53 protein-coding genes (1 of these 53 only partly in view) are annotated in these 57,333 nt (G+C 69.6%); 30 read left to right on the top strand and 23 right to left on the bottom strand.

Annotation, left to right across the window (positions count from 1 at the left end; translation table 11 throughout):
- Positions 1-482: 482 nt before the first annotated feature.
- Entirely contained in the window at positions 483-839 is a 357-nt protein-coding gene (gene erpA, locus E3T34_RS06520; protein ID WP_104099952.1) for an iron-sulfur cluster insertion protein ErpA, read from the top strand.
- A gap of 116 nt (positions 840-955) precedes the next feature.
- Here erpA and E3T34_RS06525 read toward each other — a convergent pair whose 3' ends face one another.
- On the bottom strand, positions 956-2,287 hold the full coding sequence (locus E3T34_RS06525) for an MATE family efflux transporter (protein WP_233191240.1): 1,332 nt from the start codon (positions 2,285-2,287) through the stop codon (positions 956-958).
- A 153-nt stretch (positions 2,288-2,440) separates the two neighbouring features.
- On the bottom strand, positions 2,441-2,887 hold the full coding sequence (locus E3T34_RS06530; protein ID WP_134342518.1) for a hypothetical protein: 447 nt from the start codon (positions 2,885-2,887) through the stop codon (positions 2,441-2,443).
- Between E3T34_RS06530 and E3T34_RS06535 the strand changes: the two genes are divergently transcribed.
- From E3T34_RS06535 to E3T34_RS06545, 3 genes are all read left to right on the top strand, one after another.
- Complete coding sequence (locus E3T34_RS06535) at positions 2,868-3,383, top strand: HNH endonuclease (RefSeq protein WP_134342519.1); 516 nt, start codon at positions 2,868-2,870, stop codon at positions 3,381-3,383. The two genes, E3T34_RS06530 and E3T34_RS06535, sit on opposite strands and share 20 nt — an antisense overlap.
- Positions 3,384-3,427: 44 nt before the next feature.
- Positions 3,428-5,392, top strand: coding sequence for a M13 family metallopeptidase (locus E3T34_RS06540; protein WP_134342520.1), 1,965 nt, complete (start codon positions 3,428-3,430; stop codon positions 5,390-5,392).
- A 69-nt stretch (positions 5,393-5,461) separates the two neighbouring features.
- A complete protein-coding gene (locus tag E3T34_RS06545; RefSeq protein WP_134342521.1) occupies positions 5,462-6,370 on the top strand; it encodes a serine hydrolase in 909 nt (302 codons plus the stop codon).
- Between the two features lie 90 nt (positions 6,371-6,460).
- Here the strand turns inward: E3T34_RS06545 and E3T34_RS06550 are convergent, their stop codons facing one another.
- Both E3T34_RS06550 and E3T34_RS06555 read right to left on the bottom strand, forming a co-directional pair.
- Positions 6,461-6,694 carry a YbdD/YjiX family protein gene (locus E3T34_RS06550; RefSeq protein ID WP_104099947.1) on the bottom strand — a complete coding sequence of 78 codons (234 nt, stop codon included), beginning with the start codon at positions 6,692-6,694 and terminating at the stop codon, positions 6,461-6,463.
- The gene (locus E3T34_RS06555) at positions 6,691-8,985 is read right to left on the bottom strand and encodes a carbon starvation CstA family protein (RefSeq protein ID WP_104099946.1); all 2,295 of its coding nucleotides are present in this window, start codon (positions 8,983-8,985) and stop codon (positions 6,691-6,693) included. The genes E3T34_RS06550 and E3T34_RS06555 overlap by 4 nt, the downstream gene beginning before the upstream one ends.
- Positions 8,986-9,149: 164 nt before the next feature.
- Here E3T34_RS06555 and E3T34_RS06560 point away from each other — a divergent pair, with 164 nt between their 5' ends.
- Positions 9,150-10,535 carry a glycine--tRNA ligase gene (locus tag E3T34_RS06560; protein WP_104099945.1) on the top strand — a complete coding sequence of 462 codons (1,386 nt, stop codon included), beginning with the start codon at positions 9,150-9,152 and terminating at the stop codon, positions 10,533-10,535.
- A gap of 249 nt (positions 10,536-10,784) precedes the next feature.
- Here E3T34_RS06560 and E3T34_RS06565 read toward each other — a convergent pair whose 3' ends face one another.
- Together E3T34_RS06565 and E3T34_RS06570 are read right to left on the bottom strand one after the other, a co-directional pair.
- Positions 10,785-11,849 (bottom strand): alcohol dehydrogenase catalytic domain-containing protein, encoded by a 1,065-nt coding sequence (locus tag E3T34_RS06565; RefSeq protein WP_134342522.1) that lies wholly within the window; start codon positions 11,847-11,849, stop codon positions 10,785-10,787.
- A gap of 88 nt (positions 11,850-11,937) precedes the next feature.
- Positions 11,938-13,302, bottom strand: coding sequence for a glutamyl-tRNA reductase (locus E3T34_RS06570; protein ID WP_104099943.1), 1,365 nt, complete (start codon positions 13,300-13,302; stop codon positions 11,938-11,940).
- 71 nt (positions 13,303-13,373) lie between these two features.
- Between E3T34_RS06570 and hemE the strand changes: the two genes are divergently transcribed.
- The 12 genes from hemE to E3T34_RS06630 all read left to right on the top strand — a co-directional run bounded on the left by hemE (position 13,374) and on the right by E3T34_RS06630 (position 23,737).
- On the top strand, positions 13,374-14,579 hold the full coding sequence (gene hemE / locus E3T34_RS06575) for a uroporphyrinogen decarboxylase (RefSeq protein WP_134342523.1): 1,206 nt from the start codon (positions 13,374-13,376) through the stop codon (positions 14,577-14,579).
- A 28-nt stretch (positions 14,580-14,607) separates the two neighbouring features.
- Entirely contained in the window at positions 14,608-16,089 is a 1,482-nt protein-coding gene (gene hemG, locus E3T34_RS06580) for a protoporphyrinogen oxidase (RefSeq protein ID WP_134342524.1), read from the top strand.
- A gap of 88 nt (positions 16,090-16,177) precedes the next feature.
- Complete coding sequence (locus E3T34_RS15990; protein WP_174720183.1) at positions 16,178-16,510, top strand: hypothetical protein; 333 nt, start codon at positions 16,178-16,180, stop codon at positions 16,508-16,510.
- A gap of 31 nt (positions 16,511-16,541) precedes the next feature.
- Positions 16,542-16,958, top strand: coding sequence for a phage holin family protein (locus tag E3T34_RS06590; RefSeq protein WP_166784747.1), 417 nt, complete (start codon positions 16,542-16,544; stop codon positions 16,956-16,958).
- On the top strand, positions 16,948-17,271 hold the full coding sequence (locus E3T34_RS06595; protein WP_104099939.1) for a DUF3618 domain-containing protein: 324 nt from the start codon (positions 16,948-16,950) through the stop codon (positions 17,269-17,271). Before E3T34_RS06590 ends, E3T34_RS06595 begins: the two co-directional genes overlap by 11 nt.
- 69 nt (positions 17,272-17,340) lie before the next feature.
- Complete coding sequence (gene hemQ, locus E3T34_RS06600; RefSeq protein WP_104099938.1) at positions 17,341-18,105, top strand: hydrogen peroxide-dependent heme synthase; 765 nt, start codon at positions 17,341-17,343, stop codon at positions 18,103-18,105.
- Positions 18,105-19,199: a ferrochelatase gene (locus E3T34_RS06605; RefSeq protein ID WP_104099937.1), complete on the top strand. Its 1,095-nt coding sequence runs from the start codon at positions 18,105-18,107 to the stop codon at positions 19,197-19,199. Before hemQ ends, E3T34_RS06605 begins: the two co-directional genes overlap by 1 nt.
- The gene (gene hemC, locus E3T34_RS06610; RefSeq protein WP_134342526.1) at positions 19,196-20,149 is read left to right on the top strand and encodes a hydroxymethylbilane synthase; all 954 of its coding nucleotides are present in this window, start codon (positions 19,196-19,198) and stop codon (positions 20,147-20,149) included. The genes E3T34_RS06605 and hemC overlap by 4 nt, the downstream gene beginning before the upstream one ends.
- Positions 20,149-20,940, top strand: a complete 792-nt coding sequence (locus tag E3T34_RS06615) for a uroporphyrinogen-III synthase (protein ID WP_134342572.1) — start codon at positions 20,149-20,151, stop codon at positions 20,938-20,940. Before hemC ends, E3T34_RS06615 begins: the two co-directional genes overlap by 1 nt.
- 43 nt (positions 20,941-20,983) lie before the next feature.
- Positions 20,984-21,970: a porphobilinogen synthase gene (hemB, locus tag E3T34_RS06620; RefSeq protein WP_370247314.1), complete on the top strand. Its 987-nt coding sequence runs from the start codon at positions 20,984-20,986 to the stop codon at positions 21,968-21,970.
- Positions 21,970-23,298, top strand: a complete 1,329-nt coding sequence (hemL, locus tag E3T34_RS06625; protein WP_104099933.1) for a glutamate-1-semialdehyde 2,1-aminomutase — start codon at positions 21,970-21,972, stop codon at positions 23,296-23,298. Before hemB ends, hemL begins: the two co-directional genes overlap by 1 nt.
- 88 nt (positions 23,299-23,386) lie before the next feature.
- Positions 23,387-23,737 (top strand): hypothetical protein, encoded by a 351-nt coding sequence (locus tag E3T34_RS06630; RefSeq protein WP_104099932.1) that lies wholly within the window; start codon positions 23,387-23,389, stop codon positions 23,735-23,737.
- 188 nt (positions 23,738-23,925) lie between these two features.
- Here E3T34_RS06630 and E3T34_RS06635 read toward each other — a convergent pair whose 3' ends face one another.
- The 5 genes from E3T34_RS06635 to E3T34_RS06655 form a co-directional block, all read right to left on the bottom strand.
- Positions 23,926-24,942 carry an MDR family oxidoreductase gene (locus E3T34_RS06635; RefSeq protein WP_134342528.1) on the bottom strand — a complete coding sequence of 339 codons (1,017 nt, stop codon included), beginning with the start codon at positions 24,940-24,942 and terminating at the stop codon, positions 23,926-23,928.
- Positions 24,943-24,976: 34 nt separating this feature from the next.
- Entirely contained in the window at positions 24,977-25,819 is an 843-nt protein-coding gene (locus E3T34_RS06640) for an ABC transporter permease (RefSeq protein WP_134342529.1), read from the bottom strand.
- Positions 25,816-26,736 carry an ABC transporter ATP-binding protein gene (locus tag E3T34_RS06645; RefSeq protein ID WP_134342530.1) on the bottom strand — a complete coding sequence of 307 codons (921 nt, stop codon included), beginning with the start codon at positions 26,734-26,736 and terminating at the stop codon, positions 25,816-25,818. Before E3T34_RS06645 ends, E3T34_RS06640 begins: the two co-directional genes overlap by 4 nt.
- Positions 26,737-26,820: 84 nt before the next feature.
- Complete coding sequence (locus E3T34_RS06650; RefSeq protein WP_104099928.1) at positions 26,821-28,035, bottom strand: cysteine desulfurase-like protein; 1,215 nt, start codon at positions 28,033-28,035, stop codon at positions 26,821-26,823.
- Between the two features lie 79 nt (positions 28,036-28,114).
- The gene (locus tag E3T34_RS06655; RefSeq protein ID WP_134342531.1) at positions 28,115-29,041 is read right to left on the bottom strand and encodes a rhodanese-related sulfurtransferase; all 927 of its coding nucleotides are present in this window, start codon (positions 29,039-29,041) and stop codon (positions 28,115-28,117) included.
- Positions 29,042-29,160: 119 nt separating this feature from the next.
- Here E3T34_RS06655 and E3T34_RS06660 point away from each other — a divergent pair, with 119 nt between their 5' ends.
- Positions 29,161-29,706, top strand: a complete 546-nt coding sequence (locus E3T34_RS06660) for a YbhB/YbcL family Raf kinase inhibitor-like protein (protein ID WP_104099926.1) — start codon at positions 29,161-29,163, stop codon at positions 29,704-29,706.
- Between the two features lie 237 nt (positions 29,707-29,943).
- Positions 29,944-30,357, top strand: coding sequence for an alpha/beta hydrolase (locus E3T34_RS06665; protein WP_241977360.1), 414 nt, complete (start codon positions 29,944-29,946; stop codon positions 30,355-30,357).
- Between the two features lie 177 nt (positions 30,358-30,534).
- Here E3T34_RS06665 and E3T34_RS06670 read toward each other — a convergent pair whose 3' ends face one another.
- Positions 30,535-31,173, bottom strand: a complete 639-nt coding sequence (locus E3T34_RS06670) for a LysE family translocator (protein ID WP_134342532.1) — start codon at positions 31,171-31,173, stop codon at positions 30,535-30,537.
- Positions 31,174-31,375: 202 nt separating this feature from the next.
- Between E3T34_RS06670 and E3T34_RS06675 the strand changes: the two genes are divergently transcribed.
- Complete coding sequence (locus tag E3T34_RS06675) at positions 31,376-31,939, top strand: thioesterase family protein (protein WP_134342533.1); 564 nt, start codon at positions 31,376-31,378, stop codon at positions 31,937-31,939.
- A gap of 253 nt (positions 31,940-32,192) precedes the next feature.
- Here E3T34_RS06675 and E3T34_RS06680 read toward each other — a convergent pair whose 3' ends face one another.
- From E3T34_RS06680 to E3T34_RS06695, 4 genes are all read right to left on the bottom strand, one after another.
- Positions 32,193-32,705: a hypothetical protein gene (locus tag E3T34_RS06680; RefSeq protein WP_104170044.1), complete on the bottom strand. Its 513-nt coding sequence runs from the start codon at positions 32,703-32,705 to the stop codon at positions 32,193-32,195.
- A gap of 99 nt (positions 32,706-32,804) precedes the next feature.
- Positions 32,805-34,427 (bottom strand): NAD(P)/FAD-dependent oxidoreductase, encoded by a 1,623-nt coding sequence (locus E3T34_RS06685; RefSeq protein ID WP_104099921.1) that lies wholly within the window; start codon positions 34,425-34,427, stop codon positions 32,805-32,807.
- A gap of 71 nt (positions 34,428-34,498) precedes the next feature.
- Positions 34,499-34,657: an META domain-containing protein gene (locus E3T34_RS06690; RefSeq protein ID WP_134342534.1), complete on the bottom strand. Its 159-nt coding sequence runs from the start codon at positions 34,655-34,657 to the stop codon at positions 34,499-34,501.
- A 72-nt stretch (positions 34,658-34,729) separates the two neighbouring features.
- A complete protein-coding gene (locus E3T34_RS06695; RefSeq protein WP_104099920.1) occupies positions 34,730-35,644 on the bottom strand; it encodes a LysR family transcriptional regulator in 915 nt (304 codons plus the stop codon).
- Positions 35,645-35,785: 141 nt separating this feature from the next.
- Between E3T34_RS06695 and E3T34_RS06700 the strand changes: the two genes are divergently transcribed.
- The 5 genes from E3T34_RS06700 (at position 35,786) to E3T34_RS06720 (ending at position 45,404) form a co-directional block, all read left to right on the top strand.
- A complete protein-coding gene (locus tag E3T34_RS06700; protein ID WP_134342535.1) occupies positions 35,786-39,406 on the top strand; it encodes a bifunctional proline dehydrogenase/L-glutamate gamma-semialdehyde dehydrogenase in 3,621 nt (1,206 codons plus the stop codon).
- A 173-nt stretch (positions 39,407-39,579) separates the two neighbouring features.
- Entirely contained in the window at positions 39,580-40,602 is a 1,023-nt protein-coding gene (locus tag E3T34_RS06705; protein ID WP_104099919.1) for a 3-oxoacyl-ACP synthase III, read from the top strand.
- The gene (locus tag E3T34_RS06710; RefSeq protein WP_241977357.1) at positions 40,599-43,412 is read left to right on the top strand and encodes an alpha/beta fold hydrolase; all 2,814 of its coding nucleotides are present in this window, start codon (positions 40,599-40,601) and stop codon (positions 43,410-43,412) included. Before E3T34_RS06705 ends, E3T34_RS06710 begins: the two co-directional genes overlap by 4 nt.
- Before the next feature lie 103 nt (positions 43,413-43,515).
- Positions 43,516-44,484, top strand: a complete 969-nt coding sequence (locus E3T34_RS06715) for an NAD-dependent epimerase/dehydratase family protein (RefSeq protein ID WP_134342536.1) — start codon at positions 43,516-43,518, stop codon at positions 44,482-44,484.
- Between the two features lie 146 nt (positions 44,485-44,630).
- Positions 44,631-45,404: an ABC transporter permease gene (locus tag E3T34_RS06720; RefSeq protein WP_174843003.1), complete on the top strand. Its 774-nt coding sequence runs from the start codon at positions 44,631-44,633 to the stop codon at positions 45,402-45,404.
- A 62-nt stretch (positions 45,405-45,466) separates the two neighbouring features.
- On the opposite strand, the gene E3T34_RS06725 is transcribed toward E3T34_RS06720, so the two are convergent.
- The gene (locus E3T34_RS06725; protein WP_104099917.1) at positions 45,467-45,904 is read right to left on the bottom strand and encodes an Lrp/AsnC family transcriptional regulator; all 438 of its coding nucleotides are present in this window, start codon (positions 45,902-45,904) and stop codon (positions 45,467-45,469) included.
- Positions 45,905-46,251: 347 nt separating this feature from the next.
- On the opposite strand from E3T34_RS06725, the gene ddaH reads away from it, so the two are divergent.
- Together ddaH and rocD are read left to right on the top strand one after the other, a co-directional pair.
- Positions 46,252-47,130 carry a dimethylargininase gene (gene ddaH, locus E3T34_RS06730; RefSeq protein ID WP_134342537.1) on the top strand — a complete coding sequence of 293 codons (879 nt, stop codon included), beginning with the start codon at positions 46,252-46,254 and terminating at the stop codon, positions 47,128-47,130.
- An 8-nt stretch (positions 47,131-47,138) separates the two neighbouring features.
- On the top strand, positions 47,139-48,419 hold the full coding sequence (gene rocD, locus E3T34_RS06735) for an ornithine--oxo-acid transaminase (protein WP_134342575.1): 1,281 nt from the start codon (positions 47,139-47,141) through the stop codon (positions 48,417-48,419).
- Positions 48,420-48,491: 72 nt separating this feature from the next.
- Here rocD and E3T34_RS06740 read toward each other — a convergent pair whose 3' ends face one another.
- From E3T34_RS06740 to E3T34_RS06755, 4 genes are all read right to left on the bottom strand, one after another.
- Positions 48,492-49,751, bottom strand: a complete 1,260-nt coding sequence (locus tag E3T34_RS06740; RefSeq protein WP_134342538.1) for an alpha-hydroxy acid oxidase — start codon at positions 49,749-49,751, stop codon at positions 48,492-48,494.
- A gap of 16 nt (positions 49,752-49,767) precedes the next feature.
- Positions 49,768-50,568, bottom strand: coding sequence for a FadR/GntR family transcriptional regulator (locus tag E3T34_RS06745; protein ID WP_104099915.1), 801 nt, complete (start codon positions 50,566-50,568; stop codon positions 49,768-49,770).
- Positions 50,569-50,890: 322 nt separating this feature from the next.
- Positions 50,891-51,250, bottom strand: coding sequence for a glycerophosphodiester phosphodiesterase family protein (locus tag E3T34_RS16450; protein ID WP_233191235.1), 360 nt, complete (start codon positions 51,248-51,250; stop codon positions 50,891-50,893).
- Positions 51,251-51,401: 151 nt separating this feature from the next.
- A complete protein-coding gene (locus E3T34_RS06755) occupies positions 51,402-51,797 on the bottom strand; it encodes a sortase (protein ID WP_104099914.1) in 396 nt (131 codons plus the stop codon).
- Between the two features lie 116 nt (positions 51,798-51,913).
- Here E3T34_RS06755 and E3T34_RS06760 point away from each other — a divergent pair, with 116 nt between their 5' ends.
- Positions 51,914-53,380, top strand: a complete 1,467-nt coding sequence (locus E3T34_RS06760) for a peptide MFS transporter (RefSeq protein ID WP_104099913.1) — start codon at positions 51,914-51,916, stop codon at positions 53,378-53,380.
- 242 nt (positions 53,381-53,622) lie between these two features.
- Here E3T34_RS06760 and E3T34_RS06765 read toward each other — a convergent pair whose 3' ends face one another.
- Positions 53,623-54,936 carry an MFS transporter gene (locus tag E3T34_RS06765; protein WP_134342539.1) on the bottom strand — a complete coding sequence of 438 codons (1,314 nt, stop codon included), beginning with the start codon at positions 54,934-54,936 and terminating at the stop codon, positions 53,623-53,625.
- Positions 54,937-54,941: 5 nt separating this feature from the next.
- Positions 54,942-55,346, bottom strand: coding sequence for a MarR family winged helix-turn-helix transcriptional regulator (locus E3T34_RS06770; RefSeq protein WP_233191233.1), 405 nt, complete (start codon positions 55,344-55,346; stop codon positions 54,942-54,944).
- 192 nt (positions 55,347-55,538) lie between these two features.
- Here E3T34_RS06770 and E3T34_RS06775 point away from each other — a divergent pair, with 192 nt between their 5' ends.
- A complete protein-coding gene (locus E3T34_RS06775; RefSeq protein ID WP_104099911.1) occupies positions 55,539-56,390 on the top strand; it encodes an alpha/beta fold hydrolase in 852 nt (283 codons plus the stop codon).
- A gap of 9 nt (positions 56,391-56,399) precedes the next feature.
- Positions 56,400-57,333: the 5' portion of a biotin/lipoate A/B protein ligase family protein gene (locus tag E3T34_RS06780; RefSeq protein ID WP_104170055.1), read on the top strand. Its footprint extends 116 nt past the window's final position; 934 of the gene's 1,050 nt are visible here — the first part of the coding sequence; its start codon is at positions 56,400-56,402; the stop codon falls past the right edge of the window.

Raw genomic sequence — 57,333 nt, forward strand, 5'->3', positions numbered from 1 at the left:
CTCGTAGACACCGAGCCCCGCAAGTTCGGGGCGGTCAAGAAGGACGTCAGACATATTTACCTCTTCTGCCACCCCGGCAACCCGGATATTAGTCCGGTCATCCCGAGCCGGACTCCGTGAGGAGACCGGCTGAGAACGAGTTGTGAGGACGGCTCAGGTGCGCACCGCTGAGAGATCAAAGACAATCAGGGCCACGCCGTGCTGCGTCGCGGTCATCTGGACCGCGCGCATAAAAAAAACGGGAACACTTCACCCTAGGCTTCAGGGTTTCATCTGGCTACACTTCGGCTCGTTTTGGCGGGTCACCGGCAGGTCGTCGAGGGGTCGTCAGGGAGGCGCGGGCACGCAACGGATGCCGGCGGCAGTCTCCGGGGTTCGCAGAACGGCCGCGGGAGCTTAGAGTGTCTGAATACTCGCGCAGGCGAAACGCTCAAGCGGAGCGGTCCCGACGCGTCCATGCAGCGTGAAGTCCGAGGAGTCTCATGACCGACACCATTGCCCCCATCGCACCGGCCCACGGCGTCGGTCTGACTGACGCTGCCGCGCTGAAGGTGCGCAGCCTGCTCAGCCAGGAGGGTCGCGAAGACCTGAACCTGCGCGTAGCCGTGCAGCCCGGAGGCTGCTCCGGCCTGATCTACCAGCTCTACTTCGACGAGCGCATTCTCGAGGGCGACGTCGTCGTGGACTTCGACGGCGTCGGGGTCGTGCTCGACAAGATGAGTGTGCCGTACCTCGAGGGTGCCTCGATCGACTTCGAGGACACCATCGCGAAGCAGGGCTTCACGATCGACAACCCGAACGCCGGCAGCAGCTGCGCCTGCGGCGACTCCTTCAGCTAGAGTCGCCGCCGCCGTGCCTGGCCTTCCGGCGCCGGTCGCGGAGGCTGGCGCACGGGAGAACCTGCGCCCACTTTCCGAGCTGCGCCGCGGCCGTCAGCGCCGGGGCTGCCCCGATGTCAGCGGGCGCCGACGACCATCCACTTCGCCGCCCGGGCGCGCAGCCCGAGCGTCACCCCGCGTGCGCCGAGGTAGCCGAACGCGAACGCCGCCATCAGCCAGGCCAGTCCCGCTGGTCCCGACGGCGCCAGCAGCAGCACCGCGACGGCCAGCGGCACGAACGCGGCCAGGTTCACCAATCCGGTCAGGGCCAGGTAGCGCGCGTCGCCGGCACCGATCAGCACTCCGTCGAGCACAAAGACCACCCCGCCGAGGGGAACGGATAGCCCGAGCACGATCAGGGCCGCCGGCAGCAGGTCGCTGACCTCGGTCGCGTTCGTGAACAGTCGGCCGAGCACGCCGCTCGCGGCGATCACCAGCAGCCCGAGCGCGGACCCGCTGAGCACGCCCCATTCGAGGCAGCGCCTGAGCACCGCGCGCACCTCGGCCAGGTTGCCGGCGCCGAGGCCCCGGCCCACCAGCGCCTGTGCCGCGATCGCCAGGGCGTCAAGAGCGAACGCGAGCGTGGCAAACAGGGTCATCGCGATCTGGAAGGCGGCCAGCTCGGGAGAACCGAGGCTCGTGGCCACGAAAACCGCGAGCAACATGGCCGCACGCAGGCTCACCGTGCGCAGGAACAGCCAGCCGCCGGATGCCGCGCCCCGCAACATCCCGACCCGATGCGGGCGCAGCGGCGCACTCTCGCGGCGGGCGTGGCGGCCGACGACGGCAAGATAGACCGCGACCATCGCCCACTGTGCCACGACTGTGCCGAGGGCGGATCCGACGATGCCGAGTCCCAGGCCGTAGATGAACACCGCATTCAGCAGGATGTTGACCGAGAACCCGATCCCGGCCACCCACAGCGGGGTGCGGGTGTCCTGCAGCCCGCGGAGCAGCCCGGTCGCCGCGAAGACGAGCAGCATGGCAGGCAGTCCGAACATCGATGGGCCCAAGTAGCTGACGGCCGCGGCGGTGACGGCGGGCTCGGCGCCGAACGCGCCGACGAGCAGGGGGGTGGCGAACCAGCCCGCAATCGCGAGCAGCACACCGAGGCCGAGGGCCAGCCAGAGTCCGTCGATGCCGACGGCGACCGCACGGCGGCGGTCGCCGGCCCCCAGCCAGCGGGCCACCGCGGGCGTGGTGCTGTAGGCCAGGAAGACCATCAGGCCGATGATCGTTTGCAGCACGGCGCCGGCCAGGCCGAGTCCGGCCAGCGGAACGGCGCCGAGGTGCCCGACCATGGCGGAGTCGGCGAGCAGGAAGAGCGGTTCGGCGATGAGCGCGCCGACGGCGGGGATGGCGAGGCGCAGGATCTCGCGGTCGATGGGCTGCGGGCGGAGCACGGTGATGGTGATGCCAAAACTCTAGTTCAGCCCCTCCGCACCCGGTGTCCGCTTCCGGTGGTCGAGCCTGTCGAGACCCGGCGAGCCAATCTCCGCGCTGCCAGACAAGACTTCGAAACTAATGCTATAAAGTGTCCATAATAAGTGACAGACACTCGACTACCTGTACGACATCAGGTACCCTCGTAACACGACGAACCTCGCGGATGACCTCAGGCAGGCGGCCGACGCCGTCGCCCTGCTGGGCTCCTCAATCAGGTTGGCATCACCGCCCGGGAGAAGCAGGCCCACGACGACCGCTCCCTGAAGGTCTACCGGCTGAGCAACGGCAACGTGCGCCTGAACGGGCTCTTCGCCCCCGAAGACGGCGAATTCGTGCTCTCCACCTTCGACTCCATCACCAGCCCCCGCCGCGGCGGAGTGCGCTTCGTCGACCCGGAACGCGCAGCCTGGGCCCAAAAAATGCAGGACGACCCGCGCAGCACCGAGCAGATCAACGCGGACTCCCTCGTGCAACTGCTCACAATCGCCGGCGAAGCCGACCCCGGCCGGGTCTTCGGCGGACGCCGCCAGGCGGCGCGTGATCGTGACCGAGAAGGCCCTCACAGCCGAACCCGCCGAGCCGGGTGCCGCCGAACCCGCCGCTCACGGGCAGATCGAAGGCAACCCGGTCCCCATCTCGCAGGAAACCATCGACCGGTTGCTCTGCGACACCGGCACCCGCGGCACCAAGTTCGACGACATCGGCCAAATCATCAACGTCGGCCGTGACGAACGACTCTTCACCGAGAAACAACGCGCCGCGATGGGAGTGCGCGACGGCGGATGCCGGTGGGTCGACTGCGACCGATCACCAGCCTGGACCGAAGCCCACCACATCAACGACTGGCTCACAGACACCGGAGACACCAACCTCGCCGACGGAGTGCTGCTCTGCCACCCGCACCGGAACGCAATACTGGCTCCGGCCACCGGTGGAGAACGATCCGGAGCAGACACTGATCGCGCTGCCGAGCAAGGCGGTGGGGCTGTAGCTCCGGGTCTCGGCGCGCTCGACCAGCGGGCCGGGAGGTCCACCGCCATCCGTGTGCACACCCGATAGGTCTCTACCAGCTCGGCCACTGTCACAGCGAATAGGGTGGAGGCATGACTGACCAGGGGACCGCATCCGGAATCGACCGCGACGAACTTGACCTCGAGGTGCGTCCGCAGGACGACCTCTTCCGCCATGTGAACGGCAAGTGGATCGCCCGCAGCGAGATCCCGGCCGACAAGGCCCGGTGGGGCTCGTTCTACCTGCTCGCCGAGGAATCGGAGAAGGCCGTCCGGGAAATCATCCTCGAAGCCCAGACCGCCGCCCCCGGCACCGAGGAGCGCAAATTCGGCGACCTCTATGCCAGCTTCCTGGACGAGGACCGCGTCGAAGAGCTCGGCGCGACCCCGCTCGCGGCCGATCTCGCCATCGTCGACGCCGTCACCTCCATCCCCGAGCTGCTCGGCGCCCTCGGCCGCCTCGAGCGCGCGGGCGTGCCCGGCGCCTTCGGTCTCTTCGTCGACAACGATCCGGGGGACCCCGAGCGCTACCTCGTCTTCGTCGAGCAGGGCGGGCTCGGCCTCCCCGACGAGTCCTACTACCGCGACGAGAAGTTCGCCGCGATCCGGGCGGCCTACCAGGCGTTCCTGACCCGGATGTTCGGCCTCGTCGGCACCCCGGATGCCGCCGGTCGCGCCGAGCGCGTGTTCCTTCTCGAAACCGAGCTCGCCACTCACCACTGGGACAAGGTGCGCTCGCGCGACAGCGAGAAGACCTACAACCTCAAGACCTGGGGTCAGGTCACCGCGTTGGCCGCCGGCGCCGACCTGCACCTTTGGCTTGACGGGCTCGACGGCCCGGCCGGTGCTCTCGACGAGGTTGTCGTGCGCCAGCCCAGCTTCGTGACCGGTCTGGCGGAGATGCTCACCGAGGACCAGCTCGAGGGCTGGAAGGACTGGCTACGGTGGCAGATCATCCGTTCCAGCGCCGCGTTCCTGTCGAGCGATTTCGTCGAGTCCAGCTTTGACTTCTACGGTCGCACCCTGACCGGCACTCCCCAGTTGCGCGAGCGCTGGAAGCGTGGCGTCTCGCTCGTCGAGGGGGCGCTCGGCGAGGCCGTCGGGCGCATCTACGTCGAGCGGCACTTCAAGCCCAGCGCGAAGGCGAGCATGGACATACTCGTGGCCAACCTGGTCGAGGCCTACCGCCGGAGCATCACCGAACTCGACTGGATGACCGCGGAGACGCGCGCCCGTGCGCTCGACAAGCTCGAGAAGTTCACCCCCAAGATCGGCTACCCGGTCAAGTGGCGGGACTACTCGACCCTTTCGGTCGACCCGGCCGACCTGATCAAGAACGTGCGCGCCACGAGCGAGTTCGAGTTTCAGCGGGAATTGGGCAAGATCGGCAACCCGCTCGACCGCGACGAGTGGTTCATGACCCCGCAGACGATCAACGCGTACTACAATCCGGGCTTCAACGAGATCGTCTTCCCGGCCGCCATCCTGCAGCCGCCGTTCTTCGACGATGCCCGCGATTCCGCCGCCAACTACGGCGCGATCGGCGCCGTCATCGGGCACGAGATCGGCCACGGCTTCGACGACCAGGGCTCGAAATATGACGGCACCGGGCTACTCACCGATTGGTGGACCGAAGATGACCGCACGGCCTTCGAAGAGCGCACCGGCTCCCTGATCGAGCAGTTCAACGCGCTCGCCCCGCATCAGGTTCCCGACCACCACGTGAACGGCGCACTCACCATCGGCGAGAATATCGGCGACCTCGGCGGGCTCTCCATCGCTTGGAAGGCCTACCTGATCTCGCTGGACGGCCAGGCGCCGCCCGTGATCGACGGACTCACCGGCACCCAGCGCTTCTTCCTCTCCTGGGCACAGGCCTGGCAGCTCAAGATGCGTGACGAGGAGGCCGTCCGCCTGCTCTCGATCGACCCGCACTCGCCCAACGAATTCCGCTGCAACCAGATCGTGCGCAACATCGACGAGTTCTATACGGCGTTCGGCGTCACCCCGGACGACGCTCTCTGGCTGGACCCGGAAAAGCGCGTTACGATCTGGTGACCTCAGCGCGACCGTAAGCCCGTGTCACCGGGGTCGAGCAGCCCGAATCTACGTAAGGACCTGCCCACTGTGGCCATGCCATCCCAGGACTCAGAGCGCCGGTCTCGCCACTCCTCGGCGCGCCGCGGCAGGCACGGCGGCGTGGACGCCACGGCGAACTTCGGCCGCGGGTTCCAGGCGCTCGGTGACCTCGCGGTCGACGGGGTGCAGGTCTCGGCCCGCGCCACCGATTTGGTCACCGGCCGGGTACTGTTCTCCGTGGACGACCACGTGGTCATGCCCACCGCCGGCATCGGCACGGTGCTTCTGCTGATCGAGGTCGCCGCCCGGCTCCGCGACGCCGACTTCGGCGCGTACACGATCCTCGATCGCACCGTGTCCGATTCGGTCGCCGGATCCGGCCTCTGGCAGCACCTGCAGGCTCCCTCGCTGCCGATCGCCGACCTCGCTGCGCTGATCGGTGCCATCAACGACAACCTGGCCACCAATGTGCTGCTCCGCGCAGTCGGCCTGGACGCGGTGCGGTCCCGCGCCGAGCAGCTCGGACTCAGCCGCACCGCCCTGCTCGACCTTGTGCGCGACCGGCGCGGTCCCGATGACGCGCCTCAGCTCTCGGTCGGCAGCGCCAAGGAGCTCACCTGGCTGTTCACGGCGCTGGCCCGGGGGGAGGTCGTCGATGCGGAGGCGAGTGAGCGCGTGCTCGGCTGGCTGTCGCTCGGCGCCGACCTGTCCATGGTCGCCAGCGCGTTCGGGCTCGACCCGCTCGCGCATCGGTCCGGAGATCACGGCCTCCTGCTGGTCAACAAGACCGGAACGGATGCCGGCGTGCGCAGTGAGATCGGCATTCTGCGCGGCCCGCGCGCCGGGGTGACCTACATGGTCTCGATGTCCTTCGCGGACACCCGCCTCTCGTCCCGGCTCGCGGTGCTCGACGGGATGCGCGCGGTCGGCCTCGACCTGCTGGAATACGTGCACTGACCGGCGCCGCCGGTGAAAACAGGAAAACAGGGCTGCCCCCGCGAAGGAATCCTTCGCGGGGGCAGCCCTGGGCGATGGTGGCGCACCCGCTCAGCAGCACCGACCCTGGGGGTTGATGTCCTGGCGGTCGGTCTGGTCGCGCCAGAATTCGCGTTCCGTCATCATCACTGGTCCGGAGCAGGCGGCGGCATCCGGGTCATGAATCGATTCGTCGTGGGCCTCATGGTGGGCCTTGTACTTGTCGTAGGCGTCTTCACCCATGACCCCCCTCATGAACCAGGCGAAGCTCTTCGCGCCGTGGCGAACACTGGCGAGCAGATTCATCGGCGGGTCGTCCTCCCTGCCTTGTCCAGCTTGGCCTGGGCGATCTGGGTGTCCCAGCGTGCGGCCAGCTTCTTCTCTTCCGGAGTGGCTACGAAGCCGGACGGGGCGAACATCTGCGACGCCACCGCGTCATCCTCGTTGGTGCCGAAGCTGCGGGACTTGTAGGACTTCCAGGTGGCTTGCACGGCGGTGACCATCACGATGATGGCCAGCACGACGAACAGGATCGAAAGGACGCCCTGCACCATCGTGTTGCGCACGACCGCCTCCATCGCCTCGACGGTCTTCGCCGTGCCGAAGCTGGTGAGTCCCTCATCCAGAGCGTTGGAGAACGCTCGATTCTGGGCGAAGTAGCCCACGGCGGGAACGGTCGAGAAGATCTTCAGGAACGACGCGTAGATGGTCACGACGGCGGCGAAGGTCAGCGGCAGCGCCACAACCCAGAGGTACGTGAACAGCCCTCGCTTGGCCACGATCGCCAGGCAGACGGCCAGGGCGATGGCCGCCAGCAGCTGGTTCGCGATTCCGAACAGCGGGAACAGGGTGTTGATGCCACCGAGCGGGTCGGTGACGCCCATCACGAGCACGGCACCCCAGGCGGCGACCATGATCCCGGTCGTGACCCAGGCGCCCGGGCGCCAGGAGGTGTTCTTGAACTTCGGGAAGAAGTTGCCGAGGCTGTCCTGCAACATGAACCGGGCCACGCGGGTTCCGGCATCGACGGCGGTCAGGATGAACAGCGCCTCGAACATGATCGCGAAGTGGTACCAGAACGCCATCATCCCCGAGCCGCCCACAAGCTGGTGCATGATGTTGGCGAGGCCGACCGACAGTGTCGGGGCGCCGCCGGTGCGGGACACGATGGTCTCCTCGCCCACGTTCTTCGCGGTCTCGGTGAGCATCTCGGGGGTCAGGTTGACACCGGTCAGTCCGAGGCTGTTCACGAATGTGACAGCACCCTCAACGGTGCCGCCGGTCAGGGCCGGCGAGGAGTTCATGGCGAAGTAGATGCCGCGGTCGATCGACAGCGCGGCGACGAGCGCCATGATGGCGACGAATGATTCCATCAGCATTCCGCCGTAACCGATGAACCGGGTCTGGCGTTCCTTCTCGATCAGCTTCGGTGTCGTGCCGGAGGCGATCAGGGCGTGAAAGCCGGACAGGGCGCCGCAGGCGATGGTGACGAAGAGGAACGGGAAGAGCGAGCCGCTCACCACGGGGCCGCCGCCGTTCACGAACTCGCTGGCGGCCGGGGCTGAGATCTCGGGGCGGACGATGATGATGGCGATTGCCAGCATCCCGATCGTGCCGATTTTCATGAAGGTGGACAGGTAGTCCCGGGGGGCCAGGAGCAGCCAGACCGGAAGGATGGCGGCCACGAAGCCGTAGACGATGATGCCGATCGCGAGGGGCAGCGGTTCAATGGCGAAGAAGGTCGAGCCCCACTCGGTGTCCGCGATCATGCCACCACCGATGATGGCGGCCAGCAGCAGGATAAAGCCGATGATCGAGACCTCGGTGACCCGGCCCGGGCGGAAGAAGCGCAGGTAGACGCCCATGAACAGGGCGATCGGAATGGTCATCGAGACCGAGAAGACGCCCCAGGGGCTGTCCGCGAGGGCGTTGACGACGACGAGGGCGAGGATGGCCACGATGATGACCATGATCGCCAGAGTCGCGACGAGGGCGGCCGTGCCGCCCACCTTGCCGAGCTCGTCCCGGGCCATCTGACCCAGGGAGCGTCCGCCGCGGCGCATTGAAAAGAACAGCACCATGTAGTCCTGCACCGCGCCGGCAAGCACGACACCGACGATGATCCAGATCGTGCCGGGCAGGTAGCCCATCTGGGCGGCCAGCACGGGGCCGACGAGCGGTCCGGCGCCGGCGATCGCGGCGAAGTGGTGACCGAAGAGAACCCGGCGGTCCGTGGCCGCGAAGTCTTTGCCATCGGCCTTGTACTCGGCCGGCGTCGCGCGCCGGTCATCGGGGTGCAGCAGGTGCTTCTGGATGTAGTTGGAGTAGAAACGGTAACCGATCAGGTACGTGCAGACGGCGGCGAAGACGAACCAGATGGCGTTGACGGTCTCGCCGCGAACGACGGCGAGCATCACCCAGCTCAGCCCGCCGAGCAGCGAGATGCCGCCCCAGATCCCGATCTTCAGGGGGGTCCAGTGGGCTTCCTCGGCGTCGTGGGTGGTCTGGTCGAGAGCAACGGGCAACAGGAGGGGATCCCGGTCCAGCTCCTCACCCCGCTTGGCTGAATCGTGTGGCGTTCGGGGCTTGGTGCCCATGATCTCTCCTTTGAGGTACCCGCAAGGACTGCGGAAATCCTTAGCAAGGCTAACAGCTTGGCGGCACCTTCCGGACGGACGCCTAAAATGGACGGAGCGCCGGGCGGCTTCTGCCTGTCCTGTGTACTTTCCAGATCCCCCGCCCTCTCGACCATTGGAGCCCCGTGGCCGCCCTCTCCCGCCTCGATTCCGTCATCGCCCTTGCCCGCCACCGCGGGTTCGTGTTCCAGGCCGGTGAAATCTACGGTGGGTCCCGGTCTGCCTGGGACTATGGGCCGCTGGGCGTGGAGCTCAAGGAGAACATCAAGAAGCAGTGGTGGCGCTTCATGGTCACCAGCCGCGACAACGTGGTGGGCCTCGACTCCTCGGTGATCCTTCCCCGCAAGGTGTGGGAGGCATCCGGTCACGTCGAGGTCTTCAGCGACCCGCTGGTCGAGTGCACGAGCTGCCACAAGCGCTTCCGCGCAGACCACCTCGAGGAGGAATTCGAGGAGAAGAAGGGCCGCCCGCCCGAGGGCGGCATCGACGGCATCCCCTGCCCGAACTGCGGAAACCGTCATATTTGGACCGAACCGCGCGCTTTCTCCGGCCTGCTCAAGACCTACCTCGGCCCGGTCGACGACGAGGCCGGCATGCACTACCTGCGCCCCGAGACCGCGCAGGGCATCTTCGTGAACTTCGCCAACGTGCTGCAGGCTGCTCGCATGAAGCCGCCGTTCGGCATCGGCCAGATCGGCAAGAGCTTCCGCAACGAGATCACCCCGGGAAATTTCATCTTCCGTACCCGCGAGTTCGAGCAGATGGAGATGGAATTCTTCGTCGAGCCGGGCACGGATGAGACGTGGCACCAGTACTGGATCGACCAGCGCCTGAAGTGGTATACCGGCCTCGGCATCAACGTCGACAACCTGCGCCTGTTCGAACACCCGGCCGAGAAGCTCTCGCACTATTCCAAGCGCACCGTGGACATCGAGTACCGCTTCGGTTTCAGCGGCAGCGAATTCGGCGAGCTCGAGGGTGTTGCCAACCGAACCGACTTCGACCTCAGGACGCACGCGGAGGCATCCGGCAAGGATCTGTCCTACTTCGACCAGACGAAGAATGAGCGCTGGGTTCCCTACGTGATCGAGCCGGCGGCCGGACTGACCCGCTCTCTGATGGCGTTCCTGGTAGACGCGTACCACGAGGAGGAAGTGCCCAACGCGAAAGGCGGCGTCGACAAGCGCACCGTGCTGAAACTCGACCCGCGCCTGGCGCCGATCAAGGTCGCCGTGCTGCCGTTGTCCCGCAACGAGGCGCTCTCGCCGATGGCCAAGTCCCTCGCGGCGCGGCTGCGCGAGTCCTGGAACGTGGACTTCGACGACGCCGGCGCCATCGGCCGCCGCTACCGCCGCCAGGACGAGATCGGCACCCCGTACTGCGTCACGGTCGACTTCGACTCGCTCGAGGACCAGGCCGTCACCGTGCGTGACCGCGACACCATGGCGCAGGAGCGCGTGCCGCTCGACAAGCTCGACGCCTACCTGGCCGAGCGCCTCCGCGGCGCATAGCCGAGTCTGCCGGCCGCGCGCTTTCGGCTGGGGCCGGGGGTACCGCTGGCGGGATCGGTGGGGTGCTGGGGCCGGGGGATACCGGTGCCGGTGCCGGTGCCGGTGGGGTGCTAACTCAGGAGAAGTCCCGCGGGCGAGCTTCGGCGGTCCCGGAACGGCGGCACCGCGGCGACCGGACACACCGGTTTTCCTGAGTTGGCCCCACAGGTGGAGGGAGACGGATACCTAGCGAGCCGCCGCCGCACGAGTTCAGGGGCGGGCGAGCTCGATCAGGGTAACGCCGCCCGGCGTGGCCGGGTCACTCATGGCGGCGAGGGCGGCGGGCGCCTCGGCCAGGCTGAGGCGGCGGCCGATCAGGTCCTGCGGGCGCAGCCGGCCGGAGGTGACCAGGGCCAGCAGGGCCGGATAGTCGCCCGCGGGCATCCCGTGGCTGCCCATCACGGTCAGTTCGCGGGCGATGACGTCGCCGAGCGGAAGCCGTGGGTCTTCCGCCAGCAATCCGATCTGGACGTGGCGTCCCCGGGTTGCCAGTGAACGGATGGCGATGCCCACCGTGCTCTCCCGGCCGAGCGCCTCGACGCTGACCTGCGCACCCGCACCCGCATCCGTGCCCCTGCCCGTCACCGAGCGGATCCGCGCCACCACCTCATCGTTCGAGAGCCCGGCGGAGTCCACCGTGAAGGTCGCGCCCACTCGCGCGGCCGTCTCACGGGCCGCGGCACTGATGTCCACGGCGATCACGGTCGCACCGAGCGCCGCGCCGATCATGACCGCGGAGAGACCGACGCCGCCGCAGCCGACCACGACGAGGGTCTCGCCCGCCTGCAACCGGGCCTGATGCACGAGTCCGCGATAGGAGGTGGCGAAGCGGCAGCCGAGCAGTGCGGCGGCGCCGGCATCCAGTCCAACGGGAATCGCGATCAGGTTGACGTCGGCGTTGTGCAGGGCCACCCGCTCCGCATAGGAGCCCCAGTGGGTGAAGCCGGGCTGGGTCTGGTTGCGGCAGACCTGGCCGTTGCCGTCTCGGCACTCCGGGCAGTCGCCGCAGGCGCAGACGAACGGCACGGTGACGCGCTGGCCCACGGCGAAGCGGCGCACCTCGGGCCCCACGGCGTCGATCACGCCGACGAGCTCGTGGCCCGGAACGTGCGGCAGGGCGATGCCGGCGTCGTGCCCGAGCCAGCCGTGCCAGTCGCTGCGACAGAGGCCGGTGGCCTCCACTCGCACGACGACCCCGGACGCGGACGGCACCGGGTCAGGAACCTCCCGCAGCTCGGGTACGGCACCGAACGCGTCGAACCAGACGGCTCTCACCCGCGGATCCCGGCCGTGCTGTGCACGCTCGCACCGTGCAGGCAAGCACTGTGTGCGCTCGCACCGTGCGGGGCCAGGCCGCCCACCGTCAGGATGCCACGGGGCCGATATCGGCGACCGTGGCCGCGGTCCCGGCGGCGGGCAGCTCAACCTGGATGCCGAACAGGGCATCGAGTCCGGTCAGGAATGCGGCCTGCTCGCCCGCTCGGGCCAGCTCGCGGGATCGCACCATCGGGGTGTGCAGAAGCACGCCGGCCAAGTGGCGCAGGGCCGCCTCGGTCTGCTCGCTGTTGTCGCCGCGGTTGCGCGCCCGTTCGATCTCACCGTCGAGGAGGTCGAAGACGTAGCTACGAAGGGCCACGACGGCCGGGGCGAGGCTCTGCTCCTCGGCAACCGCGGAGAACTTGCGGGCGGCGCGGCCCACGAGCAGTCGGGCGTCGCTGGTGGCGTTGAGCTCCTCGAGCGGCGCGTGGATGCGGATGGTCTCGAGGTCGAGCAGCTCGACGCCGGCCAGGTCGGTGACGTCCGGGTCGACGTTGCGCGGCAGGCCCAGGTCGATGATGAGCCGGCGCGGGATCTCGGTCGGGGCATCCGTCATCGGGCAGGAGGGCAGTGTGCGCGCTTCGGCGGCCGGGAGCTGCAGGGAGAGTGCGCGGCCCGAGTGGAGCAGGGCCGCGTCGATCACGTGGGTGTCGGCGGTCGTGCAGGTGAGGATCAGGTCGGCCTCGGCGGCTTCGATGGCGAACGCCGACTCGGCGACGGCGGTGATCTGATGCGAGGTGGCGAACTTCTGGGCGCGGCCCGAGGGGGAGTACACCCGCACGTCCTCGGCGCCGAGGTCCCGCAGCGCGGCGAGGGAAGCCCCCGCGTAACGGCCCGTGCCGACCAGGAGCACGCGGGTCTGGGCCCAGTCCGTGATGCGGCTTTCGGCCAGTTCGAGGGCCAGGCGCACGAGTGAACGCCCCGCGGCTCCGATGCCGGTGCGGTTCTTGACGCCCCGCGAGGTCTGCGACGCACGCTGGAAGAGGCGTTCGAGTTCGGGGCTGGTGGTGCGGGAGAGCCGGGCCTGCTCGAGGGAGCGGCGCACCTGGCCGGCGATTTCGCCCTCGCCGACGACCACCGATTCGAGGCCGCTCGTCACGGCGAAGAGGTGCTCGGCGACGCCGCTGCCGTGCACCAGGTCCAGGGTGTTCCGCAGAACGTCGACGGCCACGCCGGTGCTCGCACTGACGCCGTCGATGGCGGCGTGCACGGCCGAAAGTGGGGAGGAGCCGAGCGGTTCGTCGAGGTCGAGGTAGGCCTCGAACCGGTTGCAGGTGGCCACGACCACGGCACCGACCAGGGCCGGGTGCCGCTCGAGAATGCCACCCGCCGTGTCGTTCGCACCGACAGACAATTTCTCCAGCACGTCGAAGCTGGAGTTCTTATGGCTGGCGGACAGGCAGATCAACACCAGACGAGTCTACGACCTGTGGCTGAGGGCCCGAATCGCCCGAGTGTCGGAAGTTTGACAGAATCTAGATAATGAACCTCGACGCGCAACACCCACTCGCAACCGGACTCACGGCCGATTCACGTCTCATCCGCGCCTACCAGGGCACCAGGCCAGACGTCACCCCCGTCTGGTTCATGCGCCAGGCTGGCCGTTCGCTGCCCGAATATCGCTCGCTGCGGGTCGGTACGCGCATGCTCGACGCCTGCCTCGACCCGGAGATGGCGAGCGAAATCACGCTGCAGCCGGTGCGCCGCCACAACGTCGACGCCGGCATCCTCTTCAGCGACATCGTCATTCCGCTCAAGCTCGTGGGCGTCGACGTCGAGATCGTCGCAGGCACCGGCCCCGTCCTCGGCACGGCCGTGCGCACGGCGAAGGATGTCGCGGAGCTCACTGCTCTCGACCCTGCCGTGCTTGAGGGGAACCTCGCCCCGATCACCGCGGCGGTCGCGCGCACAGTCGCCGAGCTCGGCTCGACGCCGCTGATCGGATTCGCCGGGGCCCCGTTCACGCTGGCGGCCTATCTCGTGGAGGGCGGTCCGTCGAAGGACCACATCAACGCCCGCACGCTCATGCATGCGGACCCCGACGCCTGGGCCACCCTGATGGAGTGGACGGCCGAGGTCACCGGACGATTCCTGCGCGCGCAGGTTCTGGCCGGCGCCAGCGCCGCCCAGCTATTCGACTCCTGGGCCGGCGCGCTCTCGCTGGCCGACTACACGCGCTTCGTCGCTCCTGCCTCCACCGCGGCGATCGCCCACGTGCGCGACCTCACCTATGGCGAGGGCGCCGCGGGCACAGATGCCGAGGGCGTCGCATCCGTGCGCCGCAACGTGCCCGTTGTGCACTTCGGAGTGGGCACGGGCGAGCTGCTCAGGGAGATGCACGGGGTGGGCGCCGACGTCGTCGGAGTCGACTACCGGGTGCCGCTCGATGAAGCCAACCGTCGCCTCGGCGGACTGGTCCCGGTGCAGGGCAACGTCGATCCGGCGCTCCTCGCGGCACCGTGGCCGGTGCTCGAAGCGCATGTCCTCGACGTGCTCGAGCGTGGGCGCACGGCACCGTCCCACGTGCTGAACCTGGGCCACGGCGTTCCGCCGATGACCGACCCGAACGTGCTGACTCGCCTGGTGGCCTTCGTGCACGAGGTCACCGCAGTCTCCGCCGTCCCGGCCGCCGCCGGCCCGGCCGCCGCCGTCCCGGAAGCCCCGGCCGCCGCGCCGTCCGCGTCCTGACAATCGCACGCAGGCTCAGGGGGCGCGAATGAAAGACGTCATCGTCATCGGTGGAGGGGTGGCGGGCCTGATCGCCGCCCGAGCCTGCGCCCGGGTCGGACTCAGCGTGACCGTGCTCGAAGCCACCGGTGTGCCGGGCGGAGCACTCGGCAGCCACCAAGTGGCCGGCCTCACTCTCGACAGCGGTGCCGAGAGCTTCGCCGTGCGGCGCGACGCGGTGGCCGAGTTCATCGCCGACCTCGGTCTGTCCGACGAGGTTGTCGCGCCGAACCCCGCCGGCGCGTGGCTGCACCTGCCCGACGACCGCGTGCCGAATGGTTCGGTCAGTGTTCCGCTGCCCAAGGCCGGCGTGCTCGGCATCCCCGGTTCTCCGCTCGCCGACGACGTGCGCCGCGTGATCGGCTGGAGTGGCGCCTGGCGCGCCTACGCGGACCGGCTGATGCCGGTGTTGACGATCGGCCGGGAACACAGCCTGGGTGAACTCGTGCGCAAGCGCATGGGGCGCCGCGTGCTCGAACGGCTCGTCGAACCCGTGACCGCGGGGGTGTACTCGTCCGCGGCCGACGATCTCGAGATCGACGTCGTGGCCCCGGGCCTCAACTCCGCCCTCACGGTGACGGGTTCGCTCTCCGGGGCCGTGCTGTCGTTGCGCTCCGGCGCCCCGGCCGGCTCGAACGTGGCCGGGCTCCGGGGCGGCATGTTCCGGCTCGTGACCGCTCTGGTGGCCGACCTCGTGCACTTCGGCGCCGAGATCGTGACGGATGCCCCGGTCACCGCATTGCAGCGCTCCGGCACCGAGGACGCGCCCACCTGGACGGCCACCTGCGCGGCACCGGACACGGCGGCGGACGCAGACGCGCCGGCAGCCCCGGCGCCGGAGACCACCCTCGACGCCCACTTCGTGATCATCGCGACTCCAGGCGCGCAGGCGCTCGGCCTACTGGCCGGCCTGAGCCCGGCCCATGCGGCGCTCGCCGAACTCGACTGGCCGCAGCCGACGGCGATCGAGCTGGCCACGATCGTCATCGACGCCCCGGAGCTCGACCTGCACCCGCGCGGCACCGGCGTGCTGGTCGCGGCCGCGACCCCCGGGGTCACCGCCAAGGCGCTCACCCACGTGACCGCGAAGTGGGACTGGCTGGCCGAGGCCGCCGGACCGGGCCGACACGTCATCCGTCTGTCCTACGGTCGCGCCGGCCAGGACAGCCCCACCGCCGGTCTTCGCGATGACGAGCTCCTCGCGCTGTCCCTGGCGGACGCCCGCACGATCCTGGGCGTCGACCTCGACGCGACCGCCGTGCGCGGTTTCGCGCGCACGGTCTGGGGCGATGCCCTCTCGCCCGCGACCGTCGGCGCACCCGAGCGGGTCGACCAGGTGCGCGAGGTCGTGGCCGCCACCCCGGGACTCGAACTCACGGGTGCGTGGCTCGCCGGCACCGGCCTGGCCTCGGTGATCCCGGATGCCGTCGCCGCGGCCTCCCGCACCCGGCAGGAGGCCCTCGGCATCTGATCGCCGGGTCACCGGCTGTGCCGACCTGCTCTTATCCCTAATGGGGGATACTCTGAGGGATACGTGCACCTTGAGGAATGGAGTGACAATGCGGGGAAAGCTTCTGTTCATCACGGGTGGACTCGTCGGATACGTCCTCGGCGCGCGCGCCGGGCGCAAGCGCTACGACCAGATCGTGGCCGCGGCAGACAACGTATGGAACGCGCCGCCCGTTCAGCGCCGGGTGAACGAGGCTCGCGACTTCGCGCTCGAGCGGGTCGGGGATGTGCCGTCGGCACTCCTCGAGACCGGCAAGAAGATCGCCTCGGCCCTGCAGTCCAAGGCGTCCAAGACGTCCGGGACCAGTTACACCGTGCCGACGCCGGCGACCGCAGCGCCGACCGCACCGACGACGGTCGCCGACGACACCACCACGAAATAATCACCGCGACACTCCGAACGAAGGGGAAACTGTGAGAAACAGCGAATTCAACCCGAAGAGCCGGAAATCGACGTTCGACCTTCTCGGTGAGCTGCCCGGTCAGATCATCGCCCTGGTCAAGGCCGAACTCGACGCGGCTAAGGCGGAGTTCGCCGGTAAGGCCAAGAACATCGGGCTGGGCATCGGGCTCTTCGTCGGGGCGGCCCTGTTCGCGTTCTTCGCGGCTCTGGTGCTGGTCGCCCTCGCGGTCATCGCGCTCGCCCTCGTCCTGCCGCTCTGGCTCGCGACCCTGATCGTGGCGGTCGCCCTGTTGCTGCTCGCGCTCCTGTTGGGGCTGGTCGGCAGAAACCGGCTGCAGGCTGGAACGTCATCGGATCCGGACGGCGTGACGGAAAGCATCCGTCGCGACGTCGACGCCCTCAAGGGAGTTGGCAAATATGAGCACTGAAGTGAACACGACGACACATGAGGCCGTCCGCGGGAGCGTCGCAGCTGTCACGGTTGAGGCCGTTCCGCGCACCAAGACCGAGTTGCGCGCCGAGGCCGCCCGTGCCCGCGTCGAACTCGCGCAAACGCTCGACGCGATCGAGTACAGGCTCAACGTGCCGAGGCAGTTGCGCGTACGCTCGCGCCTGGCCAACGTGCGCCTGCGCGAACTCGGCGAGAAGAATCCCCTCGCACTGGCCGGCATCGTCCTGGGCGCGGCCACGGCCGCGGTGGGCGCCATCTGGCTCGGTGTCAGGGCCGTGCAGCGCCGCTGAGGCCAACGGAAGCCGGTACCCGACCGCGCAATTTTGGCTCTCGCGGCAAAGGAGTAGAGACTAGTAGTTATGACTCACCCGGCTGCCGGAGAGGCAGTAAACCCACCTCACTCCACCACCTCTGCCGAGACCCACGGAACGACTGACGCGCCAGACGCGTCGCCGCAGGGTTTCACGCTCTTCGCTGTGCTGCGCAAAGATCCGAGCAACCCGGACGACCTCGACGGCCACGATGTGCCCCGAGCCGTCCTGGAGCTCGACGACGTCATCGGTCTGGTTGAGGCCGAGGGCGTCACCGTCCGCGGCTTCTATGACGTCTCCGGGCTCCGCGCCGACGCCGACGTGATGATCTGGACCCACGCACCGGAGGCCGAGACCCTGCAGTGGGCCCACCGCCAGCTGCGTCGTAGCCGCCTCCTCAAAAGCCTCCTGCCGACCTGGAACGCCATGGGCGTGCACCGCGACGCCGAGTTCAACAAGAGCCATGTGCCTGGGTTCCTGCGCGGAGTGGAGCCGAAGGGCTGGCTGACCCTCTACCCGTTCGTGCGCAGCTACGAGTGGTACCTGCTGCCGGAGGCCGAGCGCAGCGCCATGCTCGCCGACCACGGCCGCAAGGGCGCGGCCTTCCGCGGAGCCATCGCCAACACCGTCTCCTCGTTCGCCCTCGGCGACTACGAGTGGCTGCTGCCGATCGAAAGCGACGAGCTCACCGAGCTCGTCGACCTGATGCGCGAACTGCGCAACACCGAGGCGCGCCGCCACGTGCGCGAAGAGGTCCCGTTCTACACCGGCCGCCGCATCTCGACGGCCGAACTGGTGGAGGTTCTGCAGTAATGACTACCTACGATGCCATCCTGCTCGCCGGCTTCGGCGGCCCCGAGGGTCAGGACGATGTGATCCCGTTCCTGCGCAACGTCACCGGCGGGCGCGGCATCCCCGAGGAGCGCCTCGAAGAGGTCGCCAAGCACTACCGCCATTTCGGCGGGGTCAGCCCGATCAACGACCAGAACCGTGTGCTTCGCGCCGCGCTCCAGGCCGAACTCGAACGCCGCGGCATCAACCTGCCCGTGCTCTGGGGCAACCGCAACTGGGCACCCTACCTGCGCGACACCATCAGCGAGGCCAACGACAACGGCCAGACCCGGCTCCTGGCCATCGCCACCAGCGCCTACAGCTCCTACTCCGGCTGCCGCCAGTACCGCGAGGACTTCGCGGCCGCGCTGACCGCGACCGGGCTGGAGGGCGTGGTGCACATCGACAAGGTGCGCCAGTTCTTCGACCACCCCGGATTCGTCACCCCGTTCGTGACCGCCCTCCAGAAGGGGCTCGCGGATGTCGTGGCCCAGGTCCCCGGAATCGACCTGGCCACCGAGGTCGAAATCCTGTTCTCGACCCACTCGATCCCGATGACCGACGCCAACAAGAGCGGCCCGGCCGAGCGCGGCTTCGGCGAGGGCGGCGCCTACGCGGCGCAGCACCTCGCCGTCGCCCAGAAGGTCATGGTCGGGGTGGACACCCCGTGGCAGCTGGTCTTCCAGTCCCGCAGCGGGCCGCCCACCATGCCGTGGCTCGAGCCCGACATCAACGACGCCATCGCGTTGCTGCCGGAGCGGGGCATCCGTGCCATCGTCATCGTGCCGCTCGGCTTCGTCAGTGACCACATGGAGGTCATGTGGGACCTCGACAACGAGGCCACCGAGACCGCCGGGGACCTCGGCCTGGTGTCCGTGCGGGTGCCGACGCCCGGCGTCGACCCGGCCTTCGTGAGCGGGCTCATCGACCTGGTTGAGGAGCGCATGAACGACACCCCCGCCGACGCTCGTCCGCACGAGACCGACCTCGGACCCTGGTACGACGTCTGCCGCCCCGGTTGCTGCGAGAACGTGCGCCTGGGCTTCAAGCCGGCCGTCGCCGGGATGGCTCCGTGAGCCTGATCCGCGTCGGAACCCGTGGCAGCGCGCTCGCCCTGGCGCAGACCACTGCGATTGCGAACCGCATCGCGACCGCGTCCGGCTCCGAGGTCGAAATCGTCACGGTCACGACGCACGGCGACACCTCCCGCGAGTCTCTGTCAAGCCTGGGCGGCACGGGCGTCTTCGCCAGCGCCCTGCGGGAGTCGCTCCTGGCCGAAGAATGCGACGTCGTCGTGCATTCCTTCAAGGATCTGCCGACGGCCGCCTACCCGGGCCTCCGAATCGGCGCCACCCCGAAGCGGGCGGATGCGCGCGACGTGCTCTGCGCCCGCGAGGGGCTGAACCTGACCACGCTGCCCGAGGGCGCGCGAGTCGGCACAGGGTCACCGCGCCGGGCCGCCCAGCTGCGATCGCTGCGCCCGGACCTGGACGTCGTGGACATCCGTGGCAACGTGGAGACCCGTCTGAACCGTGTGGCCGAGGGCGACCTCGACGCCGTCGTGCTCGCCGCCGCGGGCCTCAGCCGGCTGGCGCTGCTCGAGTCCGTGGACGGCGAATACCTGGAACTGTCGGATTGGCCGACCGCTCCCGGCCAGGGCGCGCTCGCGCTCGAGGTGCGCGACGGGAAGCTCGACCGTACTCTCGCCACGGCCCTCACTGCGATCAATCACTCGACCAGCCAGACCACCGTCATGGCCGAGCGTCTGGTGCTGGAGCGGCTCGAAGCCGGCTGCGCCGCGCCCATCGGCGCCATGGCCGCGATCGACGACGGGCTCCTGTTCCTCACCGCCACGGTGTACAGCCCGGACGGCTCCCGCAGCGTCGTGAGCTCCCATGCCGCCACCCCCGACTCCCACTCCATTGCGCACCTGGCCGAAGCCGCGCAAGACGTGTCCAACCGTGTTTCGTTTGACCTGCTCGCCGGCGGCGCTGCCGACTTCGCCCCGATCAAGGTGACTTCGTGATGAACTCGCGTTACAAGACAAAAGCCAGCCTCGCCAAGCCGCTCACCGGCTGGCGGGTTCTCGTGCCGCGCGGCGGCCCGTGGGGCGACCACGTCGCCGCCGACCTGCGTTCCAAGGGCGCCCAGCCGATCGTGGCCCCCATGATCAACTTCGCCCCGACCGACGACGCCCCCGCGCTCGAGGCCGCCCTGGCACGCCTCGCGGCGGGCGACTTCGACTGGATGACCGTGACCAGCGCCACGACCGTTGACGTTCTGTCGTCGCACCGTGCCGTCGTGGCCGCGTCCACGCGCATCGCGGCGGTCGGCGAGACAACGGCCGCGGCTCTGATCGCGGCCGGTTACCGGGTCGACATCGTCCCCTCCGAAGACAACTCGGCCCGCGGACTCCTCGAGGAGTGGGAAACGGCCACCTCGGGCCAGGTGCCGCTGCGCATCCTCACTCTCCGCTCGGAAATCGCCAAGCCGCTGCTGACCGAGGGGCTGCGCCGGATCGGCCACGACGTCGAATCGGTCGTCGCATACCGCACCATCGGCGTCCCGGTCGACCAGCGCGTCGTCGCGGACGTCGCGGCCGGCACTGTCCAGGCCCTGCTCGTCACCTCCGGAAGCGTGGCGCAGCAGGTGCAGGACCAACTCGGGCCGATCCCCGAATCGACCGTGGTGGCCTGCATCGGGCCGCGCACGGCGCGGGATGCGGCGGCCATCGGCCTGCGCGTCGACGTCGTGGCCGATTCGCCCAGCGCCGAGTCCTTGATCCAGGCCCTGGTGCACGTCGCCCAATCCCGCTGACGGTTCGCGCACGCCCGGCCCGGCGACGTAGCATTGACGGGTGATAAACCCCGTCATCCGCCCGCGACGGTTGCGCACCACTCCCGCGCTCCGTCGCTTGGCCAGCGAAATCCGTCTGCACCCCTCCGAATTGGTTCTTCCGATGTTCGTGCGGGAGGGCAGCGGCGACCCGATGCCGATCCAGTCGATGCCCGGGGTGGTTCAGCACACCATTGACAGCGCCCGGCGGGCGGTGACCGAGGCCGCGGGAGCGGGCATCGGCGGCGTCATGCTCTTCGGGGTGCCGACCGTGCGCGACGCCGTCGGCTCCGGGGCGACCGATCCTGACGGCATCCTCAACGCCGCCACCCGCGCGCTGGCCGACGAGGTCGGCGACGCCCTCGTCGTGCAGACCGACCTCTGCCTCGACGAGTTCACCGACCACGGCCACTGCGGATTGGTCGGCGCAGACGGCAGCGTCGACAACGATTCCACCCTCGAGCGCTACTGCGACATGGCGCTCGTGCAGGCGGCCTCCGGCTCGCAGCTACTCGGCCTGAGCGGAATGATGGATGGCCAGGTTGCCGCCGTGCGCCAGGCGCTCGACCAGAACGGCTACGTCGATACGGCCGTGCTCGCCTACTCGGCCAAGTACGCCTCGGCCTTCTACGGTCCCTTCCGCGACGCGGTGGAGTCAACCCTCGACGGTGACCGGCGCAGCTACCAGCTCGACCCGGCGAACCGCCGGGAGGGCGTGCGCGAGGCCCGGCTCGACATCCAGGAGGGCGCCGACATCGTGATGGTGAAGCCCGCCGGCAGCTATCTCGACGTGCTCGCCGAGGTCGCCGCCGTCAGTGACGTTCCGGTCTGGGCCTACCAGGTATCCGGTGAATACGCGATGATTGAGGCCGCAGCCGCCCACGGCTGGATCGACCGCCGCCGGGCCGTCGAGGAGTCCGTGCTCAGCATCCGTCGCGCCGGAGCGGACGCCGTGCTCACCTACTGGGCGGTCGAACTGGCCACCTGGTTCAACGAAAGACAGGCCCGATGATGTCCCGCAACGACGATCTCTTCGCCCGCGCGCAGCGCGCCATCCCCGGCGGAGTGAACTCACCCGTTCGGGCCTTCCGGTCGGTCGGGGGCACCCCGCTGTTCCTGGTGAAAGCGAAGGGCGCCTACGTCACCGACTCGGACGGGCGTGAATACGTCGACCTGGTCAGCTCCTGGGGCCCGGCCATCCTCGGCCACGCCCACCCGGAGGTCGTGCAGGCGGTGCAGGATGCCGCCGCGCTCGGCCTGTCCTTCGGTGCCTCTACGCCCGGCGAGACCATCCTGGCCGAACTGATCGAGGAACGCGTCGGCGCGGTCGAGAAGCTGCGCCTGGTCTCGACCGGCACCGAGGCCACCATGACGGCCATCCGTCTGGCCCGCGGTTTCACCGGTCGCGACCTGCTGATCAAGTTCGCCGGGCATTACCACGGTCACTCGGACGGACTGCTGGCTCAGGCAGGGTCCGGCCTGGCCACGTTGGCCCTGCCCGGCTCGGCCGGGGTCACGGCAGCGACGGCCGCGCAGACCCTCGTGCTGCCGTACAACGACCTGGATGCCGTACGAGTCGCCTTCGAGGCGCACCCGGGCCGGATCGCCGCCGTGATCACCGAGGCGGCGGCGGCGAACATGGGTGTCGTGGCTCCCGACGCCGGCTTCAACGCCGCGCTCACCGCCCTCGCGCACGAGCAAGGCGCGCTCCTGATCATCGACGAGGTCCTCACCGGCTTCCGGGTGCATCCGGCCGGCTACTGGGGACTGGACACCGTGGGCCAGGGGCAGGCGGACTACACGCCGGACCTGTTCACCTACGGCAAGGTCATCGGCGGAGGCCTGCCGGTGGCGGCCCTCGGCGGTCGCGCCGACGTGATGGACTTCCTGGCTCCGAACGGCCCGGTCTATCAGGCCGGCACGCTCTCCGGGAACCCGGTGGCGGTCGCCGCCGGCATCGCCACCTTGCGGGCCCTGGACGAGAGCGTCTACGAGCGCATCGACGCCACCGCGCTGCTGCTCTCCGAGGCCGTCTCCGCCGCCTTCTCGGCCGAGGGCGTCGCGCACAGCGTGCAGCGGGCCGGCAACCTGTTCAGCTTCGTATTCGGTGCCGAAGCCGCCGCCAGCGCGCCTCGGAACTACGCTCAGGTGCAGCGCCAGGAGACGTTCCGCTACGGTCCGTTCTTCCACTCCATGCTGGATCAGGGCGTTTCGCTGCCGCCGTCCGTGTTCGAGGCCTGGTTCGTCTCCAACGCCCACGACGAGAGCGCGGTCGGCTGGATCCTTGACGCCCTCCCTGCCGCAGCGAAGGCCGCGGCCGCCGCGACCCCGCAGGTGTGACCTGCAGGTGTGACCCGTACACCCGGGAGTTATTCCTTTGTGAGGTTCCGACAGGTGGATTTCGTCCCGGAACAGGCAGACTAGACGCATGGCTTCCCTCCGCGTTCACCCTGACCGGCTTGAGATCCACCTCACGAAAGCGGAGAAGACCCTCGCCCTGCGGCGCGAGGACATCGTCGTGCCGCGCGGGAACATCCGTTCGGTGACGATCACGGATGACCCGTGGATCTGGATCCGCGGGATCCGTTCTCCCGGGGTGGGCCTGCCCCTGGTGGTCGCGGTGGGCACCTGGAAGTTCCGCGGCGGCAAGGACTTCCTGGCGATCAAGCGCAAGCGCCAGGCGGTCGTGATCGACCTCATTGACGACGAGTTCTCCCGGGTGATCCTGACCACCAACCACGCCCCGGACCTGATCGCGTCGCTCAAGCTCGGCGGTTGACCGTCCCACTGGTCGAGCACGTCCGCTGTCGAACCGATTCGACGGAGATTCTACCGATTCCGGACTGAGACGGATGTTTAGGGCCTGTTTTGAGCAAAATCTCCGTCGGATTCGTTCGGGACGACGTTAAGCCGCAGCGGCAGCGGCAGCGGCAGCGGCAGCCACAGCCGCAGCCTCGGAGTCGCGTGCTAGCGGCGCACGTCGACGACGGTTCGACCGTGCATGGTGCCCGCGAGGATGCCCGCGGCGGCATCGAAGCTCGCCTCCAGCGGGATCACCTGGGTGAGGTGGTCGAGCAGGCCCAGGTCGAGGTCCGAGGCGAGGCGCTGCCAGGCCTCCTCGCGCTGGGCGAGCGGAGCCTCGACCGAATTGATCCCGATCAGGCTGACGGCGCGCAGGATGAAGGGCATGACCGTGGCCGGAAGGTCGGCCCCCTGGGCCAGGCCGCAGGAGGTGACCACTCCGCCGTAGTTCGTCTGGGCGAGGACGTTGGCGAGGGTGGCGCTGCCGACCGAATCGACGGCCCCGGCCCAGCGCTGGCCCTGCAGCGGTTTGCCGGCCTCGCTGAGGGTGCGGCGATCGACGAGTTCGACGGCACCGAGCCCGCGCAGGTAGTCCCCGAGCTCATCGATGCGGCCGGTTGACGCGTGCACCTGGAAGCCGCGGGCGGCGAGCAGTGCCACGGCGACGCTGCCGACCCCGCCGGCAGCGCCGGTCACGAGCACGGCACCGGACTCCGGCGTGACCCCACCCCGTTCGAGGCCGAGCACGGACAGCATGGCGGTGAACCCGGCCGTGCCGATCGCGGCGGCCCGCACGGCGCTGATACCGTTAGGCAGCCGCACCAGGGAGCCCCCCGACACGCGGGCCCGTTCGGCCAACCCGCCGTGGTGCGTCTCGCTCAGACCGGCCCCGTTGAGGATGACCTGGTCTCCGGCCGACCAGCGCGGGTCGGCGCTCTGCTCGACCGTTCCGACCAGGTCGATCCCGGCGACCAGGGGCCAGGCGCGCACGACCCCGGGGCGGCCCATCAGGGCGAGCCCGTCCTTGTAGTTGATGCTTGAGTACTCGACCGCGATGGTGACGTCGCCGGCCATCAGGAAGCCGTCGTCAACCACGCGAATGGCCGCGCTCTGCGTCTTCCGGCCCTCGGCATTTTCGATGCGGTCGACGACGATGGCCCGGAACTCAGTCTCAATACCCATGCGTCGAGACTACGCGGGCGTTCGGGTCAGGTGGTCAGGTGACGTCGCGCTTCCAGCTGACCGCATAGCCGATCACGGTCGCGGCGAGCATGTAGGCCAGGAGGACGAGCCCGCCCTGCCACCACTCGAGCAGCGCCGCCGGGGTGCCTCCCGGCGCGGCGAGGGTGAAAAAGCTCGCGCCGACCAGGGCATCGGAGGCGGCCCCCGGCAGGTAGTTGCCGATCCCTCGCGTCACGTCGGTGAACAGGGATGCGAAGCGCAGCAGCGGTTCGACGAACTGGGTGAAGGCGAGCACGATGACGATCGACGCCACTTGGCTATGCACGAGCACGCCGAGGCCCACACCGATGGTCGACCAGATGGCCATGGCGAGCACCGTGCGGCCGATCAGCGCCCAGGTAGCGCTATCGGCCAGCAGCGGGTCGACGTCGAACGCGTTGATGACGAGCGCGCCGACGCCGACGGATGCGAGCAGCGCGACGACCCCGAAGACCGCGCCGACCACGAAGAGAGCGATCGTCTTGGCCCCGAGCACCTGGGCCCGCCTGGGATTGGCGAGGAACGTGGGGGTGAGGGTCTGGTGCCGGAATTCGCCCGTGGTGGCGAGGGCCCCGAGCAGAACCGGGAAGACATAGCCGACGGATGACGCGAAGCTGTAGATCAGGGGTGGGAGGCTGCCGAACCCGGCGAGTCCCTGGGATCCGGTACCGGCGGCATCCGGGCTGATCGCGCCGCTCTCGATCCCCGCGAACAGCGCCGAGAGGCCGCCGGCGAGCAGGGCGATATAACCGAACATGACCGCGGCGAGGACCCACCACAGGCGCGTTGTGCCGAGCTTGGCGAACTCGGCACCGAGGGCGCGGCTGAAGGACGTCATCGCGACTCGCCTCCGTTTCCGTTTGCGTGGCCGTTCACGAGGGCGAGGAATGCCTCCTCGAGCCCCTTCCTCTCCCGGTGCAAAGCGCTGAGTTCCACCCCGGCCGAGAACGCGATGTGGCCGATCAGGGCCGGGTCGGGCGCAGCGGCGAACAACCCGGTGCGCCCGGTGGAAAACTCGATGCCGGCCTGGCTGAGGGCGGCCTCAAGAGCAGTGCGGTCGGGGGAGTCGACCAGGATGCGCGGCGCCGCCTCGGTCTCGAGGCTCGACAGGGTGCCTCGGTGCACGAGGGCTCCGTCGGCGATGATGATCACGTCGTCGACGCTCTGCTGCACCTCGGAGAGCAGGTGGGAGCTGACCAGGACCGTGCGCCCCTCGTCGGCCATGGTGCGGAGGAAGCCGCGGATCCATTTGATCCCCTCCGGGTCGAGCCCGTTGATCGGCTCGTCCAACACGAGCACGCCGGGGTCGCCGAGCAGGGTGAAGGCCAGGCCGAGCCGCTGCCGCATGCCGAGCGAGAAGCCGCCGACACGCTGGGCGCCGTGTGCGCCGAGGCCGACCGTGTGCAGCACCGCGTCGATGCGGGCGGCGGGCAGCCCCGCCGCGATGGCGTAGACCGCCAGGTGGTTCCGGGCACTGCGGCCGGGATGGAAGCTGGCTGCCTCCAGGGCGGCCCCGACGGTCTGCAGCGGGCGCGGCAGGTCACGGTAGCGGATGCCGTCGATGGTGGCCGTGCCGGACGTGGGCGCGACCAGCCCGAGCAGCATGCGCAGCGTGGTGGTCTTTCCGGCGCCGTTGGGGCCGAGAAAGCCGGTGACCCGGCCGGGCTCCACGGTGAAGGACAGGTTGTCCACCGCGGTGACGTTGCCGAACGTCTTGGTGATGTTGCTGAACTCGATGACCGCGCCGACCGGCATCCGTTCCCCCTTCGTTGCTGGTAGTCCCGCGCTGATAGTCGATCTCTGGGATCTGGTTCCAGCCTAGGGGCGGAGACGACCGGGTCAGGTGACGCGGAGGAAGACGCTCAGTGCGGCGAGCAGCCGGGCCACCTCATCGACGGTGTTGTAGGGGGCGAGGCCGATCCGCAGGCCGCCACGGTCGCCGAGTCCGAGGTGCCGGGAGGCTTCGAGGGCGTAGAACGAGCCGGCGGGGGCGAGGATGCCCTGCTTGCACAGGTGGCGGGACGCATCCGCGGTGTCGTGGCCGGTGAACGTGACCAGCACGGTGGGTGTGCGCACGGCAGCCCTCGAGTGCAGTCGCGCCCCCGGCAGCTCCGCCAGGCCGGCCTCCAGTTTGCCGCGCAGGGTCTCCTCGTGGTGTTCGAGAGCCTGGGACGAGCGGATCAGGCGCTCCCGCCGAGAGGCCCCGGCCGGCGCGGCGTCGCCGAGGCCGGCGAGGAATTCGACGGCAGCCGTGACCCCCGCCATCGTCTCGTAGGGGAGCGTGCCCAGCTCGAAACGCTCGGGCACCTGGTCGCTCGAGGGCACCAGCTTGTCGGGATATATCGTTTCGAGCAGCGCGGGCGCGGAAGCGAGAATCCCGCAGTGCGGACCGAAGAACTTGTAGGCCGAGCAGACGAAGAAGTCCGCTCCCAGCGCCGCGACGTCCACCGACGCGTGCGGCGTGTAGTGCACGCCGTCGACGTAGAGGAGCGCGCCGACGGAATGTGCGAGCCGGGCGATCGCCGCCACGGGCGGGCGGGTGCCGATCAGGTTGGAGGCGGCGGTCACGGCTACCAGCCGGGTGCGCTCGCTGAGGACCGCGGCGATGTCCGGGACGCTCAGCTCACCGGTGGCCGGGTCGAAGTCCGCCCAACGCACCGTGGCGCCGGCCCGGTCGGCGGCCTGCATCCACGGGCGGATGTTCGCGTCGTGGTCGAGCCGGGTGACCACGACCTCGTCGCCCGGGCCCCATCCGGCGGACAGGGCGTTCGCCAGGTCGTAGGTCAGCTGCGTGGCGCTGCGTCCGTAGACGATTCCGCGTTCTTCGGCGCCGAGCAGATCCGCCATGGCGCTCCGGAACCCGGTGACGGCGTCCTCCGCGTTCTGCTGGGAGGTACTTCCGGTTCCCCGGATCGAGAGCGGACCGGTCAGCGTCGACGCGATCGCGGAACCGACCGCCAGGGGGGTCTGGGTGCCGCCCGGGCCGTCGAAGAAGGCCGTGCCGGTGGCGAGGGCGGGAAAGCTGGGTCGGATCGTCTGCGCATCAAAGGTCACAGTGCATCCAATCACAGCCCCGCCTCCTGCCCCGGGGAAGTAGCATGTCGGCATCTGCGAGAGGGCGCACCGCGGCCGGTCAGGCCCGGGTGTGCGCGTCAGCGTGGGCGGTGGCGTGGGCCGCGCACGCCGGGGCCTTGGCAGCGACGCAGCCCGGGCAGACGACGAGCTGTTCCCGGCAGGAGGGATCTCGGCAGTTGAGCAGGTTCTTCGTCGGTTCACCGCACACCAAGCAGCGCCCGATCACGGCGGTATGGTCGCTGAAGTCCAGCGACATCCGCTGGTCGAAGACGTAGAGCGAACCGTTCCAGAGGCCGTCGTCGCCGAAGGCCTCGCCGTAGCGCACGACGCCGCCGTCAAGCTGGTAGACCTCGCCGAAGCCGCGCTCCTTCATCAGGGAACTGAGCACCTCGCAGCGGATGCCGCCGGTGCAGTAGGTGACGACGGGCTTGTCCTTGAGGTGGTCGTACGTGCCGCTCTCCAGCTCAGCCACGAACTCGCGGGTGTTGGCGACATCCGGCACGATCGCGTTCTGGAAGCGGCCGATCTCGGCCTCGAACGCGTTGCGGCCGTCAAAGAAAACGACCTCGTCGCCTCGCTCACCGACGAGGGCGTGCAGCTCGGCCGGGGAGAGCTTGGCGCCGCCGCCGACCACGCCGCCGGCGTCGACGCGCAACTCGCCGGGTGCGCCGAAGCTCACGATCTCATCCCGCACCTTCACGACCAGCCGGGGGAAGTCGAGGCTCAAACCCTGCTCATCGAGCCCGGTGCCCTCGCTCCACTTGACGTCGAGATTCTTGAACGGGGCGTAGTCCCGAGTCTTGCGCAGATAGCGCTTGATCGCGGGAAGATCGCCGCCGACGGTGCCGTTGAGGCCGTCGGTGGAGATCAGGATTCGCCCGCGCAGGCCCAGCGATTCGCACAGGTCTCGCTGCCAGAGACGCACGGCTTCGGGGTCGGCCAGAGGGGTGAAGACGTAGTAGAGCAGGATCTTCGGAATAGCCACCGCGCCATTTTACCGAGTTCGCCGGCTGGTATTCGGCTGATATCCGGGTGGGTGCCTGGATGGGGGGCGCGGGCCGGGTGGCCGGCTGGCTAAGCTTCTGGCAACCAATTGGAGGCCCAATGGCCCAGAACGATCCTCTCGCCCGGTTCGGCGCTGTACCGCTATTCACGCTGACGAGCACGGACATGACCGACGGAGTGCCCCTCACCGCGGCGCAGTACGGCACCGGCTCCGGCGGCCGGAACCTGTCCCCGCACCTGGAGTGGTCGGGATTCCCGGCCGACACGAAGAGTTTCGCGGTGACCCTGTACGACCCGGACGCTCCGACCGGGTCCGGATTCTGGCATTGGGCGGTCGTCAACCTGCCGGCCGACTGCGTGGCCCTGCCCGCAGACGCCGGCGCTCCGGGCGGCCGGCTGCTGCCGAGGGGTGCCGTGACCCTGCCCAATGAAGGCCGTCAGTCGGCTTTCGTCGGCGCGAGCCCTCCGGCCGGCACCGGCACGCACCGGTACCAGTTCATCGTGCACGCGGTCGACGTGGCCCGGCTCGACATCGACCCGGACTCCACGCCGGCCGTGCTGGGGTTCAACCTGCACTTCCACACCCTGGCGCGCGCGGTGCTCGAGGCCACGGGTGTGCACGGAGGAGCCGCCCACAACCCCTGAGCTGAGGTCTTCCGAGGTTGTCCACGGGCGACAAGGCGCCGCTGACGGAGTACGCGGCCAGCCAGGCGGTCGACGGCATGATCGTCGTCAACGCGAACTACCGGATGGCGACGCGCTTCCAGCTGAAGCACATGTTGGACGACGGCAACGAGGTGTTGCGCTGGGTGGCCCGCCACATCGAGGAGTTCGGCGGGGATACCCACCGGATCGTGCTCGAACATCGCCGACATCTCGGTGATGTTCGAGCGCGGATTCGTGCTGAGCCTGAATCTTCTGCGGATGCTGCTGCCGGAGCGCGGCCGCGGGGTCGTGCTGCGTACCGCGGCCCGGTTCATGTCCCCGATCGAGTGGCTCGAGCGTGGGTTCCCGCCGGTGTTCGTGACCACCTCGGAGCGTGACCACTTCTACCGGGCAAACCTCAATTTCATCGCTGCGCTGCGCCGGCGCTCCATCGCGGTCGACGCGCTGATCTACGACCGGAAGCAGACCAACACGCGCCACACCTGGCAGCAGGACGCCGCACATCCGGAATCGCAAGAGGTCTACCGCCGCCTGGGTGCCTTCGTGCGCCGCGTCGCCGGGGTGCCGCTCGCGGCCGTCGCAACCGTCGCAACCGTCGCAACCGTCGCAACCGTCGCAACCGTCGCTTAGAACGTTCATGGCGCACCCTGTGGAAGCCGGCGCATGTTCTACGGTCCGCCAGCTTCCACCGGGTGCGCCGCGACCAATGCGGGCCGCAGAGAAACCTTCGGACATCGGCTCACCGGGTCCGACAGGCCCGACTTTCGGGGCCGATATCGGAACCGCGGTCGACCACCGGGGGCAAGGTCAGGCTTGGGCGCCCGTGGCGGCGAGCACGCCGCCGAGGCCGATCATCATGACGCCGCCGCCCGCGGAGAGGTGCTCCATGCGGCGGGGGGACGAGGCGAACCAATCGCGGGCCGAGCCTGCCGCGAGGGCCCACACGCTGTCGCCGAGCAGGGCAAGCAGCACGAACACAAGGCCCAGGGTCAGCAGCTGAAGCGGGACGGCCCCGGCCGAGTAGTCCACGAACTGGGGCAGCACGGCCACGAAGAACACGATCGACTTGGGGTTGCTGATCCCCACGACCGATCCCTCGGCCAGCAGGCGCCACTTCGTCTTCGGCACGCTGCTCAGACCGATGCTCCGGGCGGCCGCGTGCCGGTGCCGGATGGCCTGCACGCCGAGGTAGACGATGTACGCGGCGCCGGCGAACTTGATCGTCGTGAACACCACGATCGACCCGGTCACGATTGCGCCGAGGCCCAGCGCGACGGCCGCGACCACCGGGATCAGCCCGAGGGCGTTGCCGAGCACGCTCAGCAGGCCGCCGAGGCGTCCGAGCGCCAGGGACCGCCCGATCACGAACAGCACGGTGGGTCCGGGCAGCACGATCAGGGCGACGGATGCCAGCGCGAACGTCAGCAGGTTGGGCGATGGGACCATATACGAAAGGTTAACCCGGCCGGGAGTCCGGGGCATCCGCTGTCGCGAGTGTGCCTGGTCCGGTCGAGAGTGACCCGCGGAACGGGCACGCTCAACCGGAGGCACTGTGGTAATCGTGCAGGTTCCGGTCGTGCGGGCCCGGATGCTTGTGGCTCGCGGCAGCAGAATGCGCCCCGGCACCGCCGGTGGCTAGCCTCTCAAGATGCACATGCTCTGGCGCACCCTCCTGCACTCCTTCCTCTCCCGCTTCGGCCCGCGCCTGGGCCACTACGATGTGGCCAGCACCCGGTTCATCACTTTGCCGACCGACCAGGACATCCTTCGGCATATGAACAACGGCGTATACCTGTCGATCATGGACATCGCCCGCTTCGACATGCTGCACCGTACCGGCATCTGGGCGATCTTCCTGAAGCGCGGATGGTACCCGGTGGTGGTGTCGGAGACGATTAGCTTCCGCAAGTCGCTGACCCTCGGCCAGAAGTTCACGGTGGAGTCGCGCATCCTGGGCTTCGACGAGAAGGCCGTCTACGTGGAGCAGCGGTTCGTGCGGCCGGACGCCGACGGAACCCCGGAGATCTATGCGCAGGGCTTCATCCGCGGACGGTTCCTGAAGCGCAGCGGAGGGGTCGTGGGCATCGACGAGCTCGTCGACGCCGTGGGCGCGGTGCCCGAGGACGTGACGGTGCCGGCCTGGCTGCTCGAGTGGAGCGCGGATGTCGCGATGCCCGCCACCCGCGCCGCCGCCCCCAGCCACTGGACCTGAGTGGGAGCGCCACGCGCCGTGTCTGCCGTGTCAGCCGAGCCCGGGGTCCTGCGGCACCCTCGCCCGTAGCCCGAACGAATTCGACGGAGATTCTGCCCGAATCAACCCGAAACAGTACGGAAATGCAGTTTTGCCCGAGAATCTCCGTCGAATTGGTTCGACGCCGGGCCTGGCGTGGCGCCTGTGCTGACCAGCGTCCACGCGGGGCGATCAGCTCTGATCCTCCGCGAGCGACACAACCAATCGATCAGGACTAGACGGTGGGTTCGGTGGCCTTCTTGGGCGGGATGAGCTCACTGTAGTACTCGACGTGGGGCTTGTAGTGGGTCCGGGCGGGTATCGGCTGGCCGGTGCGCGCCGCAACGAGACGGTCGAAGTAGTAGTCCCAGAACGGGCCGACGGTGGCGGCCTCCGCGGCGGAGTGCAGGCGCTGGCCGAAGGTGAGGGTGGTCATCCCCGCCCCCTCGACGAGGTGCAGAATCACGTGCCGGGCGGCGGCACCCTCGCCGATGTCGGCGGTGAACCGCTTCGGCGGGATGCACTTGATAATGCTCACGTACTCCCACTCGGCATCCGCTTCGTCCAACTTGAATCGCACGGCGCCGGTCTCGGGAGCGCCCGTGTAGGTTCCGATCCAGCCCTGGAGACCGGCGGACCGGCTCACGCTCGCCCAGACGTCGTCCTTCGACGCGCTGAAGAGCCGGTCGAGCATGAGGTACAGACCGTCTTCGCGATAGGCAAGGCGTCCGGTTGGCTTGAATGACATGCGAACCTCCACGGTGAGTGAGGCACGGGCCTCAGTACAAAACTATGCCCTTCTCCGGGCGGGGATCAACAGCCACGCCCTCCGGCCGGGACCCGGCGCCTACCCCTCGAGCACCGCCATCGCCGCATTGTGACCGCCGATGCCGCTGACGCCGCCGCCGCGTCTGGCGCCCGCCCCACAGATCAGAATCCGCGGATGCTCCGTCGCCACCCCCCAACGCTCGGCCGCGGTGGATCGCGGCGCGTCGTCCTCGAGGAACGGCCATTCCAGAGGACCGTGGAAGATGTTGCCGCCGGGGAGGTTGAGGGCGTGCTCCAGGTCGAGCGTGGTCTTCGTCTCGATGCAGGGCCGGCCGGCGGCATCGCTCAGCAAGAGGTCCTCGATGGGTTCGGCCAGAACGGAATTCAGCGACGCCAGAACGGCGGCTTGCAGCCGGTCGCGGCTGACGTCGTTGTTCTCCTCGGTGAGCCAGCGGTGCGGGGCGTGCAGCGCGAACACCGTGAGGGTCTGCGCGCCGGCGGCGACGAGCTCGGGGGAGAGGATGCTCGGGTCGCTGAGCGAGTGGCAGTAGATCTCGCAGGGCAGCAGCTCGGGGAAGCCGTCGTGGTCGGCCTGGTCGTAGGCGCTCTCCAGCTGCGTCAGGGTCTCGTTGATGTGGAAGGTGCCGCCGAACGCGGCCTCGGGGGACACGTCCTCGTCGCGCAGCAGCGGCAGTCGGCGGAGCAGCAGGTTCACCTTGACCTGCGCGCCCTCCGGTTTGGCGTCGGGCCCCGCGCTCGGCCCGGCACTCGGGCCGGCACCCGGCTCGACGTCGGGGCGCACGGATGCCGGCGCGGCCTCGCCGAGGAGACCCCGCAGCACCCACGGGGCGACGTTGGCGAGCACGTGCCGGCCCTGAACGACCCGCAGGGCGCCGCCGTGCCGGTAGCTCACCTCGCCCTCCGGCGTGACGCCGGTGACCTCGGCCTCCGTCACGATCCGGGCGCCGGCCTGCCGGGCGGCCTTCTCCAGCTCGCCGGAGACGGCGCCCATGCCGCCGACCGGCACGTCCCAGTCCCCGGTCCCGTTGCCGATGACGTGGTACAGGAAGCAGCGGTTCGCGTCGAGCTCCGCGCTGTCCAGCGACGTGAAGGTGCCGATCAGGCCGTCGGTGGCGACCACCCCGCGCACGAGGTCGTTCTGGAAGCGATCACGGAGCGCGCCGCCGAGCGGCCGCTCGAAGAACTGCTCCCAAAGCATGTCGTCTCCGAGAAGAGTCCTGGCCTCCGAGCGCGTGGGCAGCGGCTCGCAGACGGTGGGGAAGAGCGCCCGGGCAACGCTCTCCGTGTCACGGTAGAAGGCATTCCAGGCAGAAAAATCGGCGGCCGCGCCGACCCGGTCGAAGCTGGCGCGGGTGGCCGGCTCGTCGCCGCGGTCGACCAGGAGTCCGGTTCGGGTGTCGGCCGGATCGGGGGTGTACGAGGAGTACCGGCGCCGGGCCAGCCCGATCTCGAGACCGAGTTCGTCGATGATTCGCTGCGGCAGCAGGCTGACCAGGTAGGAGTAGCGCGAGAGCCGCGCGTCGACGCCGGGGAAGGCCGGGGCGGAGATGGCCGCGCCTCCGACGTGTTCGCCCTGCTCGAGTAGGAGAACGCTTTTGCCGGCCAGGGCCAGATAGGCGGCGGCCGTCAGGCCGTTGTGTCCGCCGCCGATGATCACGACATCGTGTGTGGGTTCGCTCATGCACCGAGACTACTCAGGAACCGAGGCCAGCCCGGGGCGTCGGGCCCGCGCAGCTTGACCGCCCGGCCGGGTCAGTCGGCACGTGCGAGCGTGCCGAGCTCGACGGCGTCGCCGCTCATCGACCAGGTGCCGACGAGCCGGTTGCAGCCGTCGGTGCCGGTGGAGCATCCGGTCAGGCCCAGCGCGAGGGCGACGGCGGCGAAGGCGAGCACAGCGGTTGGCTTCGTCATGGTGGGGCTCCGTTCACGGGTGTCGACGCGAGCCGCCGGACGCGCCCGTTCAACGATCAAAGCCGGGGAAGGTCAGCCTGTCACCGGGGCGGCGACCAGTTCCACGGCGCGGGCCAGGGCGTCGCGCACGGCGAGCACGCCCGGTCGGCTGGCACTCGAGCGCCGGGCCGAGGAGAAGACGGTGCGGAGCGGCCCGCCGGGCAGCTCGACACCGCGAACGGTCGGCATCTTCCCGGCCCAGATCAGGTCCGGCAGGATGCCGACGGCATTGCCGGATTCGATCAGGCGGATGTGCGCGATCAGGTCGGCCGTCTCGAACCTCACGTCGGGCTCGAATCCCGCCGACCGGCAGAGCTGGGTCGCCCAGTGCCGTGAGGCGGTTCCCTCCGGCTCCATCACCCAGGGCAGATCGGCGGCGTCGGCGAGCGACGCTGCCGCCGCGCGGCCGCCGCGCGAGGGCGGAACGGCCAGCCGGAGCGCATCCGTCGCCAGGTTCACACGGTCCAGGTCAGGCCAGTGCACCCGGGTGTGCCCGGGATACTGTTCGGCGAGCACGAGGTCGAAATCGCGCGCAGACACCTCGAACAGGCCGCGCTCCGGCTCGCGCTCGGTGACCTCGACCCGCAGTTCGGGGAACTCCTCGGCGAGCAACGTGAGGGCCTGAGGGATGAGGGCGTGCGCCGCGGACTGGAACAGGGCCACGCGCACCGTGCCGGACACGGTCGTCAGCGACGCGGTCATCTCCGCCTCGGCCAGTTCCAGCCGTTCGAGCAGGTAGGTCGTGTGCAGCACCAGAACCTCGGCCTGCGGGGTGAGCCGCACCCGGCGCCCGACCTTCTGCAACAGGGAAACCCCGGCCTCTTTCTCCAGTAGCGCGAGCTGCTGCGACACGGCGGACGGGCTGTAAGCGAGGGCCTCGGCGACTCCCGCCAGGGTGCCGCGGATCTTGAGCTCGTGCAGCAGACGCAGTCGGCGCACATCCAGCATCCGTCACCCTCCTCGATCGTCTCAATACTGATCATAAATGCTAATCAATATCGATCATAAAGATTCGCTTTTGCTAAAGGAACGAAAACCTCACACTGAGATCAGCCGTCCGCCGTGAACGAAAGAACTAGCCTCGTGACCATGACCAACTCCACTCCATCCGTGCAGCACGATCTCAGCGCCGATGTGGTCGCCCTCGTGCAGAAGTGGCTCGCCGAGAGCGCCACGATCCCCGCCGACCTGTCGGCCCAGCGCCTCGCCGGCGTGCTGAAAGACCCGAACGGGCTCGACTTCACCGTGGGCTTCGTCGACGGCGTCATGCGCCCGGAAGACCTCATGGTCGCCGGCTACAACCTGCAGAAGGTTGCGAAACAGGCGCCCGGCTTCCTGCCCTCCTACCTGCGCGCGGCCATCGGCCTCGGCGGCGTGCTCGGCCCGGTGGTGCCCTGGGTGGTCATCCCCGCCGCGCGAAAGGTGCTGCGCCAGATGGTCGGGCACCTGGTCGTGGACGCCACGCCCGAGAAGCTCGGTCCGGCGATCGCCCACCTGCGCGAGTCCAGCAACCGGCTCAACATCAACCTGCTCGGCGAGGCCGTGCTCGGGGAGAAGGAGGCGCTGCGCCGCCTCGAGGGAACCCGCGCCCTGCTGGCCCGCGACGACGTGGACTACGTCTCGATCAAGGTCTCCTCCATCGCCAGCCAGCTGTCGATGTGGTCCTTCGACGAGGCCGTCGACCGCGTCGTCGAACGCCTGACCCCGCTCTACGAGCTGGCGGCGGGGGGCGGTTCGACCACCGGGGGCGGCTCCACCACCGGGGCCAAGTTCATCAACCTCGACATGGAGGAGTACCGCGACCTCGACCTCACCATCGCGGTGTTCGAGCGCATCCTCGACCAGCCTCAGCTGCTGCACTTGGAGGCCGGCATCGTGCTGCAGGCCTATCTGCCCGACGCCCTCGGGGCCCTGCAGGGTCTTACCCACTGGGCGCAGGGCCGCCGGGCCGCGGGCGGAGCCCCGATCAAGGTGCGCGTCGTCAAGGGCGCCAACCTGGCGATGGAACACGTCGACTCGGCCGTGCACGACTGGCCGCTGGCGACCTACTCCACCAAGCAGGACAGTGACACGAACTACAAGCGCGTGCTCGACTGGGCCTTCACCCCGCAGAACACGGATGCCGTCAAGATCGGCGTCGCCGGCCACAACCTCTTCGACGTGGCCTGGGCCCATCTCCTGGCCACGAAGCGCGGCGTGGACGACCGGGTCGAGTTCGAGATGCTGCTGGGCATGGCCACCAGCCAGGCCGAGGCCGTGAGCCGCGACGTCGGCCGCCTCCTGCTCTACACGCCCGTCGTGAACCCGGCCGAATTCGACGTGGCCATCAGCTACCTGATCCGCCGCCTCGAGGAGAACGCCAGCCAGGACAACTTCATGTCGGCGGTGTTCGAGCTGACGAGTTCCCCGCAGCTCTTCGACCGCGAGAAGGAGCGGTTCCTGGCCTCTCTCGCGGGCCTCGACGCGGTCGTCCCACAGCCGAACCGCCGCCAGGACCGTACCCAGGTCACCCAGCTCGATGCAGCCGGCCGCGGCGAGGTACCCGCAAGCGAATCCGGCGATGACGAGGATGAATTCGGCGACGAGTCCGGCGTCGGGCTCACCGCAGCCGTGCTCGGGCTCACCCGCGGCTCGGTCGAGAGCCTGCCGCACCCCGGTTTCCACAACGAACCCGACACAGACCCGTCCCTGCCCGCGAACCGGGCCTGGGGTCGTCACATCCTGAGCCGGGTCGAGACCTCCACGCTCGGGCTGGACGCCATCCGTGACGCCCGGGTCAGCGACCCGGCCGAGCTGGACCGCCTGATTGAGGCCGCGGCGGCCTGCGGCGCCGCCTGGGGGCAGCGCACCGGAGCGGAGCGCGCCGCAGTGCTTCACCGGGCCGGGCTCGCGCTCGCCGCGAACCGCGACCGCCTGATCGAGGTGATGGCCGCCGAAACCGGTAAGACCATCGCCGAGGGTGACCCCGAGGTCAGCGAGGCGATCGACTTCGCCCACTACTACGCCGAACGGGCCCGCGACCTCGACGCCGTGCAGGGTGCGATCTTCGTGCCCTCGAAGCTGACCGTGGTCACCCCGCCGTGGAATTTCCCGGTAGCCATCTCCGCCGGCGGCGTGCTCGCCGCCCTCGCGGCCGGCTCCGGCGTCATCGTCAAGCCCGCCAAGCTCGCCCAGCGTTCCGGCGCGGTCATGGTCGAGGCGCTCTGGGAAGCCGGCGTGCCGCGCGACCTGCTCGTGCTCGTGGACCTCGCCGACCGGGAACTGGGTACCCGCCTGATCTCGCACCCGGCCGTCGACCGCGTCATCCTGACCGGGGGCTACGAGACCGCGCAGCTGTTCCGCAGCTTCCGCGAGGACCTGCCCCTCCTGGCCGAGACAAGCGGCAAGAACGCCATCATCGTCACTCCCTCCGCCGACCTCGACCTCGCCGCCGCCGATGTCATCAAAAGCGCCTTCGGGCACGCCGGGCAGAAGTGCTCGGCCGCGAGCCTGGTCATCCTGGTCGGATCGGTCGCCAAATCGGAGCGCTTCATCAGTCAGTTGACGGATGCCGCGACCTCCCTGCGCGTCGGCCGCCCCTCCGACCCGGTCACCCAGATGGGCCCCATCATCGAGCCGGCCGAGGGCAAGCTGCGCCACGCCCTCACCACGCTCGGCGTCGGCGAAAAGTGGCTGGTCGAGCCCCAGCAGCTCGACGAGTCCGGCACCCTCTGGTCGCCGGGCATCCGCACCGGGGTGCTGCCCGGCTCCTACGTGCACCTGACCGAGTTCTTCGGGCCCGTGCTCGGAGTGATGCACGCCCGCAACCTGGCGGAAGCCATCCGTTTCCAGAACGCGGTCGACTACGGCCTCACCTCGGGGCTGCACTCGCTCGACCCGGCCGAGCTGACCGAATGGCTGGACACGATCGAGGCCGGCAACCTCTACGTGAATCGTGGCATCACCGGCGCGATCGTGCAGCGCCAGCCCTTCGGCGGCTGGAAGCGCTCGGCCGTGGGACCGGGCACCAAGGCCGGCGGCCCGAACTACCTGTACGGGTTCGGCAGCTGGGTGAGCGAAGCCGGCCGCAACAGCTCGACGCTCCACCTGCGCGGCCTCGACCAAACCGTCACCGCCCTGATAGAGGCGGCGCAGACCGTGCTCGACTACGCGGACTTCGACGTGCTGCGCCGGTCGGCGCTGAGTGACGCGCTGGCCTGGCGCGACGAGTTCGGCGCGGTCAGGGACGTCTCAGACCTCGGTCTCGAACGCAACCTGTTCCGCTACCGCCCGCTGCCCGTCACCGTGCGCCTGACCGAGGCCGGCACCCTCGCCGACCTGCTGCGCGTGATCATTGCCGCGACCCTGTCGACGGCGTCGTTCGAGGTCTCCAGCGCCATCCCGGTGCCGCCGATGGTGCGCAACGTGCTCGCCGAGCGCGAGATCGCGGTCTCGGTCGAGAGCGACGACGAATGGCTGCAGCGGGCCGAGGCCGGTGGCATCCGCACCAGCCGGGTGCGCCTGATCGGCGGGGACCGCCTGACAGGGGCGCAGGCGGAGGCCTCCCGCCTGGCCCACGCGCTCGGCGGCAGCCCGGACATCGCGGTGTACGCACACCCCGTCACCCAGGCCGGCCGGGTCGAGCTGCTCCCGTTCCTGCGCGAGCAGGCGATCTCGATCACGGCGCACCGCTTCGGCAACCCGAGCACACTCTCCGAGGGGATCATCTAGGGGCCGGGCTGCGGCCCGTGCGACGGCGGTCGACCACAAGGCTAAAATAGGACTTTGGTGGCCGCAGTCTGCGGTCGACTGCACCAGCAGGAGTGCGGACAACGATCAGGCTTCTGGTGCACAATGATCGAGGCGCGGCTGACCACTGCTGCAATTCGACAGGGGATCCACAGTTGGACGGTAACGCAACGACGACGCACCGCAATGTCGCCCTGCTGTCGGTGGCGACCGAGCTCGCCCCGCAGGTCACGACCTCGGTGGACATCGATCGTCGCCTGCAGCCGGCCCTCAAACGGCTGAAGCTGCCGAGCGGCCTGCTCCAGCGGGTGGCGGGCGTGCACGAGCGCCGCAACTGGGCGCCCGGCCAGGCCTTCGACGACGCGGCCGTCGCGGCCGGCACGCGCGCCCTGGCCGCCGCCGGCATCCAACCGGGCCAGGTCGGCCTGATGATCAACACCTCGGTGACCCGCAAGCACCTCGAGCCCTCGGTGGCCGTGCGCATCCACCACGGCCTCGGCCTGCCCTCCTCGGCCACGAACTTCGACATCGCGAACGCCTGCCTCGGTTTCGTCAACGGCATGACCCTGGCCGCACAGCTGATCGACTCCGGCCAGGTGCAGTACGCCGTGATCATCGACGGGGAGGACGCCGACGAGATCCAGACCAACACGATCGAGCGCCTCGGCCGCCCGGACATCAACCGCAAGGACTTCATGAGCGAGTTCGCGAGCCTGACGCTCGGCTCCGGCGCGGCCGCGGCCGTGCTCGGTCGGGCCGACGCGCATCCGGAGGGGCACCGCATCCTCGGCGGCGTGACCCGCGCCGCCACCGAGTTCAACGGCCTCTGCGTCGGCAGCGTCGACGGCATGTTCACCGACGCCAAGGCGCTGCTCAAGGGTGGCATGGAGCTCGTCGTTTCGGCCTGGACCGAGGCCAAACGCGACTGGAACTGGTCGGGCATGGACCGGTACATCCTGCACCAGGTATCGGATGTGCACACCGACGCGATCGTGAAGGCGACCGGGCTGGACCGCAGCCGGGTGCCGCTCACCTACCCGCTGTACGGCAATGTGGGGCCCGCGTCGATCCCGATCACCCTGGCCGAGGAAGCCGCGCGGCTCAGGACCGGCGACCGGGTGCTGCTGATGGGCGTCGGCAGTGGCCTGAACACGGCCATGATGGAACTCGCCTGGTGAAGCGCGGCTCTGCCCCCGTGTCCTACCGTCTCCCGCGCGCCGCGGCGACGCCGGCGCCCGCGTCCCTGCCGCCGGCCGGCCTGTCGGGGCTCGATGCCGCGTTCTCGCGCCTGGTGCCGGTCGTGTCGACCGCCTCCGGGCATCCGGTCACCCGCACCTGGCACCTGCTCGACAACGCGGAGCGTCTCGCCGAGCTGGGCGTCACCCCCGTGGGCACGGTGCTCTGCGTGCACGGTAACCCCACCTGGTCCTACCTGTGGCGCGAGTTCGTCACGGCGGCGACGGATGCGGCCTGTCACGGCGGCGAGGCCTGGCGCGTCATCGCCGTCGACCAGCTCGAGATGGGCTTCTCCGAGCGAAGCGGCGCGGTGCGCCCGCTCGCCACGCGCGTGCGGGACCTGGGCGAGCTCACCGACACCCTCGGCCTGGCCGGCCCGGTGGTCACCTTCGGTCACGACTGGGGCGGGTCGATCTCGCTCGGCTGGGCCGTCGACCACCCGGACGTGCTCGCCGGGGTCATGCTGCTGAACACGGCCGTGCACCAGCCGAGCGATGCGCCGGTGCCGGCCCCGCTGCGGCTGGCCCTGCGGAGCAGCGTGCTCGGCTCCGGCACTGTGGCCACGCCGGCGTTTCTGGAGACGACACTGGCACTGGCGCACCCGCCGCTTCCGGCCGCGGTGAAGCAGGCGTATCGCGCGCCCTACCGCGGCGCGGCCCGCCGCGGCGGGATCGGCGCGTTCGTCGCCGACATCCCGGTGCATGGCGCACACGAAAGCGCGGCCGAAATCGCCCGCATCTCCGGCGGCATCCGCGACCTGACCGTACCGGCCCTGATGCTCTGGGGCCCGACCGACCCGATCTTCAGCGATCGCTACCTCGACGACCTCGTGGACCGCCTGCCGCACGCGGACGTGCATCGCTTCGAGGGTGCCGGGCATCTCGTCATGGAAGACGTCGACTACGCCGCGGCCGCCCTGACCTGGCTCGGCGACCGCGCGGTGCCTGCCGCTGCAATCGCCGCTGCCGCCTCCGCCGCTTCCTCCGCTGCCCCTCAGGTTGCCGTTTCGGTCGAACAGGGTGTGGACGGCTGGGCGGCCGGCGAGCGGCATCCGCTCTGGCACTATCTGGACGAACTGCAGAACAGCGACGAGACCGCGCTGATCGACATGGCCCCGCCCGGGGGCGGCGCACCCCGCGTCGTCAGCTGGCGCCTGCTCTCCCGGCGGGTGCGGCAGCTCGCCTGCGGCCTCGATCGTATCGGCGTGCGGAAAGGCGACCGGGTCTCGCTGCTCGTTCCACCCGGCGCCGACCTGACCGCGGTGCTCTACGCCTGCGTGCGGATCGGCGCGGTCGTGGTGGTCGCGGATGCCGGTCTCGGCCTACGCGGGCTGACCCGCGCCGTGCGCGGCGCGCGCCCCGACCACGTGATCGGCGCCGCCCCCGGGCTGCTCGCCGCCCGGGCCCTCGACTGGCCCGGCCAGAAGATCTCCGTGGCGCGGTTTCCCCGCGCCGCCATGCGCGCCCTCGACATCTCCGCCACCCTCACCGAGCTGATCGCGCTCGGCGGGGACGAGCAGCTTCCGCCGCCGCCGGAACCCGGAGACACTGCCGCCGTGCTGTTCACCTCCGGCTCGACCGGGCCGGCCAAGGGCGTCGTCTACACGCACGGCCAGCTCGCCGCGGTCAGCCACGCGCTGTTCGCGCAGTACGGCGTGGGCCGCGGCACCGGCCTGGTGGCCGGCTTCGCCCCGTTCGCGCTGCTCGGCCCGGCCCTCGGCGCCCGCTCGGTGACCCCGGACATGGACGTGACGAAGCCGAAGACCCTGACCGCCGCATCCGTCGCCGCCGCGGTCGCCGCCATCGACGCGACCGTGGTATTCCTGTCGCCGGCCGCGCTGGCCAACGTCGTGGCCACCGCCGGCAGCCTGACCGCCGCCGACCATGTCAGCCTCGCCGGCGTGTCGAGCTTTCTCTCCGCTGGTGCCCCCGTCTCCGAGCCACTGCTCGCGGCCGCGGCCCGGCTGATGCCGTCGGCCTCCGCGCACACGCCCTACGGCATGACCGAGGGGCTGCTGATGGCCGACATCTCGCTCGACGGCATCCGCGAGGCGATGGCCACGGCGACCACGCCGGGGGTCTCGCCGTCTGCCTTGTCCTCTGCCGCGACGGCGACGGATGCCCCGGCCGGCCCCGGCGGGGTCTGCGTCGGCCGCGCGACGGCGACCACGCGCATCCGCACGAGCGCCCTCGACGCCCAGGGGCACGCCACCGGCGAGCTGTCGGAGGCCGCCGGGGTCACCGGCGAGATCGTGGTCTCCGCGCCGCACGTCGAGGACCACTACGACCGCCTGTGGCTGACCGACCGGGCCGCCCGCAGCGGCGCCGTGCCCGGTGAACGCTGGCACCGCACGGGCGACGTCGGGCACTTCGACGACGCCGGACGCCTCTGGGTGGAAGGGCGCCTGCCGCATGTGATCACGACGGCGACCGGCGTCGTGACCCCGGTCGGTCCCGAGCAGCGCATCGAGTCCGTCGCAGCGGTGGCCCGGGCCGCCGTCGTCGGGGTTGGGCCGACCGGCACCCAGCAGGTGGTCGCCGTGGTCGAGACCCGCACGCCGACCCGCCGGGTCGCGCTGGCCGACCCCGGGCTGGCCGCCGCCGTGCGTGCCGTCGCGGGGCTGCCGCTGGCCGCGGTGCTGGTCGTGCCGCACCTGCCCACGGACATCCGTCACAACTCGAAGATCGACCGCACCCGGCTGGGGCGCTGGGCCGGCGGCATCCTATCCGGCGCGCGGATGACCCGCCCGTGAGGCGCCTCTCGCGTCACGCGCAGGCTGCGCCCCTCCGCTGCCGGCACGCCACGCGCGCAGCGACGCAGCACCCGCGCAGCACATTTTCGCCGACGGTGCTGCCGTGAGGGTGCTTGTCACCGGGGCCAGCGGCTTCCTCGGCCGGGCCGTCGCGGCCGAGATCGCGGCCGCCGGACACGAGGTGCGAGCCTTCCAGCGGCGCCCGTCGGGCGTGCCCGGCGTGACCGACCTACTCGGCTCGGTCACCGCGCCCGCCGAGGCCCGGCGCGCCGTCACCGGAATGGACGCGGTCGTGCACCTGGCCGCCAAGGTGTCCCTGGCCGGCAGCCCGGCCGAGTTCGCCGCCGTGAACGTGGGCGGCACGCGCACCCTGCTGGCCGCGGCCGCGGATGCCGGAGCCTCCCGCTTCGTCTTCGTGTCGTCGCCCTCGGTCGCCCACACCGGGGCATCCATTGTCGGCGGCGACGCCGAGCCGGCCGACCCGGCCGAAGCCCGCGGTCCCTACGCCCGCACCAAGGCCGAGGCCGAACTGGTCGCCCTCGCCGCGGATTCGGCCGCCCTGCGCGTGGTCGCCGTGCGGCCGCACCTGGTCTGGGGCCCGGGAGACACCCAGCTCGTGGCCCGGATCGTCGAGCGTGCCCGCGCCGGACGCCTGCCGCTGCTCGGCCACGGCGCCGCCCTGATCGACACCACCTACATCGACAACGCCGCCACGGCCATCGCGGCAGCCCTCGATCAGGCCGACGCCGTGCACGGCCGCTCCTACGTGATCACGAACGGGGAGCCGCGGCCGGTCGCCGAACTGCTCGCGGGCATGTGCCGGGCCGCCGGCGTGCCGGCGCCGGCCTGGCGGGTCCCGGCCGGGGTTGCCCGCGGTGCGGGGGCGCTGATCGAGGCGGCCTGGCGCATCCGTCCGGGCGCCGACGAGCCGCCGATGACCCGGTTCCTGGCCGAGCAGCTCTCGACCGCGCACTGGTTCGACCAGCGCCGCACCCGGTCCGAGCTGCGGTGGACGCCCGCGGTGAGCCTCGATGAGGGCTTCCGCCGCCTCGCCGCCTCGTACGACGGCTAGCTTTCTCGGGCACTGGCGGCCTCAACGGATGCCCAGGGCCGTCCGTGCGATCGCCAGCGCCCCTTCCGCGCGCTGACGGAGCCCAGTCGTTGACGGATTCCGATCACCGGGGCCTGCCGGGCGCGGCGGCTCGCTAGGCTCGTCACGTGACCTGGCCCCGCGACCTCCCCGCCCAGCTGGCCGGACTGGCGCCGACCCTGCTCGGGATCGCGCTGCTCATCGCGATCGTCACGCTGGTGCTGCGCGGCTACCGGGTGCCGCATCCGTTCGCACCGGCCCTCGCCGTGCTGCGCGGCGCCCTGCAGCTCGCCGCGATCAGCCTGATCCTCAGCGGCATCATCTCCAACCCGTTCTGGGTCGGCGTGGGTCTGGCGGTCATGTTCACCGCTGCGGTCGGCACGGTCACCCGCCGGATCGGCGCCACCCGGCGGCACGCGGCCTGGGTGGCCGCCTCGATGGGCCTGGGCGTGATGGTCACCCTCCTCGTGGTCTTCGGCACCGGCGCGCTCGAGTTCACGCCGCGCTACGTGTTGTCGTTCGGCGGCATCATCATCGGCAACGCCATGTCGATCGCCACGCTCTCCGGCCGGCGCTTCACCGAGGGCGTGACCGAGCACTGGGAGGAGGTCGAGGGCTGGCTGGCCCTCGGCGCCACCCCGCGCCAGTCCACCCGAGAACTGGCCTGCCGCGCGGTGTACTTCGCCCTGATCCCCTCGACCGACCAGACGAAGACCACCGGGCTGGTCACGCTGCCCGGAGCCTTCGTGGGAGCGATTTTCGGTGGAGCCTCGCCGCTCGAGGCAGGGCGGTTCCAGATCGTGGTGCTTGCCGGCATCCTCTGCGCCGGATCGATCGCGGCGGTCGCCCTGATCCACCTGCTGGCCCCCGTGACCCGGCGCCCCGTCCCGGTGCCGGGCTAGCGACACGCGCCGCGCTGATGTCCTCGGCGCCGGCCGGTCCGATCCTGCTGGGAGCCGGGCGGCTACTCGGCGGAGCGGTGAATCAGCCGGGAGAGCACGATCGCGCTGCGGGTGTGGTCCACGTTGGGTGCCAAACGCACCTTTTCCAGCGCCGCCTCCAGACCGGGGATGTCCCGGGCCCGGATGTGCACGATGGCGTCGGCGCTGCCCGTGACGGTTCCGGCGTCCACGACCTCTGGCACCCCGGACAGGATGCGCAGTAATTCCTCGGGCGCCACGGTGCCGCGGCAGAACAGCTCGACGTAGGCCTCGGTGCTCATGCCGTCGATGGCCGGATCCACCTGGATGGTGAAACCGCGGATGACGCGGTCGGCCACGAGCCGGTCGACCCGGCGTTTCACGGCCGACGCCGAGAGTCCGACGACCGAGCCGATATCGCCGTATCCCGCCCGGGCGTTCTGGCGGAGCAGGTCGAGAATGCCACGGTCGAGGTTGTCCATGCCGAGAGTCTAGGGGGCATCGTTGCGCTGGCGCACGCATTAACGCAGAAAACCCGCGCCCGATAGCGCAATTCACTGGATAGCTGCGCCGTGGCGAGCGGACCAGCGGGCGGACGTGCGGCATCCGTCATCGCCCGTTGTGGCGGAAAACTGCGTGAGGGGCCGGACGCGCGCACGTTTTCGGCGCAGAGTGGGGTGCACATCCGATTCGTGCTGTGTGAGACTAAGCATGGCGTCTCTGCCCAGGCGTTTCGTGTCGGCAGAGCTCTCGTGAGTGACCTGGTCCGCCATCCACCCCGCCAGCCGACCTCACCCGAAGGGGGCGGATGGCCGCCGAAGGAGTCACCATGTCGACCAACCTCACCGCCCCGAACCTGGACGAGCTCGTCTCGCCGGCCCTTCCCGTGCGCACGCCCGTCAAGCGCACCGTGCTGATGTGCAAGCCCGAATTCTTTTCCGTCGTCTATCGCATCAACCCCTGGATGGATCCCGCCATCCCGACGGACACCGCGCTCGCCGTCGCCCAGTGGCAAACGCTTCACGACACCTATGTCGGCCTCGGCTTCGACGTGCACCTGATCGAACCCGTCGACGGCCTGCCGGACATGGTCTACGCGGCCAATGGCGGATTCGTCATCGACAACATCTCCTACGGCGCGGCCTTCACCTACGCCGAACGCCAGCCGGAAGGTCCGGCCTACATGGACTGGTTCGGTGCCAACGGCTTCGACGTGCGCGTGCCGGCGGAGATCAACGAGGGCGAGGGCGACTTCCTGCTCGTGGGCGACGTGATCCTCGCGGGCACCGGGTTCCGCAGCGCCTCGAACAGCCATGAAGAGGTGTCGGCGATCTACGGCCGCCCCGTGATCACGCTCAACCTGATCAATCCGAGCTTCTACCACCTCGACACGGCCATCGCCGTGCTCGACGCGTCGCCGGCCACGGGCAACGGCGAGATCGCCTACCTGCCGAGCGCGTTCGACGAGCCGAGCCTGGCCATCCTGCGCGAGCGATTCCCGGACGCCATCATCGTCGCCGAGGAGGACGCGGCCATCCTCGGCCTCAACTCCTATTCCGACGGCTACAACGTGGTCATCGCCGCGCGGGCGAAGGGCTTCGAGGCCCAACTGCGCGCCCGCGGCTTCAACCCGATCGGGGTCGACCTGTCCGAGCTGCTGCTCGGTGGAGGAGGCGTGAAGTGCTGCACCCTGGAGCTGCGCCGATGACCGACCCGATGACCGACCAGGCCACCGCCCCGGCCGCCGCGCTCGGACAGGCCGCGTATATCGCGCTGGAAGACGAGCACGCGGCCCACAATTACCATCCGCTGCCCGTGGTCGTCGCGTCCGGCGACGGCGCCTGGGTGACGGATGTCGACGGCCGCCGCTACCTGGACTGCCTGGCCGCGTACTCCGCGGTCAACTTCGGCCACTCCAACCCGCTCCTGTTGGACGCCGCTCGCGAGCAACTGGGCCGCATCACGCTCACCAGCCGCGCCTTCCACAACGACCAGCTCGGCCCGTTCGTGACCGCGCTCGCCGAGCTCTCCGGCAAGGACATGGTCCTGCCGATGAACACGGGCGCCGAGGCGGTGGAGTCCGGCATCAAGGTGGCCCGCGCCTGGGGCTATCGGGTCAAGGGCGTCGCCGCCGGGATGGCGAACATCATCGTGGCCGGGGAGAACTTTCACGGCCGCACCACCACGATCGTCAGCTTCTCCGACGACGAGTCGGCCCGTAAGGATTTCGGGCCGTTCACGCCGGGGTTCCGCACGGTTCCCTACGGAGACGCCGCGGCCCTCGAGGCTGCGATCGACGCGAACACGGTCGCGGTGCTGCTCGAGCCCATCCAGGGCGAGGCCGGCATCGTCGTGCCGCCGGCCGACTACCTGCCGGCCGTGCGCGAGATCACGAACCGCCACAATGTGCTGTTCATCGCCGACGAGATCCAGTCCGGCCTCGGCCGCACGGGAGCGACCTTCGCTTGCGACCTGGTGGGCGTCGTTCCTGACCTCTACCTGCTCGGCAAGGCACTCGGCGGCGGCATCGTGCCGGTCTCGGCGGTCGTCGGCAATCGGGACATCCTCGGTGTGCTCCGCCCCGGCGAGCACGGCTCGACCTTCGGCGGCAACCCGCTGGCGGCGGCCGTCGGCCTCGCCGTGGTGAAACTGCTGGCCACCGGCGAGCAGCAGGAGCGCGCGCGTGTTCTCGGCGCCCGCCTGCACGACGGGCTGACCGGGTTGATCGGCCAGGGCGTCGTGGCCGTGCGTGGCGCCGGCCTCTGGGCCGGCATCGACATCGACCCGACGCTGGCCCCCGGCCGGGTGGTCTGCGAGGCCCTCCTGGCCCGCGGCGTGCTCGCGAAGGACACCCACGGCTTCACCATCCGGTTGGCCCCGCCGATCGTGGTCTCCGAGGCCGACCTCGACTGGGCGGTCGAGCAATTGGCCGCCGTGCTCGCAGAGCTCGCCGCCGCGAAGCCGAGCCGCCGAGTTATCCCGCTTGTGCCGAGTTGACCCGCTGGAACGGGTCAGCTCGGCACAAACGCCGACACTCGGCGAGGTGCGACCGGCCGGGCGGCCACGACACTACACGCCGACGGATGCTGCCACCGGCTGCGCGATGCGGCCGAGGCGTGCGAGCTGGGTGACGTGGCCAGGCTCGAGCTCCTCCAGGCTGTTCACGCCGAGCAGTCGCATGGTGCGGGAGACCTGCTCGGAGAGGATCTGGACGGCCCGGTCGACGCCGGCCTCGCCGCCGGCCATCAGGCCGTAGAGGTAGGCGCGGCCGATCAGGGTGAAGCGGGCACCGAGGGCAACGGACGCGACGATGTCGGCGCCGCTCATGATGCCCGTGTCCAGGTGCACCTCGTATTCGCTGCCGACCTCGCGCACGACGTTCGGCAGCAGGTGGAACGGGATCGGGGCGCGGTCGAGCTGGCGCCCGCCGTGGTTGGAGAGGATGATGCCGTCCACGCCGAGGTCGGCGAGCGTGCGCGCATCCGCCAGGCTCTGTACGCCCTTGACGACGATCTTGCCGGGCCACTGCGCCTTGATCCAGGCCAGGTCCTCGAAGGTGACGGTGGGGTCGAACATGGTGTCGAGCAGGTCGGCGACTGTGCCGCTCCAGCGGTCGAGGCTGGCGAAGGCGAGCGGTTCGGTGGTGAGGAAGTTGATCCACCACTCCGGCCGCGGCAGTGCGTTGATGACCGTTCCGGCGGTCAGGGCCGGCGGGATCGAGAAACCGTTGCGCTTGTCGCGCAGGCGCGCGCCGGCCACGGGCACGTCCACAGTCACCAGCAGGGTGTCGTAGCCGGCCTTCGCGGCCCGGTCCACGAGCGCCATCGAGCGGTCGCGGTCCTTCCACATGTAGAGCTGGAACCAGTTGCGCCCGTGGGGGTTCGCGGCCTTGACGTCCTCGATCGACGTGGTGCCCATGGTCGACAGGGAGAAGGGAATGCCGGCCCGGGCCGCGACGTGGGCGCCCGCGATCTCACCCTCGGTCTGCATCATCCGGGTGAACCCGGTCGGGGCGATTCCGAAGGGCTGGGCCACGGGGGCGCCGAGCACGTCCCAGCCCGTCGACACGGCCGACACGTCCCGCAGGATCGACGGGTTGAACTCGATGTCCTCGAAGGCCTGGCGGGCACGGCCCAGCGACAGCTCAGCCTCGGCGGCGCCGTCGGTGTAGTCGAACGCGGCCTTGGGGGTGCGCTTCTTGGCGATGTCGCGCAGGTCGTAGATGGTGAGCGCGCCCTCGAGGCGGCGCTTCTTCGCGTTCAGTTCGGGGGTCTTGAAGTGCATCAGCGGGGCAAGGTCTTTGATCTTCGGGATGCGTCGTTGAACCATGGTCGAAGGGTCCTTTCTATCGGGCCACCGGGTGCCCGTTGGCATCCGTGTGGTCGTTGGCGAAGAGGTCGGGCAGGTGGTTGGCAAGGTGGGTTTCGGCGTAGTAACCCGCGATATGGGACTGCACGAGGCTGCGGGCGGCCGGGGGATCGCCGGCCTCGATCGCGCCGAGGATCGCGCGGTGTTCGGTGCGGAGACGGGCGGAGGTGTCGGGCCAGGAAGTGAGGCTGGTCGCGCCCGCCCGCACATAGCCCTCGATGGCACTGCGCAGCCCCGCCATCGTGGCGGTCACGACCTGGTTGCCCGATGCGGTGGCCAGGGCCAGGTGGAACGCGGCGTCGAGGGCCAGGAATTCCCCCTCGGTCAGCGCGGGAGACTCCATGGCGCAGAGCAGCAGCTCGGGCGTCGTCAGGTCGGGGTGCAGGGAGGCGTTGGCGTCCATGGTGGAACTGGCCTGGGCGGATGCCTCCGCCAGCTCGGTCACGACCGAGGCCTCGAGCACCAGCCGGGTCTTGACCACGTCAGAGACGGGGAACCCCTGCGCCGCCACCTGCAGACGCATCAGCGCCGACATGCCGCCGCCGGGCAGGGCCACGATGATCGCACCCGCCGTGGGCCCCGACCCGGCGGACGTGCGAAGCAGCCCGAGCACTTCGAGCACCCGGATGGCCTCGCGCACGCTGGACCGTCCGACGCCCAGCTCGGCGGCGAGGGCCCGCTCGGGCGGAAGATGGTCACCCGGGCGTAGTCGCCCACTGAGGAGATCCAGCTCGATGTTCTGCAACACGACTTCCCAGGCACGGCGTTCGATGCTCATGGGCTCCTCCTCGACGTTGGGGTGGCATGCGGTGTGCCCGGCGGGGATCATGCGTCGGGCGGTGTGGTCTGACCACACGCTACACGACGCGCCCGATGCGCACCAGCGCCCGCGGCGCATCAGCCACCGGGTATACGCCGCCGGCACCTTCAGGCCGCACTCAGGCTGGTCAAGTCCGCGGTCTCGTTCACCGTCCACGGGACGACTGGGAGGCCGAGGCCGCCCAGGTTCGGGCTGGATTCGGGCTGCCCGACGCCCGGTCAGGAATCCCCGCTCGATCGGGCCCCCAGGGTCAGATCCGGGGCGATTTGCCGGGTGAGGTTCAGTGACGCCCAGTCGAAGCTCTGCAGGACTGACCGATCCGACTGCCGGGGGTGTTCGCCTGCTCAGGGAAGCCCGGCGACTGCTGGTAGCCGCAGTCCAGGGTGCGGATCTCGGCCAGGCTCAGGTCGCGCACCCGGTCGTCGGCATAGGGAAAGGCCGAGTCGCCGGGGAACGCGGGAGCGGCGTCGGCGCATTTGCTGGACGTCATCACGTCGTCGTGCCACACCACCACCTGGTTGGCACTGGACAAATGGGTGTCCAGCTCGAGTGTGCTCACACCCAACTCGGGAGACCCGGCGAAGGCGGTCAGTGATTCCTCGGTCCACTGGCCGCGGCCGCCGCGATCAGGATTGAGCACATTGCGTGGTTCCCCTGGAGTTGCGTGAACCGGCGGCAGTCCGCCTCCGGTTCTCCACGCTGCGAACCGGACGTGGCCGGGGTGGAGAGATCGTTCCGAGCGCTGACCGGGCCTGGTCACGGCGGCGGGCTCCGTGCGAACGCAGAGGATCTCAGATGAAGAGCAGCACGATGCCGAGCACGCCGGACGCGGCACCGATGCCGAGCAGGATCAGGCCGGTCAGGCGCAGTGCCCGGCCCTCGGCCTCCGGGGTGTGGGTGCGACACCGGGAGGGGGTGCGGAGGCTGAACCAGACCGGCACGTCGTCGCCGGGCGCGAGCCCGTGCGTCTCGTGTGTGTTCGCCGGGCACTCGTGCACCTCGCCGTCACGGTCGAACCAGCGGATGACCGTTCCGGCCCGGGAGGACGCGATGACGCCATCCGTCAGTACCCAGCGACCCTTCACGCCGCGCGCGACGAGACCGGCCGCGAAGAGTGCCCCGCCGACGGCCAGGCCGATCAGGGTCAGCACCTCGCTGAGGAGGGAAACGAGCGAGAAGGTGTCCACGTTGCCCCTTCCCGGTCGTCGTAACGGTACGGGCAAAATCGTACCGTGCCCTCCGGGCCGGATGCCGCGACCCTGCCGATGCCCCCAGGTCTGGGGGCACACGGTAAGGTCAAGCAATGAGCTCGGTTGTTGAACAATCTCCCACCCGTGACGACCGAAGCTTCCTCGGACAGCCTCGCGCCCTCGCCAACGTGTTCGGCGTCGAGATGTGGGAGCGGTTTTCGTTCTACGGGATGCAGGGCATCCTGCTGCTCTATTTGTACTACTCCGCGGCCGACGGCGGCCTCGGGATCCCGCAGGCCACCGCGGCAGGCATCGTGGGGGCCTACGGCGGCGGCGTTTACCTGTCGACCATTCTGGGAGCCTGGGTGGCCGACCGCCTGGTGGGCTCGGAGCGGGTGCTCTTCTGCAGCGCCATCGTGATCGCGGTGGGGCACGTGGCACTCGCTCTCCTGCCGGGCATCGGCGGCGTGGCGACCGGGCTCATCCTGATCGCGCTGGGCAGCGGCGGGCTCAAGGCCAACGCGACCAGCGTCGTGGGCGCGCTCTACGCCAAGGACGACCCTCGGCTCGACGCGGGCTTCTCGCTCTTCTACCTCGGCATCAACCTGGGTGCCTTCTTCGGGCCGGTCCTGACCGGCCTGCTGCAGACGACCCTCGGCTTCCACTACGGGTTCGGGCTCGCCGCCGTGGGGATGGCGATCGGCCTGGTGCAGTACTCCTTCGGCCGCAAGCGCCTGCCGGCCATCGTGCACGAGGTGCCGAACCCGCTGCCGGCGTCGCGCCACGCCGGCTACCTCTGGGCCGCGATCGCAACGACCGCCGTGATCGTGGTGCTGGTCCTGCTCGGCGTGATCACGGCATCCGGCCTGGTCACCATCGTTATCGCGCTGACCCTGATCGCCACGGTCTGCTACTTCGTGGTCATCCTGCGCAACCGTCAGATCACCGCCCTCGAGCGCAAACGCGTCTACGCGTTCATGCCGCTGTTCGTGGCCAGTGCCGCGTTCTGGTCCCTCTCCCAGCAGCAGTTCACGGTGGTGACCATCTACACCGACGAACGGCTCAACCGCGACGTGTTCGGCTGGGAGCTGCCGGTGTCGTGGGTGCAGTCGTTCAACCCGGTCTTCATCATCCTGCTCTCGGGTGCCTTCGCCGCGCTGTGGACGCGCTGGGGTTCCCGTCAGCCGTCCACCCCGGTCAAGTTCGCGTTCGGCACCGCGCTGATGGGTTCCGCGTTCCTGCTGTTCCTCCCGTTCGTCGACGGCGGCCCGAATTCGACGCCACTGCTCGCGATGATCGCGATCCTGTTCGTGCTCACGGTGGCGGAGCTTCTGATCGGACCGGTCGGCCTGGCCGTCACGACGCGGCTCGCCCCGGAACCCTTCAAGACCCAGATGGTCGCGCTGTTCTTCCTCTCGATCGCCCTGGGCACCGCGGTGTCCGGCTGGCTCGCCGAGTGGTACACATCGGTGTCGGAGACGGTCTACTTCAGCGTGATCGGCGGGGTCGCGATCGTGCTCGGGCTGTTGCTCGCACTGATCGCCCGACCGATCCTGCGGCTGATGAACGGCGTGCGCTGACCGGCATCCGTCAGCCGAGTGGATGCCAAGCGATTCGTTGTGTTGCGCCCCACAGGCTCAGAGCTGGCTGCACCGCGCGGACTCTGTTCAGCAAGGGGGGGCGCGGTGTCCGGTGTTGAACCAATTCGACGGAGAATCTGAGCGAAACCTGCTTTTTCGGGCCTTATGGCAACGATTTGGGCAGAATCTCCGTCGAATTCGTTCGGGGAGAACTGCCGCCAGGCTCGTCGGGTCTCACTCCGCTAGCGCGTCGCCGTGGCCTCGACGATCGCGATTTCGCGGGTGGCGGTCTCGGCGGTGCGGCCGTCTCCGTCGTGGTGCACCCGCATTCGTGGGGTCATGCCCCGGCGGAACCGTACCCGCAGGCTGCGGTAGCGCACCATCCAGAAGAGCACCGCCCCGGCCGCGAGGAGGCCCGAGAGCGCGGCCACGCCCAGCGCCCAGCGCGGGCCGAACTGGTCGGCTACCCAGCCCACCAGGGGCGCCCCGAGTGGCGTGCCGCCGGCGAAGATCGCCATATAGAGCGCCATCACCCGGCCGCGCATGGCCGGCCGCGTCGTGGTCTGCACGTAGGCGTTCGCGGTGGTCATCAGGGTCAGCGAGGACAGGCCGACGAAGGTCAGGGAGATCGCGAAGGTCAGGTAGTTGGGCATCACCGCGGCCACAGCGCAGGACAGGCCGAACGCGAAGGATCCGACGATGACCAGACGCAGCCGCGGCCGGCCGCGACGGGCGGCCATCAGCGCGCCCGCGACGGAGCCGATGGCCATGATCGAACTGAGCAGCCCGAACTCGCTGGCACCCATGCCGAACTCGACCGTGGCCATCGTTGCCGTGAAGATCGCGAAGTTGAAGCCGAAGGTGCCCACCAGGAAGACGGTGATCAACACGACGATGATGTCTGGCCGGCGGGACACGTACCGGAAGCCAGCCATCAGCTGTCCCCGCTCGCGGGTGGCCCGCGGCTGCGGCCTCAGCTGAACGGTGCGCAGAAGAGTCATCGCGAGCACCGTCGCCGCGAACGTCGCCGAGTTGATCATGAAGACCCAGCCGGCGCCGACGGCGACCGTGAGCAGCCCCGCGGCGGCCGGTCCGATCAGCCGGGCGCCGTTGAACGATGCGGAGTTGAGGGCCACGGCGTTCGGGAGGTCGTTGTCGGAGACCAGCTCCGACACGAAGGTCTGGCGGGCGGGGGCGTCGATCGCCGCGACGATCCCGAGGCCCAGGGCGAAGAGGTAGACGTGCCACAGCTCCGCGACTCCGGTGACGGTGATCACACCGAGGCCGAGGGCGAGCAGGCCCATCAGGGTCTGCGTCAGGATGAGCAGTCTGCGCCGGTTGAACCGGTCCGCGATGAGGCCGGACCAGGGCATCAGCACGAGCTGGGGCCCGAATTGCAAAGCCATCACGATGCCCACCGCGGTGGCGTTGTAATCGGTCAGTTCGGTCAGCACGATCCAGTCCTGGGCCGTGCGCTGCATCCAGGTTCCGATGTTCGACACGAGGGCCCCCGCGAACCAGATTCGATAGTTCGGGATGCTCAGGGAGCGGAACATGTTGTTCAACTGTTGGCGAGTTCCTTCATGATGTCGACGGCCTCGGTGAGGATCCGGCGCTGGTCGGGGCTGAGCGTGACGATGCGCTGTGCGAGCCAGGCATCCCGGCGTTTGCGCGTCTCCCGCATCAGGGTGCGCCCCTGGTCGGTCACCGTGAGCACCACCTTGCGGCCGTCGTCGGCAGAGCCGGCCCGGTTCACGAGGCCAGCCTCGACCAGCGCGTTGACCGTGCGGTTCATCGACGGCGGCGTGACCCGCTCGCGTTCGCTGAGCTCGCGGAGGGTGAACGGGCCATGGAAAAACAGGGTGCCGAGGGCCGAGAACTGGCTCGAGCTGAGCTCATTGTCGGCCTTCTCCTGCCGCAGGCGGCGGGCCAGCCGGCCGTTGGCCAGCCGGAAATCGTGACTCAACTCGGCTACCGTCGCACGTCGACCAGGGGAGACCTCCGGCGCAAGCACGTGAGATGTCGGTGAAGATTCCATAGCTACCCACCCTAACCACTTAGCCTCGCTAAGTATTCCCTGCTCGCAGCCTAGTTCAGGATCGACGGCAAAGAACCGGAATCCAGAGACGCGCGGGGCGAGTCCTGCCAGACTGGCCTCGTGCCTACCTACACGGATGACTTTGGCGTCTCGATCACGTATTTCACCTGGCCGGTCGATCGCCCGCGGGCCATCGTGCAGCTCGCTCACGGGGTCGGTGAGCATGCGCAGCGGTATGCGGAGCTCGCCACCCGATTGAACACGGCCGGCTACACGGTCTACGCCGACGACCACCGCGGCCACGGCCAGACCGGAGTGCACCAGTATGACGGCGACCTGTCCCGCCTCGGCCGCCTCGGCCCCGGCGGACTGCGCGCGGCAGTGGCCGGCGTACGCCAGCTGAGTGGGATCATCCGCGCCACTCACCCTGACCTGCCGCTCGTGCTGCTCGGCCACAGCTGGGGGTCCTTCATGGTGCAGATGATCGTCAATGCGCACGCCGCCGACTACGACGCGGTCGTGCTCAGCGGCACGGCCTACCGGATGCCCGGCTACCTGGACAGCGGCGACCTCAACCGCCGACACAAGCACCTCGGCGACACCGGGGTGGAGTGGCTCAGCCGCGATCCAGAGGTGGCCCGCGCTTTCATCGCCGACCCGCTCACGACCACGACCCCGCTGGCCAAGCTGTTCGGGCTGCGAGAGGCGGCGCGCCTCTTCGGCAGGCCGGGCCGCGACCTGCCGCCGGGCCTGCCGCTGCTCATCCTGGTCGGCGGTGACGACATCGTGGGCGGGGAGCGCAGCGCTCGCAGGCTGGTTCGGGCCTATTCCGGGCGGTCGGGACTTCGGGACATCCGGGTCATCACCTACCCCGGTGCCCGCCACGAGGTGTTCAACGAGACGAACCGTGAGGATGTCTTCGACGACCTGATCGGGTGGCTGGCCAAACGTTTTGCCGTGCGCGCCGATTAGGCTGGCGTCATGCACGGTGAATATAAAGTTCCAGGCGGCAAGCTCGTCGTCGTCGATCTCGATGTCGTTGACAACACGATCGTCGACTTCCGGCTGGCCGGTGATTTCTTCCTCGAGCCCGACAGTGCGCTCGGCGACATCAACGCGGCCGTGAACGGCCTGTCCGCGGACAGCGACGCGGTCAGCATCGCCGCCGCAGTGCGCGCCGCGCTCCCGGCCCATGCCACGCTGCTCGGGTTCTCGCCCGAATCGGTGGCGGTGGCCATCCGTCGCTCCCTCGCCCAGGCCAGCGGCTGGCGCGACTACGAGTGGCAGCTGATCCACACCAAGGCTGTCGCTCCCGTCATGCAGATGGCGCTTGACGAGGTGCTCGCGATCGAGGTCGGCGAGGGGCGCCGCAACCCCACGCTGCGGATCTGGGAATGGACGGAGCCGGCCGTCGTCATCGGCAGCTTCCAGTCCCTGAAGAACGAGGTCGACCCGGTCCAGGCCGCCAAGCACGGCTTCACCGTCGTGCGCCGGATCAGCGGCGGCGGCGCCATGTTCATGGAAGCCGGCTCGGTCATCACCTACTCGATCTACGCACCGACCGACCTCGTTCAGGGCATGACGTTCGCTGACTCCTATGCATTCCTCGACGAGTGGGTGCTCACGGCGCTCAAATCCCTCGGCATCGACGCTTACTACCAGCCGCTGAACGACATCACGAGCCCCAAGGGCAAGATCGGCGGGGCCGCGCAGAAACGTCTCGGCAGCGGCGCCGTGCTGCACCACGTCACCATGAGCTACGACATGGACGGCGACAAGATGGTGCAGGTGCTCCGCATCGGCCGGGAGAAACTCAGCGACAAGGGCATCACGAGCGCCGCGAAGCGCGTCGACCCGCTGCGCAGCCAGACCGGCCTCAGCCGGGATGCGATCATCGACCGGATGAAGGCGACCT

Origin of the sequence: Cryobacterium sp. TMT1-62, from assembly GCF_004403145.1 — a bacterium.
Taxonomy (GTDB): Bacteria; Actinomycetota; Actinomycetes; order Actinomycetales; family Microbacteriaceae; genus Cryobacterium; species Cryobacterium sandaracinum.

Excerpts from the sequence above, each read along its gene's own strand:
- E3T34_RS06540 (WP_134342520.1), top strand. The coding sequence starts at position 3,428 with ATGACTGACCAGGGGACCGCATCCGGAATCGACCGCGACGAACTTGAC.
- rocD (WP_134342575.1), top strand. The coding sequence starts at position 47,139 with ATGACCGACCAGGCCACCGCCCCGGCCGCCGCGCTCGGACAGGCCGCG.
- E3T34_RS06740 (WP_134342538.1), bottom strand. The coding sequence starts at position 49,751 with ATGGTTCAACGACGCATCCCGAAGATCAAAGACCTTGCCCCGCTGATG.
- E3T34_RS06760 (WP_104099913.1), top strand. The coding sequence starts at position 51,914 with ATGAGCTCGGTTGTTGAACAATCTCCCACCCGTGACGACCGAAGCTTC.
- E3T34_RS06670 (WP_134342532.1), bottom strand. The coding sequence starts at position 31,173 with ATGGTCCCATCGCCCAACCTGCTGACGTTCGCGCTGGCATCCGTCGCC.
- E3T34_RS06660 (WP_104099926.1), top strand. The coding sequence starts at position 29,161 with ATGGCCCAGAACGATCCTCTCGCCCGGTTCGGCGCTGTACCGCTATTC.
- hemE (WP_134342523.1), top strand. The coding sequence starts at position 13,374 with ATGAACCTCGACGCGCAACACCCACTCGCAACCGGACTCACGGCCGAT.
- hemQ (WP_104099938.1), top strand. The coding sequence starts at position 17,341 with ATGACTCACCCGGCTGCCGGAGAGGCAGTAAACCCACCTCACTCCACC.
- E3T34_RS06605 (WP_104099937.1), top strand. The coding sequence starts at position 18,105 with ATGACTACCTACGATGCCATCCTGCTCGCCGGCTTCGGCGGCCCCGAG.
- E3T34_RS06595 (WP_104099939.1), top strand. The coding sequence starts at position 16,948 with ATGAGCACTGAAGTGAACACGACGACACATGAGGCCGTCCGCGGGAGC.
- hemL (WP_104099933.1), top strand. The coding sequence starts at position 21,970 with ATGTCCCGCAACGACGATCTCTTCGCCCGCGCGCAGCGCGCCATCCCC.
- erpA (WP_104099952.1), top strand. The coding sequence starts at position 483 with ATGACCGACACCATTGCCCCCATCGCACCGGCCCACGGCGTCGGTCTG.
- E3T34_RS06695 (WP_104099920.1), bottom strand. The coding sequence starts at position 35,644 with ATGCTGGATGTGCGCCGACTGCGTCTGCTGCACGAGCTCAAGATCCGC.
- E3T34_RS06550 (WP_104099947.1), bottom strand. The coding sequence starts at position 6,694 with ATGAATCTGCTCGCCAGTGTTCGCCACGGCGCGAAGAGCTTCGCCTGG.
- E3T34_RS06615 (WP_134342572.1), top strand. The coding sequence starts at position 20,149 with ATGAACTCGCGTTACAAGACAAAAGCCAGCCTCGCCAAGCCGCTCACC.
- E3T34_RS06700 (WP_134342535.1), top strand. The coding sequence starts at position 35,786 with ATGACCAACTCCACTCCATCCGTGCAGCACGATCTCAGCGCCGATGTG.
- E3T34_RS06725 (WP_104099917.1), bottom strand. The coding sequence starts at position 45,904 with ATGGACAACCTCGACCGTGGCATTCTCGACCTGCTCCGCCAGAACGCC.
- E3T34_RS06555 (WP_104099946.1), bottom strand. The coding sequence starts at position 8,985 with ATGGGCACCAAGCCCCGAACGCCACACGATTCAGCCAAGCGGGGTGAG.
- E3T34_RS06690 (WP_134342534.1), bottom strand. The coding sequence starts at position 34,657 with ATGACGAAGCCAACCGCTGTGCTCGCCTTCGCCGCCGTCGCCCTCGCG.
- E3T34_RS06635 (WP_134342528.1), bottom strand. The coding sequence starts at position 24,942 with ATGGGTATTGAGACTGAGTTCCGGGCCATCGTCGTCGACCGCATCGAA.
- E3T34_RS06675 (WP_134342533.1), top strand. The coding sequence starts at position 31,376 with ATGCACATGCTCTGGCGCACCCTCCTGCACTCCTTCCTCTCCCGCTTC.
- hemG (WP_134342524.1), top strand. The coding sequence starts at position 14,608 with ATGAAAGACGTCATCGTCATCGGTGGAGGGGTGGCGGGCCTGATCGCC.
- E3T34_RS06765 (WP_134342539.1), bottom strand. The coding sequence starts at position 54,936 with ATGTTCCGCTCCCTGAGCATCCCGAACTATCGAATCTGGTTCGCGGGG.
- E3T34_RS06665 (WP_241977360.1), top strand. The coding sequence starts at position 29,944 with ATGTTCGAGCGCGGATTCGTGCTGAGCCTGAATCTTCTGCGGATGCTG.
- E3T34_RS06640 (WP_134342529.1), bottom strand. The coding sequence starts at position 25,819 with ATGACGTCCTTCAGCCGCGCCCTCGGTGCCGAGTTCGCCAAGCTCGGC.
- E3T34_RS06745 (WP_104099915.1), bottom strand. The coding sequence starts at position 50,568 with ATGAGCATCGAACGCCGTGCCTGGGAAGTCGTGTTGCAGAACATCGAG.
- E3T34_RS06645 (WP_134342530.1), bottom strand. The coding sequence starts at position 26,736 with ATGCCGGTCGGCGCGGTCATCGAGTTCAGCAACATCACCAAGACGTTC.
- E3T34_RS06630 (WP_104099932.1), top strand. The coding sequence starts at position 23,387 with ATGGCTTCCCTCCGCGTTCACCCTGACCGGCTTGAGATCCACCTCACG.
- E3T34_RS06680 (WP_104170044.1), bottom strand. The coding sequence starts at position 32,705 with ATGTCATTCAAGCCAACCGGACGCCTTGCCTATCGCGAAGACGGTCTG.
- ddaH (WP_134342537.1), top strand. The coding sequence starts at position 46,252 with ATGTCGACCAACCTCACCGCCCCGAACCTGGACGAGCTCGTCTCGCCG.
- E3T34_RS06685 (WP_104099921.1), bottom strand. The coding sequence starts at position 34,427 with ATGAGCGAACCCACACACGATGTCGTGATCATCGGCGGCGGACACAAC.
- E3T34_RS15990 (WP_174720183.1), top strand. The coding sequence starts at position 16,178 with ATGCGGGGAAAGCTTCTGTTCATCACGGGTGGACTCGTCGGATACGTC.